This window comes from Moorena sp. SIO3A2, from assembly GCF_010672265.1.
Lineage (GTDB): Bacteria > Cyanobacteriota > Cyanobacteriia > Cyanobacteriales > Coleofasciculaceae > Moorena > Moorena producens.
In genome coordinates this window covers 230,686-288,356 of record NZ_JAAHHC010000005.1, presented here as the reverse complement: position 1 = coordinate 288,356, position 57,671 = coordinate 230,686, and the positions used below count along the sequence as shown (strand labels likewise).

The 57,671-nt window shown below is 44.3% G+C and carries 52 protein-coding genes and 4 pseudogenes (2 of these 56 only partly in view); 24 read left to right on the top strand and 32 right to left on the bottom strand.

The window, feature by feature from the left end:
* Window positions 1-629, bottom strand: partial view of a class I SAM-dependent methyltransferase gene (locus F6K64_RS07475; protein ID WP_287265189.1) — the 5' portion only. It extends 586 nt beyond the left edge of the window; the window shows 629 of its 1,215 coding nt (coding positions 1-629); it begins with the start codon at window positions 627-629; its stop codon lies off the left edge, out of view.
* Window positions 630-1,004: 375 nt separating this feature from the next.
* Here F6K64_RS07475 and F6K64_RS07470 point away from each other — a divergent pair, with 375 nt between their 5' ends.
* From F6K64_RS07470 to F6K64_RS07450, 5 genes are all read left to right on the top strand, one after another.
* The gene (locus F6K64_RS07470) at window positions 1,005-4,253 is read left to right on the top strand and encodes a phycobilisome rod-core linker polypeptide (RefSeq protein WP_287265187.1); all 3,249 of its coding nucleotides are present in this window, start codon (window positions 1,005-1,007) and stop codon (window positions 4,251-4,253) included.
* A 632-nt stretch (window positions 4,254-4,885) separates the two neighbouring features.
* Window positions 4,886-5,371 (top strand): allophycocyanin subunit alpha, encoded by a 486-nt coding sequence (gene apcA / locus F6K64_RS07465; RefSeq protein ID WP_008180111.1) that lies wholly within the window; start codon window positions 4,886-4,888, stop codon window positions 5,369-5,371.
* 95 nt (window positions 5,372-5,466) lie between these two features.
* Window positions 5,467-5,952, top strand: coding sequence for an allophycocyanin subunit beta (gene apcB / locus F6K64_RS07460; RefSeq protein ID WP_008180109.1), 486 nt, complete (start codon window positions 5,467-5,469; stop codon window positions 5,950-5,952).
* Between the two features lie 286 nt (window positions 5,953-6,238).
* The gene (locus F6K64_RS07455) at window positions 6,239-6,439 is read left to right on the top strand and encodes a phycobilisome linker polypeptide (protein WP_008180106.1); all 201 of its coding nucleotides are present in this window, start codon (window positions 6,239-6,241) and stop codon (window positions 6,437-6,439) included.
* Between the two features lie 489 nt (window positions 6,440-6,928).
* Entirely contained in the window at window positions 6,929-8,137 is a 1,209-nt protein-coding gene (locus tag F6K64_RS07450; protein ID WP_008180102.1) for an FtsW/RodA/SpoVE family cell cycle protein, read from the top strand.
* A gap of 418 nt (window positions 8,138-8,555) precedes the next feature.
* Here the strand turns inward: F6K64_RS07450 and F6K64_RS07445 are convergent, their stop codons facing one another.
* The gene (locus F6K64_RS07445; protein ID WP_287265185.1) at window positions 8,556-8,993 is read right to left on the bottom strand and encodes a VOC family protein; all 438 of its coding nucleotides are present in this window, start codon (window positions 8,991-8,993) and stop codon (window positions 8,556-8,558) included.
* Window positions 8,994-9,115: 122 nt separating this feature from the next.
* Window positions 9,116-9,622: a TIGR02652 family protein gene (locus F6K64_RS07440; RefSeq protein WP_044492328.1), complete on the bottom strand. Its 507-nt coding sequence runs from the start codon at window positions 9,620-9,622 to the stop codon at window positions 9,116-9,118.
* Window positions 9,623-9,777: 155 nt separating this feature from the next.
* Between F6K64_RS07440 and F6K64_RS07435 the strand changes: the two genes are divergently transcribed.
* Together F6K64_RS07435 and F6K64_RS07430 are read left to right on the top strand one after the other, a co-directional pair.
* Entirely contained in the window at window positions 9,778-10,329 is a 552-nt protein-coding gene (locus F6K64_RS07435) for a gamma carbonic anhydrase family protein (RefSeq protein ID WP_071106009.1), read from the top strand.
* 429 nt (window positions 10,330-10,758) lie between these two features.
* Window positions 10,759-10,875 (top strand): photosystem II protein Y, encoded by a 117-nt coding sequence (locus tag F6K64_RS07430; RefSeq protein WP_008180095.1) that lies wholly within the window; start codon window positions 10,759-10,761, stop codon window positions 10,873-10,875.
* A 110-nt stretch (window positions 10,876-10,985) separates the two neighbouring features.
* Here the strand turns inward: F6K64_RS07430 and F6K64_RS07425 are convergent, their stop codons facing one another.
* The 3 genes from F6K64_RS07425 to F6K64_RS07415 all read right to left on the bottom strand — a co-directional run bounded on the left by F6K64_RS07425 (window position 10,986) and on the right by F6K64_RS07415 (window position 14,041).
* Complete coding sequence (locus F6K64_RS07425) at window positions 10,986-11,891, bottom strand: LysR family transcriptional regulator (protein WP_287265183.1); 906 nt, start codon at window positions 11,889-11,891, stop codon at window positions 10,986-10,988.
* 126 nt (window positions 11,892-12,017) lie between these two features.
* On the bottom strand, window positions 12,018-12,785 hold the full coding sequence (gene ccmO / locus F6K64_RS07420) for a beta-carboxysome assembly protein CcmO (protein ID WP_287265182.1): 768 nt from the start codon (window positions 12,783-12,785) through the stop codon (window positions 12,018-12,020).
* Window positions 12,786-13,837: 1,052 nt separating this feature from the next.
* Window positions 13,838-14,041: a hypothetical protein gene (locus F6K64_RS07415; protein ID WP_287265180.1), complete on the bottom strand. Its 204-nt coding sequence runs from the start codon at window positions 14,039-14,041 to the stop codon at window positions 13,838-13,840.
* A 57-nt stretch (window positions 14,042-14,098) separates the two neighbouring features.
* Between F6K64_RS07415 and F6K64_RS07410 the strand changes: the two genes are divergently transcribed.
* Both F6K64_RS07410 and F6K64_RS07405 read left to right on the top strand, forming a co-directional pair.
* Window positions 14,099-15,478 (top strand): RNA-guided endonuclease InsQ/TnpB family protein, encoded by a 1,380-nt coding sequence (locus F6K64_RS07410; protein ID WP_287265179.1) that lies wholly within the window; start codon window positions 14,099-14,101, stop codon window positions 15,476-15,478.
* A gap of 375 nt (window positions 15,479-15,853) precedes the next feature.
* Window positions 15,854-15,988 carry a hypothetical protein gene (locus F6K64_RS07405; RefSeq protein ID WP_287265178.1) on the top strand — a complete coding sequence of 45 codons (135 nt, stop codon included), beginning with the start codon at window positions 15,854-15,856 and terminating at the stop codon, window positions 15,986-15,988.
* A gap of 114 nt (window positions 15,989-16,102) precedes the next feature.
* On the opposite strand, the gene F6K64_RS07400 is transcribed toward F6K64_RS07405, so the two are convergent.
* The 3 genes from F6K64_RS07400 to F6K64_RS07390 all read right to left on the bottom strand — a co-directional run bounded on the left by F6K64_RS07400 (window position 16,103) and on the right by F6K64_RS07390 (window position 17,338).
* Window positions 16,103-16,411 (bottom strand): hypothetical protein, encoded by a 309-nt coding sequence (locus F6K64_RS07400; RefSeq protein WP_071106011.1) that lies wholly within the window; start codon window positions 16,409-16,411, stop codon window positions 16,103-16,105.
* A gap of 285 nt (window positions 16,412-16,696) precedes the next feature.
* Complete coding sequence (locus tag F6K64_RS07395) at window positions 16,697-17,026, bottom strand: type II toxin-antitoxin system HicB family antitoxin (RefSeq protein WP_287265175.1); 330 nt, start codon at window positions 17,024-17,026, stop codon at window positions 16,697-16,699.
* A gap of 27 nt (window positions 17,027-17,053) precedes the next feature.
* The gene (locus tag F6K64_RS07390) at window positions 17,054-17,338 is read right to left on the bottom strand and encodes a hypothetical protein (protein ID WP_287265174.1); all 285 of its coding nucleotides are present in this window, start codon (window positions 17,336-17,338) and stop codon (window positions 17,054-17,056) included.
* Window positions 17,339-17,510: 172 nt separating this feature from the next.
* Here F6K64_RS07390 and F6K64_RS07385 point away from each other — a divergent pair, with 172 nt between their 5' ends.
* Window positions 17,511-18,125: a Uma2 family endonuclease gene (locus F6K64_RS07385; RefSeq protein WP_287265172.1), complete on the top strand. Its 615-nt coding sequence runs from the start codon at window positions 17,511-17,513 to the stop codon at window positions 18,123-18,125.
* Window positions 18,126-18,544: 419 nt separating this feature from the next.
* Here F6K64_RS07385 and F6K64_RS07380 read toward each other — a convergent pair whose 3' ends face one another.
* The 9 genes and pseudogenes from F6K64_RS07380 to F6K64_RS07350 all read right to left on the bottom strand — a co-directional run bounded on the left by F6K64_RS07380 (window position 18,545) and on the right by F6K64_RS07350 (window position 23,657).
* Entirely contained in the window at window positions 18,545-18,907 is a 363-nt protein-coding gene (locus tag F6K64_RS07380) for a hypothetical protein (protein WP_287265170.1), read from the bottom strand.
* A 206-nt stretch (window positions 18,908-19,113) separates the two neighbouring features.
* Window positions 19,114-19,188, bottom strand: a pseudogene (locus F6K64_RS38775) (type II toxin-antitoxin system HicB family antitoxin); the annotation flags it as partial.
* A gap of 295 nt (window positions 19,189-19,483) precedes the next feature.
* Complete coding sequence (locus F6K64_RS07375; protein WP_287265169.1) at window positions 19,484-20,452, bottom strand: glycosyl hydrolase family 18 protein; 969 nt, start codon at window positions 20,450-20,452, stop codon at window positions 19,484-19,486.
* Window positions 20,453-20,987: 535 nt separating this feature from the next.
* Entirely contained in the window at window positions 20,988-21,704 is a 717-nt protein-coding gene (locus F6K64_RS07370; protein WP_287265168.1) for a hypothetical protein, read from the bottom strand.
* Between the two features lie 15 nt (window positions 21,705-21,719).
* Window positions 21,720-21,866, bottom strand: a pseudogene (locus tag F6K64_RS38130) (RNA polymerase sigma factor); the annotation flags it as partial.
* Window positions 21,867-21,878: 12 nt separating this feature from the next.
* Complete coding sequence (locus F6K64_RS07365) at window positions 21,879-22,265, bottom strand: RNA polymerase sigma factor (protein ID WP_287265167.1); 387 nt, start codon at window positions 22,263-22,265, stop codon at window positions 21,879-21,881.
* A 134-nt stretch (window positions 22,266-22,399) separates the two neighbouring features.
* On the bottom strand, window positions 22,400-22,636 hold the full coding sequence (locus tag F6K64_RS07360; RefSeq protein ID WP_287265166.1) for a hypothetical protein: 237 nt from the start codon (window positions 22,634-22,636) through the stop codon (window positions 22,400-22,402).
* A 308-nt stretch (window positions 22,637-22,944) separates the two neighbouring features.
* Window positions 22,945-23,289 carry a hypothetical protein gene (locus F6K64_RS07355; RefSeq protein WP_137985686.1) on the bottom strand — a complete coding sequence of 115 codons (345 nt, stop codon included), beginning with the start codon at window positions 23,287-23,289 and terminating at the stop codon, window positions 22,945-22,947.
* 68 nt (window positions 23,290-23,357) lie between these two features.
* Window positions 23,358-23,657, bottom strand: coding sequence for a hypothetical protein (locus F6K64_RS07350; RefSeq protein WP_287265165.1), 300 nt, complete (start codon window positions 23,655-23,657; stop codon window positions 23,358-23,360).
* A gap of 1,295 nt (window positions 23,658-24,952) precedes the next feature.
* Here F6K64_RS07350 and F6K64_RS07345 point away from each other — a divergent pair.
* From F6K64_RS07345 to F6K64_RS07310, 8 genes are all read left to right on the top strand, one after another.
* Window positions 24,953-26,350 carry an AAA-like domain-containing protein gene (locus F6K64_RS07345; protein WP_287265163.1) on the top strand — a complete coding sequence of 466 codons (1,398 nt, stop codon included), beginning with the start codon at window positions 24,953-24,955 and terminating at the stop codon, window positions 26,348-26,350.
* Between the two features lie 533 nt (window positions 26,351-26,883).
* Complete coding sequence (locus F6K64_RS07340; protein WP_287265161.1) at window positions 26,884-27,732, top strand: SAM-dependent methyltransferase; 849 nt, start codon at window positions 26,884-26,886, stop codon at window positions 27,730-27,732.
* A complete protein-coding gene (locus F6K64_RS07335) occupies window positions 27,732-28,616 on the top strand; it encodes a tetratricopeptide repeat protein (RefSeq protein ID WP_287265160.1) in 885 nt (294 codons plus the stop codon). Before F6K64_RS07340 ends, F6K64_RS07335 begins: the two co-directional genes overlap by 1 nt.
* A gap of 66 nt (window positions 28,617-28,682) precedes the next feature.
* Window positions 28,683-30,083 carry a tetratricopeptide repeat protein gene (locus F6K64_RS07330; RefSeq protein ID WP_287254601.1) on the top strand — a complete coding sequence of 467 codons (1,401 nt, stop codon included), beginning with the start codon at window positions 28,683-28,685 and terminating at the stop codon, window positions 30,081-30,083.
* Window positions 30,084-30,157: 74 nt separating this feature from the next.
* Window positions 30,158-30,451, top strand: coding sequence for a hypothetical protein (locus F6K64_RS07325; protein WP_287265158.1), 294 nt, complete (start codon window positions 30,158-30,160; stop codon window positions 30,449-30,451).
* 210 nt (window positions 30,452-30,661) lie between these two features.
* A complete protein-coding gene (locus F6K64_RS07320; protein WP_287265157.1) occupies window positions 30,662-36,388 on the top strand; it encodes an AAA family ATPase in 5,727 nt (1,908 codons plus the stop codon).
* A 149-nt stretch (window positions 36,389-36,537) separates the two neighbouring features.
* Window positions 36,538-36,789 carry an AbrB/MazE/SpoVT family DNA-binding domain-containing protein gene (locus F6K64_RS07315; RefSeq protein WP_287265155.1) on the top strand — a complete coding sequence of 84 codons (252 nt, stop codon included), beginning with the start codon at window positions 36,538-36,540 and terminating at the stop codon, window positions 36,787-36,789.
* Window positions 36,783-37,154 carry a type II toxin-antitoxin system PemK/MazF family toxin gene (locus tag F6K64_RS07310; protein ID WP_287265153.1) on the top strand — a complete coding sequence of 124 codons (372 nt, stop codon included), beginning with the start codon at window positions 36,783-36,785 and terminating at the stop codon, window positions 37,152-37,154. Before F6K64_RS07315 ends, F6K64_RS07310 begins: the two co-directional genes overlap by 7 nt.
* Window positions 37,155-37,518: 364 nt before the next feature.
* Here F6K64_RS07310 and F6K64_RS07305 read toward each other — a convergent pair whose 3' ends face one another.
* The 4 genes from F6K64_RS07305 to modA form a co-directional block, all read right to left on the bottom strand.
* A complete protein-coding gene (locus F6K64_RS07305) occupies window positions 37,519-37,995 on the bottom strand; it encodes a type II toxin-antitoxin system HicB family antitoxin (RefSeq protein WP_287265152.1) in 477 nt (158 codons plus the stop codon).
* Between the two features lie 285 nt (window positions 37,996-38,280).
* On the bottom strand, window positions 38,281-38,418 hold the full coding sequence (locus tag F6K64_RS07300; RefSeq protein ID WP_287265151.1) for a hypothetical protein: 138 nt from the start codon (window positions 38,416-38,418) through the stop codon (window positions 38,281-38,283).
* 5 nt (window positions 38,419-38,423) lie between these two features.
* Window positions 38,424-40,772, bottom strand: coding sequence for a molybdate ABC transporter permease subunit (gene modB, locus F6K64_RS07295; protein ID WP_287265149.1), 2,349 nt, complete (start codon window positions 40,770-40,772; stop codon window positions 38,424-38,426).
* A 14-nt stretch (window positions 40,773-40,786) separates the two neighbouring features.
* Window positions 40,787-41,632, bottom strand: a complete 846-nt coding sequence (modA, locus tag F6K64_RS07290; protein ID WP_502708032.1) for a molybdate ABC transporter substrate-binding protein — start codon at window positions 41,630-41,632, stop codon at window positions 40,787-40,789.
* Between modA and F6K64_RS07285 the strand changes: the two genes are divergently transcribed.
* Window positions 41,565-41,750 carry a hypothetical protein gene (locus F6K64_RS07285; protein ID WP_287265146.1) on the top strand — a complete coding sequence of 62 codons (186 nt, stop codon included), beginning with the start codon at window positions 41,565-41,567 and terminating at the stop codon, window positions 41,748-41,750. The two genes, modA and F6K64_RS07285, sit on opposite strands and share 68 nt — an antisense overlap.
* Window positions 41,751-42,127: 377 nt before the next feature.
* Here the strand turns inward: F6K64_RS07285 and F6K64_RS07280 are convergent, their stop codons facing one another.
* From F6K64_RS07280 to F6K64_RS07270, 3 genes are all read right to left on the bottom strand, one after another.
* The gene (locus F6K64_RS07280) at window positions 42,128-42,382 is read right to left on the bottom strand and encodes a hypothetical protein (protein ID WP_071106296.1); all 255 of its coding nucleotides are present in this window, start codon (window positions 42,380-42,382) and stop codon (window positions 42,128-42,130) included.
* Window positions 42,383-42,599: 217 nt separating this feature from the next.
* Entirely contained in the window at window positions 42,600-43,436 is an 837-nt protein-coding gene (locus tag F6K64_RS07275) for a PEP-CTERM sorting domain-containing protein (RefSeq protein WP_287265145.1), read from the bottom strand.
* Window positions 43,437-43,846: 410 nt separating this feature from the next.
* Entirely contained in the window at window positions 43,847-44,473 is a 627-nt protein-coding gene (locus tag F6K64_RS07270) for a PEP-CTERM sorting domain-containing protein (protein WP_287265143.1), read from the bottom strand.
* A gap of 621 nt (window positions 44,474-45,094) precedes the next feature.
* Here F6K64_RS07270 and F6K64_RS38770 point away from each other — a divergent pair.
* A pseudogene (locus F6K64_RS38770) lies at window positions 45,095-47,617 on the top strand (NACHT domain-containing protein); the annotation flags it as partial.
* On the opposite strand, the pseudogene F6K64_RS38765 reads toward F6K64_RS38770, so the two are convergent.
* A pseudogene (locus tag F6K64_RS38765) lies at window positions 47,554-47,778 on the bottom strand (pentapeptide repeat-containing protein); the annotation flags it as partial. The pseudogenes F6K64_RS38770 and F6K64_RS38765 overlap by 64 nt on opposite strands.
* Here F6K64_RS38765 and F6K64_RS38110 point away from each other — a divergent pair.
* Window positions 47,672-47,938: a pentapeptide repeat-containing protein gene (locus tag F6K64_RS38110; protein ID WP_353736779.1), complete on the top strand. Its 267-nt coding sequence runs from the start codon at window positions 47,672-47,674 to the stop codon at window positions 47,936-47,938. The pseudogene F6K64_RS38765 and the gene F6K64_RS38110 sit on opposite strands and share 107 nt — an antisense overlap.
* Before the next feature lie 209 nt (window positions 47,939-48,147).
* On the opposite strand, the gene ccmN is transcribed toward F6K64_RS38110, so the two are convergent.
* The 5 genes from ccmN to F6K64_RS07240 form a co-directional block, all read right to left on the bottom strand.
* On the bottom strand, window positions 48,148-48,852 hold the full coding sequence (gene ccmN / locus F6K64_RS07260) for a beta-carboxysome scaffolding protein CcmN (protein ID WP_287265140.1): 705 nt from the start codon (window positions 48,850-48,852) through the stop codon (window positions 48,148-48,150).
* 383 nt (window positions 48,853-49,235) lie between these two features.
* Window positions 49,236-50,915 (bottom strand): beta-carboxysome scaffolding protein CcmM, encoded by a 1,680-nt coding sequence (gene ccmM / locus F6K64_RS07255; protein WP_287265139.1) that lies wholly within the window; start codon window positions 50,913-50,915, stop codon window positions 49,236-49,238.
* Window positions 50,916-51,218: 303 nt separating this feature from the next.
* On the bottom strand, window positions 51,219-51,518 hold the full coding sequence (gene ccmL, locus F6K64_RS07250) for a beta-carboxysome shell vertex protein CcmL (protein ID WP_008185074.1): 300 nt from the start codon (window positions 51,516-51,518) through the stop codon (window positions 51,219-51,221).
* A 167-nt stretch (window positions 51,519-51,685) separates the two neighbouring features.
* Window positions 51,686-52,027 carry a carbon dioxide-concentrating mechanism protein CcmK gene (locus F6K64_RS07245; RefSeq protein ID WP_044493402.1) on the bottom strand — a complete coding sequence of 114 codons (342 nt, stop codon included), beginning with the start codon at window positions 52,025-52,027 and terminating at the stop codon, window positions 51,686-51,688.
* Window positions 52,028-52,210: 183 nt separating this feature from the next.
* Window positions 52,211-52,522: a carbon dioxide-concentrating mechanism protein CcmK gene (locus F6K64_RS07240; protein ID WP_008185070.1), complete on the bottom strand. Its 312-nt coding sequence runs from the start codon at window positions 52,520-52,522 to the stop codon at window positions 52,211-52,213.
* A 1,217-nt stretch (window positions 52,523-53,739) separates the two neighbouring features.
* Between F6K64_RS07240 and F6K64_RS07235 the strand changes: the two genes are divergently transcribed.
* Window positions 53,740-55,632: an NAD(P)H-quinone oxidoreductase subunit F gene (locus tag F6K64_RS07235; RefSeq protein WP_008185066.1), complete on the top strand. Its 1,893-nt coding sequence runs from the start codon at window positions 53,740-53,742 to the stop codon at window positions 55,630-55,632.
* Here the strand turns inward: F6K64_RS07235 and F6K64_RS07230 are convergent.
* A complete protein-coding gene (locus F6K64_RS07230; RefSeq protein ID WP_131827179.1) occupies window positions 55,612-55,938 on the bottom strand; it encodes a pentapeptide repeat-containing protein in 327 nt (108 codons plus the stop codon). The genes F6K64_RS07235 and F6K64_RS07230 overlap by 21 nt on opposite strands.
* A 17-nt stretch (window positions 55,939-55,955) precedes the next feature.
* Between F6K64_RS07230 and F6K64_RS07225 the strand changes: the two genes are divergently transcribed.
* Together F6K64_RS07225 and F6K64_RS07220 are read left to right on the top strand one after the other, a co-directional pair.
* A complete protein-coding gene (locus F6K64_RS07225; protein WP_271969070.1) occupies window positions 55,956-56,147 on the top strand; it encodes a hypothetical protein in 192 nt (63 codons plus the stop codon).
* Window positions 56,148-56,177: 30 nt separating this feature from the next.
* Window positions 56,178-57,671 carry the 5' portion of an NADH-quinone oxidoreductase subunit M gene (locus F6K64_RS07220; RefSeq protein WP_287265138.1) on the top strand. It continues 3 nt past the right edge of the window, so 1,494 of the gene's 1,497 nt are visible here — the first part of the coding sequence; it begins with the start codon at window positions 56,178-56,180; the stop codon falls past the right edge of the window.

Here is a 57,671-nt window from a genome sequence, read left to right as displayed (position 1 = left end):
TCTCGCTTGACAATTCGGTTGTTTTCTGGGAGAGCTTCAAATAATTGACGACCGACCTTCACCCCATCCTGGTAGTCTCCCTGGTTTTGACCCTGCAAAAGTGCGATCGCTTGCTGCATCAACTGAATTTCCCAGCGTCCTAATTCAGCATAGACAAAGATATGAAATAAGCCCCCCGGTGCTAGTTTCTTAGCTATAGATTGAATCCCACGGATCGGGTCTGGCAAGTGATGTAACACTCCCACACAATTAATTAGATCGAACTGACCCTCGATTTGGTCAACATCGTACAAGCTCAGGTGATGAAACTCGACCCGATCAGCACCTGAGCGGCGACAGCGTTCCTGGGCTACCTTCAAGGCTCCAGCACTAATATCAATCCCCACTACTGAGGCTTGGGGATTGAGGTGAACTAGATACTCTGTACCTACCCCCGTCCCACAACCAGCATCTAGAATCCGAATCTCCTCTCTTTGGGGTGTTTGCCCAGTACAAAAACTATAAGCAGCTCGCCAATTCCAGCGCCAGTTGTATCCAGGAGGTGGCTCATCGAGTAAGGGTTCTGGGGGAAAAGGGTAGGTATCGTAGAGGCGCTCAACGGCAGCAGCGGTTTCTTGAGAGGTTTTCATCACAAAACTTTACAAAAGTTAATTATTCGGAGATTTTTTTTACGAAAATAAAGTATAATCTCAAAGGTTTACTGGGATCAATGGCCATCAATCCTGAACTCGATCCCCTAAATTCTATACAATTCTTAATAAATAAACCGTAGAGATCAGAAAAGTTTTAATCTAAAAGCTAGTCGAGTTTACCAATGACATCCATTTTGGGAAATTCTAGGGAACCTACGACCTAGTAGGTTATCCTTATCCCTTGCTCCAAAGTGAGATTGGATAGGACTAACATCAAATGCCTACCCACCAAATGGGTGTCTAAAACGTGTTTATTAACTGCGGCATAAGTCCGCAATGACAGCATAAAAATTTAGGAGCTTTAACAAACCAATGAGTGTCAAGGCAAGTGGTGGAAGCTCAGTTGCCCCTGTGCAACTCTATCAAACTGTCCCATCGGCAACCATTATCCAAGCAGAACAGCAAGACCGCTTCTTAGGAAATGGAGAGATCAACGAGCTACTGGATTACTTCCGTTCCGGAGAAAAGCGTTTAGCAATTGCTGATCTGATTACCAAAAACTCAGACCTAATCGTATCCAAGGCGGCTAACCGGATTTTCGTGGGTGGTTCCCCAATGGCTTTCCTGGAAAAGCCTAAGGAAGCACCTGCCCTAGTAGGGGCTGGCGCTACAGGGGTTCCCGACACCAAAACCTTGGGAACTAGTACCTTTGTCGAGAGTGGAGGTGGATTGTTTGGGGGATTCCGCGCTCTGTTTAGTTCTCCGACTGGACCAACCCCACCAGGTTTCCGTCCCATCGACATCAACCGCTATGGCCCGAGGAATATGCAAAAGTCCTTGCGGGACCTATCTTGGATGTTGCGCTATATCACTTACGCCATTGTTGCTGGTGACCCCAACATCCTAGTGGTTAATGTTCGAGGTTTGCGGGAAGTCATTGAAAATGCTTGTTCAGCTGATGCTACCATCGTGGCAATCCAGGGAATGCGGGCGGCTTCACTAGATTATTTCAAAGGTGATAAGTCGGCACAGGAGATTGTTGCCCAGTACTTTGACATTACCCTGAACGAATTTAAAGCTGCTACACCCTCCGATAAACTGCGGCAACGGCCTTCCATAGACCAACAAGGGCTGCAATTGCCCCAAAGTTACTTTAATGCAGCCGAGCGGCGTCCTAAGTTTGTGATGAAGCCCGGTCTGTCATCCTCAGAAAAAACTGAGGTAGTTAAAGCTGCCTACCGGCAAATCTTTGAGCGTGACATTACCCGCGCCTACGGTTTGTCGATTTCTTATCTGGAATCTCTAGTTAAAAACGGGAACATTTCCATGAAGGAGTTTGTTCGCCGTTTGGGCAAATCTGAACTATACCGGAAGCAATTCTTTGAACCTTTTATCAATAGTCGAGCCTTAGAACTGGCTTTCCGCCATTTCCTAGGTAGGGGTCCATCTTCAAGGGAAGAAGTCCAAAGCTACTTCTCGATTGTTTCCGATGGTGGTCTACCCGCTCTAGTAGATGCCCTGGTGGATTCTCAGGAATACTCTGATTACTTTGGGGAAGAAACGGTTCCCTATCTGAGGGGTTATGGTCAAGAGGCTCAAGAATGCCGTAACTGGGGCATGCAGCAAGATTTGTTGCGCTATAGTGCTCCCTTCCGTAAGGATGCCCAGTTTCTCAATACCTTTGCCAAGTACGAGCAACCGCTGCCTGACCAACATGTCTATGGTTCTGGTAATGACTCGTTGGAAATTCAGTTTGGGGCAATTTTCCCGAAAGAAACCCGGAATCCTACTACCACCCCCGCTCTCTTTGGCAAAGATACTAAACGCCTGCTGATCCACCAAGGCCCAGGAATCAATAACCAAAATAGTAATCCAGGGGCAAGGGGTATGTCCCCCGGTTCCCTTGGCTCTAAGGTGATCCGCCTTGACCAGATCCCTAGTACACAAGACAAGAGTATCAAATTTGCTGAAAGCTCTACTCAAAGGGTAATTCGTGCCTGTTACCTGCGAGTGTTTGGCTTTATGCCCTATGAAGGGGAACGGCTGACTTCAGGGGAAGCTCGGCTGGAAAACGGTGAAATTACCGTCCGCGAGTTTATCCTAATGCTGGCGAAGTCTGATGGTTTCCGCAAACGTTACTGGACACCATTGTATGTAGTCAAGGCAATAGAATATATCCACCGACGTTTACTCGGTCGTCCTAGCTATGGGCGCTCCGAGATGAACAGTTACTATGATGTTGCCTATAAAAAAGGTTTCTACGGTGTAGTAGAGGCAATTGTCAACACCAAAGAGTACTCTGAGGCATTTGGGGAAGATACGGTTCCCTATGAGCGCTATGTGACGGCGGCTGGTTTAAAAATGCGCACCGGAGGAGTGTCTGGTAGCGTGACATCAGCAATGGCAATCATGGCTGAGGAGAAAGTACCTCGCTTTGTTGAGCTGGGTATGGGCAAAGAGATGCTCACCGAACCGGAAGTTGAATTCCGGATTAATCAGGGGGTTAGTGTACAGCGTGAACAAACTAAGATCTTTAAGCTGATCGACCTTAATGATAAGCCAGCGTTGAAAGTCCTGATTGGAGCAGCTTATCGGCAGATATTTGAGCGGGATCTTGAACCCTATGTGATCCAAGCAGCATTTACCTCCCTGGAAAGCCGACTGAGCAATGGCGAAATTAATCTCAAGGAGTTTATTGAAGGCTTAGGTTGTTCTGATCTCTACATCAAAGAGTTCTACACCCCCTACCCCAACACCAAGGTGATTGAACTGGGTACCAAGCACTTCCTAGGACGTGCCCCCTTAAATCAGAAGGAAATCCAGACCTACAACGCAATTCTAGCCTCTGAAGGGATTCGGAGCTTTATTGGGGCAATGGTCAATGGCATGGAATATGCTCAGGCATTTGGAGAAGATACCGTCCCGTACCGCCGCTTCCCCACCTTACCAGCTGCTAATTTCCCGAACACCGAGAAGCTGTATAATCAGCAGACCAAGCAGAATAGTGATGTGGTGGTACCAAGCTTTGATCCAGTCCAGCCTCGCATGGATTCGTCTAAGCTACCTCTGACCGGAAAAGCGATCGCAGATATGGCTGCCCAAAAGTGGCAGGTGGCTACTAACCCTTCCGAGCTGGCCAAGGTAGGTCGTTCTTCTAATCGGAAGCACTCAACCTTGAATCCCAAATCTGCTAAGGCGACACGGATTTTCCGCATCACCCCAAACATTTCTCAGGTTGAAACCGCAGTGGTGATTGATGCCATTTATGACCAAGTCCTGGATTTATTCGGTGAACCAGTACCACCAAAATACCGGCAACAGCATCTAGACAGTCAACTGCGCAATGGAGAAATTTCGGTGCGGCAGTTTGTTAAAGCCTTGGCCAGTAGTAACAGCTATAGTCAGCGGTTTTACCAGCCTTATCCCCCTGCCAAAGTGGTCGAGTTATTGTTCCGGCACTTACTCGGACGTAACCCTAACACTCACGGTGAGGTTCAAACCTACCAGCAGCTGTTGGCGGGACAGGGTCTAGAAGCTGCAGTAACAGCTATGGTTGATAGTCGAGAATACTCCCGCTTCTTTGGTGAAGACGTAGTCCCCTATCAGCGGCTCAGTCAGTAAAAAGTCTGAATTATGAAGGTTGGAGGTTGGAGGTTGAAGGTTTGAAGGTTTGGAGGTTGAAGGTTGAAGGTTGAAGGTTGAAGGTTGAAGGTTGAAGGTTAAAAGTTTAAAATTGAAGGTTTGGAGGTTGAAGGTTGAAGGTTTGGAGGTTGAAGGTTGAAGGTTGAAGGTTTGAAGGTTGAAGGTTGAAGGTTGAAGGTTGAAGGTTTGGAGGTGGTCGGTAGGTTGGACTAGCCTTAAAGGTTAAACTTTCAACCTTTAACCTCTAACTCAGGCCACTAACCTGTAACTGACCTTTCAAACTTTATTAGGGAAAATGTTAAGATGTGTTGCGAAGCTAGGAAAAATGTCAACAATCTGTAGCAAAATATTCCCGGAAGCTAGGTGTATGATTAACCTGCTTTGATTTATGCCTTTGATTTAGGCGGGGTTAGCCAAACCAAGTTTTGCTGGGGCGTGCGTCGGCTGAAGTTCCGACGGCGTATCGAGAACGGCGATTTACCCGGCACATTGCAGGTAACTGCAATGCTACAGAAGCTCTAATTACACCGCAAGGTTAGTTAGAGAGCGTTCATTCTTGGAAATGCCAGTTTAAAAAACCTGGTAATATTTTTTTCTGGAGGAATCCATCTATGAGTATTGTCACGAAATCCATCGTGAATGCAGATGCTGAGGCTCGCTATCTGAGCCCTAGTGAATTAGACGGTATCAAAAGCTTTGTTACTTCTGGTGAGCAGCGCTTACGTATCGCTCAAACCTTAACAGGCTCCCGTGAGACAATTGTTAAGCAAGCTGGAGACCAACTATTCCAAAAGCGTCCAGATGTGGTCTCTCCTGGTGGTAATGCCTACGGTCCAGAAATGACCGCTACTTGCCTGCGGGACATGGATTACTACCTACGCTTGATTACCTACGGTATTGTTGCTGGTGATACCACACCAATTGAGGAAATTGGTCTGGTAGGTGCTAAGGAAATGTACAAGTCTTTAGGTACCTCCATTGATGCTGTTGCCGAAAGCGTCCGTTGCATGAAGGGTATTGCTACTGGCATGATGTCTGGGGACGATGCTGCTGAAGCTGGCTCTTACTTCGACTATGTGATTGGTGGATTGTTGTAGGGCAATAAATACTCCTTGGCCTAGTGTTCTGATGATGGCAAAGTTTGTCTGTAGAACCGATAATCACAACTTGAGTTAAATAAGGAAATAGAATCATGCAAGACGCAATTACTGCTGTTATCAACTCTGCCGACGTCCAAGGCAAATATTTGGACGACTCCGCTATGGCAAAGCTCAAGGGCTATTTCCAAACTGGTGAGCTGCGGGTACGTGCAGCAACTGCCATTAGTGCTAATGCTTCTACCATCGTTAAGGAAGCGGTTGCTAAGACCCTGTTGTATTCCGACAGCACTCGTCCAGGTGGCAATATGTACACCACTCGCCGCTACGCAGCTTGTATCCGTGACATGGATTACTTCTTGCGTTATGCTACCTATGCGATGTTGGCCGGTGACCCATCGATCCTTGATGAGCGGGTACTCAATGGCTTGAAGGAAACCTACAACTCCCTTGGTGTTCCCATTGGCAATACCACCAATTCCATCCAAGGCATGAAGGAAGTTACCGCTAGCTTAGTTGGTGCTGATGCGGGTAAGGAAATGGGTGTATACTTTGACTACATCTGCTCTGGCTTAAGCTAACTTAGCTAGTGTTGATGGAATTCGCCAGCCTGTAGTTGTCTGTGTAATTAAGGTCTGGGAAGTTGATTGTGAGTGCTAGCTTGTTAAAGGCGAATCTGGCTCACGTCAGTCAAGCAGAGGAGTTTTGACAGTCTAGTATTGACAATTAACTCCCAGACTTTGGAATAGTTGAGATATTCGATTAACGAATTTATTCCCTCGCTATAGGCGATAGGGGATTTTTTAGACATATTGGAATCAAACCAGAATTAAAATTTTCTTGAATTTTACTAGGAGAAATAACCTCATGCGGACGTTTGAAATAACTGCTTGTGTGCCAAGCCAAAGCAGAATTAGGACACAACGGGAGTTACAGAATACTTTTTTTACCAAGCTAGTTTCCTACGATAACTGGTTCCGTGAGCAGCAGCGCATCCAGAAAATGGGTGGCAAAATTATTAAGGTTAAGCTGGCAACTGGTAAGCAAGGTACAAACACCGGTTTGTAATAATTTTTCGATAATAGCTGTTTATAAAAAAATTTCAGGGGGTCTACTACGACCCCTTTTTGATTTTTGGTGGAAAATGGGGGGATGGAAACAGAGGCAACAGAGGGAAGATATAGCATTTCTAAATTCGGTGAGGTACATTTGGGATGTTAGGGAATAGGCAAAAGGCAACAGGCAACAGGCAACAGGGAAAAAAGATTGTGTACCTCATTACTATGAGAAAAGCTATAAACAAGAAACCAAAGGCCAAAGGCGAACAACCAAATAACCTTGGCCTTTCGGCCACGCTACGCGAACAACCTTCAACCACATAACCTTGGCCTTTGGCCACGCTACGCGAACAACCACATAACCTTGGCCTTTGGCCAGGCTACGCGAACAACCACATAACCTTGGCCTTTGGCCAGGCTACGCGAACAACCACATAACCTTGGCCTTTCGGCCAGGCTACGCGAACAACCACATAACCTTCAACCAACCTGATTAAACGTGGCTCTACGTAACCTGATTCTCTTATTTAACCCCTCTACTACAGACTGGGCAGTTAGTGCTCGGTTACTGAAGTGGTTAACGTTTCTATGGCTGTTGATCGGAATAGTAATTCTTTTCTCAGCTTCTTATGCGATCGCAGATGTCGAGTTAGGGGATGGAACATACTACGTCAAGCGACAGCTGATGTGGGTAGTCTTAGGTTTAGTGGGATTTAACCTATTGGTGCGATCACCGTTGCGTTATTTGCTAAAGATCAGCCATTGGTTGGTCCTGGGGCTGTTGGTGCTGCTGTTATTGACTTTAATTCCTGGTGTGGGCACAACGGTTAATGGGGCAACTCGCTGGTTATCTTTCGGTTCGGTTCCCCTGCAACCTTCGGAGTTAATGAAGCCGTTTCTAGTGTTACAAGCAGCTCGGGTATTTGGGCAGTGGGACCGGCTTCAGTGGCGGACTCGTTTCACGTGGCTGGGGATTTTTATGGTGGTGTTGGTGGGAATTTTGTTACAGCCTAATCTGAGTACAACAGCACTTTGTGGGATGACCTTGTGGCTAGTTGCTCTAGCAGCAGGGTTACCGTTTTCTTACTTGGGAGGTACAGCATTTGGTGGTGTCCTGCTGGCAGTACTCAGTATCAGCATTAAGGATTACCAGCGGCGTCGGGTGATGTCATTCCTAAATCCTTGGGCTGATCCAATGCGAGATGGATACCAATTGGTTCAAAGTCTTCTAGCTATTGGCTCCGGTGGGACTTGGGGCTCTGGCTTTGGGTTATCCCAACAAAAGTTATTCTATTTACCCATTCAACACACTGATTTTATCTTTTCTGTCTTTGCTGAGGAATTTGGCTTTGCTGGTAGTATAGCGCTAATGTTATTGTTGATGACATACATGACCCTAGCGGTGATTGTAGCTATTAAGGCAAGAAACCGAGTCTATCAGTTAATCGCGATTGGAGCAATGCTGTTTATTGTAGGACAGTCTCTGTTGAATATTGGTGTCGCTTCTGGGGCTCTGCCGACTACTGGTTTACCCTTCCCATTCTTTAGTTATGGGGGAAGTTCGATGATTTCCAGTTTGTGTTCGGCTGGCTTGTTGATTCGGGTGGCACGAGAGAGTAGTGAGGCGAAAGTTGTGTCTATACAAAGTCGCCGCCAGTCGATAGCAGAACGACGGCAAAGAAGGCACAAGGTCAAAGCCAAAAGGTAAAAGTGACCAATATAGCGGTTTTCAATTTGGTGAGGTACAGAGTTTCTGGTTTTAGGGAACAGCGGATCTGGGAACAGGGAACAGGGAAGAGGAACCCACCCCTAACCCCTCCCAGGAGAGGAACCCACCCCTAACCCCTCCCAGGAGAGGAACCCACCCCTAACCCCTCCCAGGAGAGGAACCCACCCCTAACCCCTCCCAGGAGAGGAACCCACCCCTAACCCCTCCCAGGAGAGGAACCCACCCCTAACCCCTCCCAGGAGAGGAAGAGGGAACAGGGCAAAAATTATGTTTACCTCATTAGCGTAAAAAGCGCTATACAGACTAGTAATTTTTTTTTCAGGGCATTCCTACTCCCGACTCCCGACTCCCGACTCCCCACTCCCGACTCCCCACTTCCTAAAACCGATGTCTAGGTCTAGGTTTTTAGTAGATACAAAAACTCCAACGGTAAACCATCAGTATCAGCGATAAACGCTACCTCATAAACACGATTACCGATCATCTGTTGGGTAGGTTCCAAGAGAACCTTCAACGGTTGAAACTGCTCTGGGTTCTGCTCAGAAGCCTCTTTAAAACTTTCTTTCAAGGACTCTAACCAACTTGGCAAGTCAGTAGCGCTATCAGTTAAGTCAAAAGATACGTGGTAATATCCCACATAATGCTCATCCCCAAAGGCATCCGGTGCTGGTAATGGTTCAGGAATTTGGATCAGTTCCAAGCGTCCCCCCAGTCCCTTCAGCCAACACGCTAGAGTCATGCCAGTAGTGAAGCGTTCAGATACCGTGAATCCTAACTTCTCATAAAATGCGATCGCGCGATGAATATTGGCTGTGCGAATCGAAGCGTGATGCATGGGTTTTGTCCTTTGGCCTTTTTCCTTTACCCTTATTCCTTTGTAACCAACAACAGGTGTACTGAAATCACCAAGCGCTAATCACTAATCACGTGCTCACCAATCTACCAATCTAGCAATCACTAAAACAATCGGAAATAAGGGTAGCGCACAGGTACCCCTGGTTCTTTTTCCAAATCAAAATTAATCACTGCCCAACAAGGTTCTTCCTCAGGTTCTGGGCTAAATTCTACCGGCAAGCCATACAACCTGGGTTGGCCTGACTCTGAGTTCCCTCGCCAGGGGGTACTGCGCTCTAGGTAGGCACTCACTAAATCCCGATAACGACTGGCAATAATCACCCGTGTTGCCCGATATCCTTCAGTGTATAGCTTGTCTAGGGCTTCGTGAATCTCAAAGCGAATTCCATCAGGATGAGTGTGCTGTCGGTACCATTTATCTTGCCATAGACGCCAGTGACGCCCAGATTGTAAATGAATCAGTTCCCCAGTTTTTGGGTTGGCTTCAAACGCACCATGACGTGGACACAAGTAAGTGTCAGTCAACGTCAATGCCGGAATTATCTGACGGCAGTGAGGACATTTTATTTCTGAACCGAATATCGGGTACTGCAAGCTAGAATCAATCATTAAATGCTAAAGATTGCCTTAGAGGTATATGCTATTACCTAATGGCTCCATCATTATAACTGGGTATTTATTGCTGTTGGTCTAAGTGACCCCACTCTAAAACCTATGTAAAACCTAAGGTATTAATTACCATTATCTCCCTATTGTGATTAATTGTGGATCATCCTCTACCTAAAACCCCAATATTGACATCTTTTTGGCCTCCCCCAGATCTGTCTCTTGCTGCCTTTGTCGCCCCTAATGCTGTAGTTATGGGTCAGGTGTCCGTAGCTGCAGGAGTTAGCATTTGGTATGGTGCTGTAGTCAGAGGTGATGTGGAGCGCATCGAGATTGGCGATCGCACTAATATTCAAGATGGCGCAATTTTACACGGAGATCCCGGCAAGCCAACAGTTTTAGAAGACCATGTCACTGTCGGTCATCGCGCTGTCATTCATTCAGCATATATTGAACAGGGTAGCTTGATTGGTATTGGAGCAGTGGTACTCGATGGGGTTCGTGTGGGTCATGGTAGTATCGTAGGCGCTGGAGCTGTGGTTAGTAAAGACGTTCCTCCTCTGTCCCTGGTAGTCGGTGTCCCTGCCAAAAAATTACGGGATGTTTCGGAGGCTCAAGCCGCTGAACTGATTGAACATGCACGGCACTATGAAAAGTTGGCTCTAGTTCATGCAGGTAAAGGCAAAGATTTAGGATTTAGTGTAACCTAATACTTCGCTGCCGTTGGCCCAAACCCGGAACAGAGAACTTCCGATCCCGGAACAATGGACAATAATTGAGAAAAACACGATCACAAAAGCCCTGTATCGCTTTTTACCGATTCCTTACCAATTAGTCAAGTGTGGGTAACATTGATTAACTTTGGTTAAGTTTTACCAAGAACCGTCCAACGTCTTGGACAAATGGGTGATCAGGTTACTGAAAAATTAACTAAAAAAAATTGACCCATAGGTGCGACTATATTAATAAACAACTACGTACCGTCCGGTACAGGGCAGACAAGCTGAGGGAGGTTACCCCTCTAGCTTGGTAGGAGTGATATTACTTAGTCACAGCAACTTTTTCAACCAACAAGCCCACTCCTTGTAGGGGTGGGAGGTTAAAAAAACTTCAAGCATTATAGGGAGGACACTAGAATCATGGATTTACGTCTATTAATAGTCTTATTGCCTTTACTCCTGGCACTAGGCTGGGTAGTTTACAATATTGGTGCGATCGCTCTCAAACAAGCTCAAAATTATTTGAATAAATCTTAATAAATCGCGCGTCAACCAATTGAGCAATAGCACCTTTGCACAAAAGCACAATAGCCAGCTGTTCCGTCAAAAGGAGGATACAGCTGGTTTGCTTGAGCTATTGACCAATCTTATTTTTGGCAAATCAGTGGCTCTGAACTCAATAGATAATCTAGAAAAGTACCAGCAACAATCGATAGTTGTTTGCTACGTGGATAGACAGCATACCAGTAACGCTCGATCGGAAAGTGTTCTACATCCAAAACCACCAGCTCAGAGTTAACCCCTTCCATAACTAAGGTATGACGAGATAATACAGAAATTCCTAAACCCCCTGCGATCGCTTGCTTAATTGCCTCATTACTCCCCAAATCCAGCCGCACCTTTGGTGAAATCTGGTGGTAATCGAACAGTTTTTGTACAGCTTTGCGTGTTCCCGAACCAGGCTCCCTCATAATAAAGGTTTCTTGAGCTATACGTTTAAGGGGGATATTTTTTTCCTGAGCTAGAGGATGATCGACCCGTGCGATCACAACCAGGGGGTTTTCTTGCACTGGTTTATAGCAGGTCTCCTGGTTTTCCGGAAGCTGACTCATAATGTATAAGTCATCTAGATTCTCACTGAGACGACCAAGGATGTATTCGTGGTTGGTGACTTGCAGAGAAATATCAATGCCTGGATAACGCTGGCAAAACGGACCTAGTAAACGAGGAATAAAATATTTCGCAGTTGTAATCACTGCTAAGCGCAGACGCCCCTGTTTTAAACCTTTGAGATCTGCCACTTTCATCTCAAACTGGTCTAAATTCTCAAAGATATCGCGGCAGGTTTTAACTAGTGCCTCACCAACCTGGGTCAGGTAGATTCGCTTACCTACCTGGTCAAACAGAGGCATACCAACAACTTTGGTTAGCTGCTTCACCTGCATAGAGACAGTGGGTTGGGTGAGAAACAGTTCTTCTGCAGCTCGTGTAAAGCTGTGGTGCCGAGCGACTGCTTCAAAGACCCTTAACTGATGCAATGTGGCTTGCTTCAATGATATTACTCCTATGAGGATATAGATCTTAGTCTTTGACAGTCTTTAAAGTCAGGAGTAGGGAGTGGGGAATGGGGAAAAGAGAGTTTCATAGTGTTCATGGTGGACTTTTTTCCATGGTAGCTATTATGAATCTTTGGTACGTATGGGTAAGTTTCTTAAATCTGGTAGTTCTATTAGCTCTTTTTCTGCTTCTTTTACCTTAACTGGTATTCTCAAGGGTTGTGGTTGCTCCTCCATCAGGCAACTCGCTACTGGCAAGCTTTTCTCTAAATCTTCAAGAGGTCTAGGAATAACTGTCACAGCGGTTAGTTCACCAATACGCTGGGCTTCAGCCATTCCAACTTGTAAAGCAACTGCTACATCTGCCACACGACCCCGAATAATGGCAGTACATAAACCCGCCCCAATGGTTTCGTAGGCAGTAAGCTGTACATTGGCAGCTTTGAGCATGGCATCCGAGGCACCAACCATTGCTGGCAATCCCCTGGTTTCTAAAAGACCTAGGGCATGATTACTGACCCGGCTACGATGATTTTGGTTAACTTGATCGAGTAGGTGAACACCGATGGGAAATATCACTTCCAGGTTGGGAAGTGGTCGCGCAATGATTGTCGAAGAGAGCAACTCACCCTCTCGTTGAGCATAATCCTTACCCGATTCCACAGCAATTCGCACCTCAGCGATCGCTCCCCGCACAATGGCAGTGCAGTGACCACTACCAGTTTTTTCATAACCCACAAGGGTAACTTCTGCTGACTTGAGCATGGCGTCAGCAGTACTAACAATCACTGGAAAACTTAGAGTAGAGACTAAACCTAGGGAGGCTTGGTTAAACCGTTTTCTTTTTCTCAAGGGATCGTCAGGGGCAAGCCCAGGTTTGTATAACTCCATCAGACAGAAGACCTCTCTTTGGTTGTCGGCTGTTAATTGTTGGCTTATATCAAGTTTAGAAAGTTAAGTGTTCAGCAGAAACATACAAAGGTCAATCAAGAAACAGCTCATGCCATTGGACTAGATGATTGCCATGGGTTTTGTCTGGGAGTAGTGTGCCGACCACCGGTATGATCTAGCATTTTTCAAATAGGTCAGGTACACAGTCGCAGGGTTGCCCGGGAGTAGGGAGTAGGGAGTGGGGAGTAGGGAGTTGGGAGTCGGGAGTCGGGAGTCAGGAGTCGGGAGTTGGGAAGTCAGAAAAGGGATCCCCCCTAACCTTAATAAGGGGGGACCTTAATAAGGGGGGAACGGAAGTGGGAAAAAATTTTGTTTACCTCATTACTCTGAGAACAGCTATAACTATAATTTATAACTATAATAAATTATTTTAATAGAACCGTAGACAGAACTTCTAGGAAAAGTAACTATAGAGCGCCGAATTAAGGAATACAGGGTGGCTGTTGGCTTGACAGTCGCAACTTGTGTCGTTCTAGCTATGCCAATGGCGTTCCTGCTAGCCATCAAAGTTCTGACAATTGGCTTTCGAGTCCTTTTTTCTATACCAGCAGGAAATTTAAATTAAATCACAGATATAGCAGAAGTCAGAAGTCAGAAGTCAAAAGTCAGAAGTCAAACTTTTGCGCTTACTTAGGTTTGAGACTTTTGTCATGTCCTAACTGCGCTGTCTTGATGCAAAGCGCGAGTGGGGGAAACCACGGCAGTTGCTCATGGTTTGAATTTACCGTAAGACAGTTGAGCCTTAATCAATAAGTTTTACCCCTTTTCTGCATAGCCTACCAACCATAAAGGCTCAACTGTCTAAGGTTTAGTCTCCGGGGGGAACCCCCAAGACCGCACTGCCTCCCCAAGACCGTAATGGTGCTTTTTCCGTTGGCGAATTAAATTCGCCACGGGTCGCACCTCTGCATCGCTGGCGACTGCTATCAAAGCATCCTGAAATTTGAGAACCCCCGCGCTTTTAGCCGGGGGATGAAAAAGAGAGACTGGATTTATCCAGTCGTGTCCTCTATTTGACTCCTAACCCAACGTTCTAAAAATTCACCAACACTGGTATTTGAGTCTTTGGCAGAAAGTTGCAACCACTTCCATACACTGTCAGTGAACATGATGGTGTGTGGTTTTTTTAGCTCATCGTAATAGACAGGGACTCCCTTCATCTTTTTCTTTGATTTTTTCTGGTTTTGAGTTGACATATCTTAGACCATACGTATATACTAAGCATATGGTAGCAAAAGAGGTCGAAGTTATCAATGTATAAGACAATCTCAGTGAAAGCTGTTCTTTCGGATGAAGAGAAAGCTTTTTGGGTGTTTCAGTGTGAGCAAGCTAATAACCTGATTAACTGTGCTCTTTATTATGCCAGGAGCAAGCACTATAAATGGCTGCGGGAACAAACAGAATCATACTCTGTTTACTGGAAAGAAGATATCCTTAAATACGGATGGAAGACCTACAAGTGTTCTACAAATTATCCAGAACTAGACAAGGCTTTGAAAATGAACCCTCACTACAAAGCTATGGCAGCTCAATCAGCTCAACAAACATTGAAATCGGTAGGAGAATCATTAAAAGGTTACAACCAATTAGTTGGGGCTTACTACAAGGGAAATGTTGACAGGCCAAGACTTCCTAGATACAGAAAGAAAGGTGGACTGGCCGCAGTAACTTTTCCAAAACAGGCTCTTACTTACAAGAATGGACTGTTTTGGCCTTCAGTCAGCAAAGAGTCAAAGCCTGAATTGCTCTGTGATATAACCTTGACGCCTCCTGAGTTCATAGATCCAGATTGGGTCAAAGAGGTGACTATTCGTCCATACTTTGGCGAATTATGGATAGACTGGGTTTTCGATGACGGGAAACAGCCAGTCGAGAACAACCCCAATTTTGATTATTCACAGGCTTGGAGCTTTGATCATGGTGGGGATAATTGGCTAACCGGAGTTTCGACCCATGGAAAGAGTCTGATTATTGATGGTCGAAAGCTCAAGTCCATGAATCAGGGGTACGCCAGATTAGTTGCTAAATATAAAGCCGGTAAATCAGATTTTTACTGGGATAGCAACCTGGATCGTGTCCAACGGAAGCGAAACAATCAGATGCGAGATGCGATCAACAAGGCGGCTAGATTCATTGTCAACCGGTGCCTCAACGATCGCATAGGAAATCTTGTCATTGGATGGAATGAAGGACAGAAGAACAACGCAAAAATGGGTCGAAGAGGGAATCAAAACTTTGTCCCCATCCCTACATATAGACTGATAGAAAGGCTCAAACAGCTTTGTTTAGAGTACGGAATAAAACTAACAGTTACAGAGGAATCTTATACAAGTAAAGCGTCTTACCTTGATGACGACAGCCTCCCCAAATATGGTGAGAAACCCACAGGATGGACACCGTCAGGCAAAAGGGTAAAACGTGGTTTGTACAAAGCTTCTAATGGATACCTGGTCAATGCGGACTGTAATGCCGCTGCCAACATTGCCAGAAAAGTAGCCACACAGTTAGGGTTAAACCTAACCAAGGTGGGTAGCGGGAGCTTGACACTCCCACATCGGTACGATTTATGGACCTCATTGTCTAAATCATATCGAACAAGAAGTGGAGAAGGACGGGTTTACCCTCCTTCGTAACAACCTTGTAGAATCCCCCGTGCTTTAAGCCGGGGGAGATGTCAAAATTAAACCCTTGTTTATTTGATAGCGCTGATCATAGTAATAAGGTAAACATAATTTTTTTTATGTATAGCGTTTCTAGGACTCATGAGGTACACCGAATTGTTTGACTATTGGCTCTTGCCTCTTCTGTCTTCCCTGCTCCCTGCTCCCTGCTCCCTGCTCCCTGCTCCCTGCTACCTGCTACCTAAAACCTAAAACCTAAAACCTAAAACCTAAAACCTAGATATTTGTACCTCACAAGTCGTATAATTGCTATATATTTTTTAGTGTTAAATAAAATCAAAAATATACATAAACTAGTTGATAAATACTATACCGTTTATCGTAGCTATGAGGTACACATTATTTTTTACCTATTTCCTATTCCCTATTCCCTTCCCCTCCTGGGAGGCTTTAGGGGTGGGTTCCTCTTCCCTGCTCCCTGCTCCCTGCTCCCTACAAACCCAAAACTTTGTACCTAACTGAAGTGCAAACCACTGTACATTGGTAATATACTTCTATTTCTTAACTTAGATTATCAGAAAAGTTTGGAGAGCTGATTAAAATTGAAGCATTAATAGGCTAGGTCAAGCCGGTGACTTAAAACCAAGTTCTGTATTCGTCTAAATAACCGTCGTAGTACAATTCTTCTTCTTCAAAGCAATCTGGAGTATCCACAGTCGTCTCTTCTGTTAAGTCTATTCCGTGATACTCTTCCTCTAGTTTTTTCATCTCTTCAAACAGACCTTGTTTCTTCAGCTTAGATCTTTCTGCAACAAATTTGTTCCATTTTTTACACTTTTTCCTAGCCCGTTCTCCTGGGACGTTTTTACAGTTTACCGGCCTGTAGTCGCTAGGTTCATAAAACTTATGTCCCCCAGGATGTTTTTTCTTTTTTTTCTTACTCATATTAATGAATTTTACTTTTGATGGACTTTTAGAATTTTTGGCCGAAAGTCAATTGAGTAAGGTTTGATACCCGATTGTTATAACTCACTAGTTAATCTATGTATTATTAGACCTCATAATTAGTTACCTATAGGCAATTGCAAGGCTTGGTTTGGCAATTATTAGCATGTCATTGGCTCTCTCCCTCAAGCACTTTACTTTTCTAAGGGTAAAGTTAAGGGCGTTTCCGTAGCGACTCTTTGCTAAGCGTCGCTTGCTCTGGATTGCTTTATGATGGCTAAATTCCTAACTACATAGCTTCAAACTTATGTAACGGTTAAGACTTACTCCAGACTCAGCGGCTTTTATTGCCAATGAACGATGTTGCTCCGGTGGAATTCGTATTTGAAATTTACCGCTATATTTTTTCTCGGCAAGAGGTTGTGGAATAGGTTCTCCAGAGGTTTCCATGTCTTCGAGAACTTCTGCGACTAAATTACTAATGCCTTCTAAAGCAGCTACCAGAGATGTGTCAAGGTGAGATAGACTGGGAAATTCTGCACACAATCCCACAAACTCCCCGTCTTCTTGTGACCATTTGATGCTATAAGTGTAGTGTTGGTGATTAACTTTCATTACTGTCCTGTAACTTATCAATAGTTTTTAATACTTGACAACTTGATAAACTTTAGCCTTTCCACTCTTTCCCTTTTGAATATTGACACGAGGATTTCCTTCCCAGGGCGTCTTATAAACAAGGTGAGAGGTTTTGTTGTGCCTAGCTTCGCCAAAATAATGAGTACAGACTTTAACTAAATCAGCAAAACGAACATCACAGGGGTTATGCCGCATAGCGGCAACAATATCGTTTATTCGAGCCATCTGTTCACCCATAGTATCATTATTGATACTATAATGGTCAATGTCAAGACAACTTCCGAATGCCAACTTAACCCTCTTGTGTCACAATCGAGGGAATTAAAATAAAGAAATAAAACATCTAAATCTCTACAAGGCAGGTAAGAATTAGTTGAGCCAACAATCCCCGTCTATGGGCGAGCGGGGAGTGTAAATCCGGTGGAATTGGTATTTGTAAATCCCTATTGTAGAAGAGGTCAAGATGATACAAACACCTGCCAGTCCAGAAACTGAAACCCTATTGATTGAGTTGCCTAGGACAATCGGGTTGTACGTCACCCAGGAACAGTTTGCAGCCCTTGCAGCAGCCAACCGCGACTTGAGACTGGAAAGAACGGCACTTGGAGAGTTAATTGTGAACCCACCAACAGGCTGGAAAACTGGAAAGCTCAATTGGAGTATTTCTGGAGAGTTGTATTTGTGGTGGCGTAATGCCGGAGAACCGGGTAAAGCCTTTGACTCCTCCACTGGCTTCATTTTACCTAATGGTGCGACTCGTTCTCCCGATGCCTGTTGGGTGAGCGGAGAACGTTGGCAGGCACTTACTCCAGAACAAAAAGGAACCTTTGCTAATATCTGCCCGGATTTTGTGGTTGAGTTACGGTCTAGCTCAGATCGGGTTCAGTCTCTGGAAGCTAAAATGACGGAGTATATCGACAATGGGGCGAGACTGGGCTGGTTAATTGATCCACAGCAGCGATTGGTGGAAATTTATCGACCGGGTTTGGCAGTGGAAGTGTTGGAAAATCCGGCTGAGTTGTCGGGGGAAGAGGTGTTACCGGGTTTTGTGTTGGATTTGCGTCGGGTGTGGGATTGAAAAGACTTCGCCGCAGTTGTCTCATAAACCGTGGGTTTTGACAAGGCAATAGGCAATAGGCAATAGGCAAAAGGGATAGATTTTGATTTGATATTTATTTTTGCAAGAGGTCTAAAACTGAAATGCGATCGCATTTCTATTTTAGTTGTGAACAGAATCTCTTCGGGAAAGGCAAGAGGCAATAGGCAAGAGCCAAGAGGTAATCAAGTAGCGATGCAGTGTTTTTTACAATTAATTATGAAACGCACTATCATCCTCACACTCAATTGAAAAGCGATTGCTTATTCTCGATTCCTGTATGATAGTGCTATAGGAGAGGTGCGAAACCTTCCCACGGAATTATCTGGTGAGAATCTATTGCCCGGATTTAGGTTGACTTTATCCCGGTATTTGTAAGGCGACAGGAATATAGGTTTTGCTCATTGAGCCTCAGTTTCCTTTAGCTTCAAAAATGCCCTAGCTTTGGCGATTCTGACAATATGCTCTAAATATTGATAATGTTGCCAGAGCTGTTCTTCCGCTGGAGTCAAACCCACTGTCCGATTTTTCTCTAAGAGGATAGATAACTGAGATTGTAAGGCTTCTGAGGGACGTAGAGCAATAATAGCTGATTCTGTAGGGAGGCTTGCCAAAAATTCCAAGACTTCAGCCAGACCAGAAAAACCTTCTTGAGGAATAGCATTAAATTCTCGCAATCCTAAGGCTAGGATTTGAGGTAGCTGATCACAAAAGGGTTGAAGCTGATTGACCACTTCATCAGGTAGATCAAAGGTAACTTCCATGGGCTTTTATTTCTGGGATTGTTATAACGTTAAATCCATTTTAGTTATTCAATCATGGATGTAGGAATCAATTAAAATCGACTAGTTGTAGATTATACCATGGCAGTCTTAATCCTAGGATAAGCCATTATATTACTGGTAATTAAAAAGGTGCGTTACACTTTGTTAACGCACCCTACAAGATAGGCGATTGGCCTATGGCCACGCTACTGAGTAATGGCTTCTGGCAGATCCCTAAAAGTTATCACAAACCCGCCATCCGACTCGTCAGGGGTAAATGTAGCTGGGAATGAAAATCGACTAGTTGTAGATTATACCATGGCAGTATTAACCCGAGGATAAGCCATCCCATTACTGATCATTAAAAAGGTGCGTTACACTTTGTTAACGCACCCTACTGGCGTGGCAAGCCTTAAATGTTGCTTTAGAAAAATGCTACGATGCCGATTTTTAAAAGCTTTTACTCAAAAATCTATTGCACTATTTTAAGTTTGCCACGCCACTACTAGACTTTAAACACTTATGCTGCGCATTAAGATGTGGCGCTTCTTTTGCCGTAAGCTAAAATTATCGACACTATTTCGTATCAAAAGGCTCTGAGACTATATTGCTCCAATCTCCACCGGAGTTTTTGTCCGATAGCCACTGCCAACCCATCACACCACCAGGTTCAATACCGTTGGATATCGCGTCACCAATAAACGACCCAAGTTTATCTGGATCAACGTACCCCGTGTTATTTACATCACTTTTTGTAACTGGCTTACCAATGACAATCTTGTCTAGAGGAACTCCATTGTAATTAATTTCAATTACAGAAGTCTCTGGTTGATTCCAGCCAGAATATATGAAAAGCTGCTCAAAAGTGTCATAAGGTGTTGATGATCCTTGGTTGTAGTACTGAATGTTGTAGAAATCAATTAGATCCCCAACTTTCTCATTAACTTCAAGATAACCGAATGACTGCGCGGGACTAAAATAAGGTGCTTGGGGAGCATGGGAGATGATTGCCTCTGGGTATTCCCATTTGACTTCTCGGGTTGCTATGGCCAACCACTCAGATGTCAGATCAGGGGAACCATTAGGAAAGTTTTCTATGTCAAAATCAACTCCATCAAAGTTGTATTTTTTCGCATATTTAGCAAGTTCGTAGCCATATTCAAACGGATCTTCATCTGGCAGTGGTTGTGCATATTCCCCACCGGCAGAAATCAAAACTTTGATTCCTTGCTGGTGAAAACGTTCCACAGCTTTCCGAGTATCCCCAAAAGTTCCTTTCTCCCACTCTTCTGCCGCTCCGGTACCTTTATACTTGTTCTCATCCTTATCGAAGTCCCAAAAACCAAATATCATGTAATTGTATTTGCCGGTATTCTCTAGAATATCATCCAAGGCAGCCTCTGGAGGAGAGTATGTGTCTATCTGCCCTATATAACCGACGACCTTTGGCGATTCTAGTGCCAAGCTATTGGGGACAAAACTCAATAATGTCAACGGAATGACAAGGAGAAGAGAGAGGAATTTTTTCATTTTCACTCCAATCATTTTTTCAAGTTCTTAGATTTTGGTGATGTTTGGTGCTGTTTGAGAAATCTCATCACTGGCACCAGGTAATTGCCACCAAGCAAATACTCAATTTTATTGGTGGGCAATCGCTAAATTCGAATCGTGGGGTGAACATCACCCACTGGCAAGTTTTGATTTCAAGCTTTAAGCTAGATGTTCTTTAATTGCCCGATTCTATAATAAAGACGATTCCACAGAGCCTTTTATGAATTTTTTTAGTTATAGCGTTTCTCATAGCTATCAGGTACACAGGATTTTTTCACTCTTGCCTCTTGCCTCTTGCCTGCTCCCCCTATTACTTATTACCCATTACCCATTACCTATTACCTATTACCCATTACCCAGATTGAGTACTTTTGTTCTGCAAGTTTTTTGTTGTAAATCTATAACTGTTGGGGAGGGGAGCATGTCAACTTTGTAATTAGGTACATAGATCCCCCCTAACCCCCCTTAAAAAAGGGGGGAATTAGATTGAAAAGTCCCCCTTATTAAGGGGGATTTAGGGGGATCTGAATCAGGGGTTAACAAAATTGACATGCACCCGTTGGGGAGTGTAGGAATAATGGCAAGATGGGGGAGATTTATTGATTGGTGCAGGCTGCCTTTCACACACCGCTGCTTCAACACACAGACAACCATGTTTAGGGTTGCATAAATGGGTGATGATTGTAATAGTTTTTTGGGGTGGGCATCTTGGTGAAATGGCCATCTTGGTGGAACGGGCATCTTGGTGAAATGGCCATCTTGGTGGAACAGCCATCTTGGTGAAACAGCGATGTTGGTGGAACGGGCATCTTGGTGGAACAGCCATATTGGTGAAATGGCCATATTGGTGAAATGGCCATATTGGTGAAATGGCCATCTTGGTGGAATGGACATCTTGGTGGAACGGGCATCTTGCCCGTTTCATGTTCATCCGGCCCCTCAGCAATGCCTCATTATTTACCTCTAACTTCTCCTCAGAAGTAGCTGGAACAGGAACCGACTCAGAGTGCTGCACCGATGGGCTTTGCCGCGCCAAAGGCGATCGCACTACCTCCTGCACTTCCTCACCAACAACACTCTCCACTTCCTCCACCGCAACCGATGATGTCACCGTCTCGCCCACAATCGATTCAACTTCCCCATTCCCCTCGGACTTTTCCCCAATTGCTGACTCAGTTGCCTGATTAGTTGGTGTAACCGATAATTCCGGATCAGTTTCATCTTCCCCAATAAAATATCCCCTCAACTCCTCTCGCAGAATTGCCCGTGCCTGGGAGATGCGCTTACAGACATTCTGGTAGGAAATCTCTTGCTGTTGGGCTATGTCTCGATAAGACAGTTCTTGATAAAAGTGCAGGATAAAGGTCTGGTGCAGCCGAGCAGGTAAGTTATCAATGGCACGGCGGATGGCAATCTTTTTCTAGTCTGTTTCCAAAGCCCTTTCTGGGGTATCGTTACAGCAAAGCAGTCCTTGTTCCTCTGGAATCCCTTCTATATCTTCAACGTGGTTGGCGCTGCGACAATGTTCTCGATGAATATCCACGCAGAGATTATGAGTCAGCCTTGTCAGCCAAGCCTTAAAATTAGCGATTTTTCCGGCAAACTTTTTCACCTTCTCCCATGCCTTGAGCATGGCCCGACTCAGGGCATCTTCAGCATCGGTAGGGTTTCCACCCATCCACCTGAGACAGCGATGATAGAGATAGTCTTGATATTGCTGCCATTGCTGCCAAAACTCTTTCTGTGAAAAGTGATGGGATTGGCCCAATGCAGTAGAACTGGCTTCTAATTGAATATCTGACATCATAATTGATTGATCAACACAATGGTCTATCTGGTGGGTGCATCTCCTAACAGTTGTTTGACCCAGCAGTGGTGCGTTACGGGCAGCAACCTAACCCTGAGTAAGAGGGGAAACATGAAGGCTCCCCTGAAGCACCACTAGCAACTGTTGTAGTCAACTGTTGCTAGCATGCCTCTTGCCAATGCCATTGCCCGTAGCGCTATACTCGACATTTTTGACATCGATACCCGATCACCATTTGAGAGTATAGCGGTTTTTAGTCTGTTAATCTCATAAAACTCATGTAAAAACTCATGTAAAAACTCATGTAAAAACTCATGTAAAAACTCATGTAAAAACTCATGTATAGCAATTTTACGACTTGTGAGGTACAAATTTATGGTTTTTAGGGAGCAGGGAGCAGGGAGCAGGAACCCACCCCTAACCCCTCCCAGGAGGGGAAGGAAAGAGAGAAGAGGGAAGAGGGAAAAAATAATGTGTACCTCATAGCTACGAAAAACGCTATAAAAACAGCTCTATCGGATTTATGGTAAAAAATGTATTATAAAATACATAAACGTGACTTATTTAATGGTATAATAATTTATCCAAAAAGGTTTCACCATGAAATAACTTTTGCTTCTTACCAAAAATTTTGGGTTTAAAGCCCCGTCCTTCGTTCGACGGCTTTTAGTTGACACTTTTATAGCGCCAGGGTATAATCAAAACATGAGTACAGGCTGAAAAACCGTAGGCTGAGCCGGGAGAGAGACCCGTAACTTATCGACCTAGAAGAAGTAATGCTCGGAGGGTAGGGAAAGTCCTCCTTAAAAACCCAATCATCAATCAACCGTTGGTGTGTGAACCCAGCAAAAATCACGCTTTGAGATAATACGGTACGGTGGGGCACACCGGAACCAGATGAAGCGATGCAGCGCGGTCTTGGGGAGGCAGCGCGGTCTTGGGGAGGCAGCGCCGCCAAAGGGGGTTTCCCCCATGAGCGACTGCCGTGGTCTCCCCCATGAGCGACTGCCGTGGTTTCCCCCATGAGTGACTGCATCAAGACAAGGAAGGAAACGGACTTTTTAAGGCACTTCCAGGTAAGTAGTCAAACGCCTAAGGAGAATCGCCCGCTGGGTCTGTTGTGAACTGACTAGAAACTTGGTCTTGACGGGTTTTTGGTTTAGATATTGTCTGATTTTTGGCGGCGTCAAAGATGGGAACACAACGGTTTAAGGTGACTCGTTGATCTAGGAATCCCCGCGCCTTTCGGGCTTTGCCCGACGCTACGCGAACAGGCCGGGGAGTGTCAACACAAGTACGGTAGAGCCAACTCATGTAAAAACTCATGTAAAAACTCATGTAAAAACTCATGTAAAAACTCATGTCTAGGGTTTTTATATAGGTTGTAAACAAAATTATTGCTCAAAAAGCCAAGAGTAAATAAGCAAAACGCAAGAGGGGCAAGAGATTAAAAGTTTTATTGTCCAATCAAAAAAGACCATACACGTTTACATCTCAAATAAAAACCCTATATACAGTCGAAAGTCGGGAGTCAACAGAAGCGGGAAATGGGGAGAATTCTTCCGATAGCACTACGCAATAAAGTTAGGACATGGCTAAAAGCTGAAAACCTGTTGTAGTAAACTTTTGACTTCTGACTTGTGACTTGCGGACTTGCGCGTAGCGCTATATCTCCCCATTTCCCGCTTATAAAAATCTGACTAAATCGCGTTTATACAAACAAAATCAATGGCTTTGAAGCGCAAACGCCACTTTTTTGCCTATTCTCTGCTATTCTCTGCTATTCTCTGCTATTCTCTGCTATTCTCTGCTATAATAGCCCTCCCCAGTCAGGGAGTCCCAGGAATACAACTAGTTAACAATATTTAATATTAAGCTGGAAATTATATATGGTATTATAGCTGAGGGTCAGGAGAAGAAATGAAAGGAGGTCTGGCGTTGCTGAAACATTAGTACTATTTCCCATTAGCGCAAGCTTAAACCCGGGAGCTATAGATAATGTACAAATATTGATAGGTGACAGGCTCCCCCTATTACCTATTATCCATTACCTATTACCCATTACCTATTACCCATTACCTATTACCCATTACCTATTACCCAAATAAGCGTACAAATGTTCTGCATAAGTGACATGCTACCACTGCTGGTTAACTGGGGTGCCATTGCCCAGTCATCAGCTCTAAAATTGTAAGCTATCAGCTATCAGCTATCAGCTATCAGCTATCAGCTATCAGCTATTAGCTATCAGCTATCAGCTATTAGCCATTAGCTATCAGCTATCAGCTATCAGCTATCAGCTATCAGCTATCAGCTATCAGCTATCAGCTATCAGCTATCAGCTATCAGCTATTAGCCATTAGCTTATGCGCTATGGGCACGCTACTTTATGAACAGCTTTTGAATACAATAAGCTGACCACTAACGGCTGACCACTAACGGCTGACCACTGACGGCTGACGGCTGAATGCTTACCTAAAATTGGTTGCTCATTCAGGGTAAACCCATCTAATTTGCTGATTCATATTATGCATAATAGTGTTTTAATAGTGTTTTTTAAATTCAATAAACACTATAGCTTTTAGTTTTCAAAAGGGTAAGGCCAAACCTTTAGGTGACGTTTCGGTGTGTCACGTTTGCTCGAGCACTTAAAAGGTGCTTGTTGATAAATTTCAGTGACCTTGTACATGAATATTGATAGTATACTGGAAATTGTTGACCGTCAACTAAAAGATAGTCAACATCGACCCCTTACTTCCACAGAAGTAATTATGCTGGGTGGGGTTTGGCAGTATAGAACTTATAACCAAATTGCCCTCGAAGCAGGTTATAGTGCAGGCTACCTGACCAATGTCGTTGCTCCAGATTTGTATCAGCGACTCTCGGAGGTGATTGGCCAGCGGGTAAGCAAGAAAAACTGTCGGGTGCTGCTGGAGTCTTATGCCACTGCCCAAACATCCTCAGAGACAAACCCTTTGAAGCAAGATCTGGTGAAGCAAGATCTGCCGGGCAATCCCGCCCATGAAACCGGTGAGATACTACCAAGCTACCCCAGTGGCTCAATCCCTCTCGACTCTCCCTTTTACCTAGAACGCTCTTCCCTTGAGGAGCAAGTTGATCAAGAAATCAAGAAACCGGGAGCGTTAATCAGGATTAAAGCTCCCAGAGAAATGGGCAAAACGTCTCTGCTGCTGAGGATTCTTGACCATGGCAACCGCCTGGGCTACCATACTGTGAGCTTGAACCTAGAGCAAGTCGAGCAGGAAATTTTAAGCAATTTGAATCAATTTTTGCGCTGGCTGTGTGCCAACATCGCTCACCAGCTTCAGCGTAAACCGATGCTAGACGAGTATTGGGATGAAGACCTGGGCAGTAAAATTAGCTGCACCCTCTACTTCCAAGACTATCTACTTGAGTTAATTGATACTCCCCTAATCTTGGCATTGGATGAGGTGAGCCAGATTTTCGAGCATCCCCAAGTCGCCAAGGATTTTTTACCTCTGTTGCGTTCTTGGTACGAAGAAGGGAAAAGACTGCCCATCTGGCAAAAGCTTCGCCTGGTAGTGGTTCACTCCACGGAAATTTACGTTCCCCTGGAGCTTAACCAGTCTCCGTTCAATGTGGGGCTGCCGGTTCAGTTAAAAAACTTCAGCCAGGAGGAGGTGCAGCAGTTAGCCCAAAGCTACGGACTCGACTGGGTAGGTCCCGAAGAAGCTAAACAATTAATGGTAATGCTGGGGGGACATCCGGCACTGGTCAACTTAACGCTCTATCATCTTAGTCGCAAGGATATAACTCTGTCCCAACTGCTAGAAAGTGCTCCCACTGCCACTGGAATTTATGCTCATCACTTGCAGCGTCATTGGGCAACATTGGCAAAACAGCCGGAATTAGCACAAGCTCTTGATACGGTTCTCAAGGCCACTGAACCTGTGCCCTTAGACCCCATCCTAACTCACAAGTTAAGCAGTATGGGGTTGATTAAACTTTCAGGTGCTCAAGCGATCGCAAGTTGTGAATTGTATCGACAGTATTTTATGAAAAAGGGAGAGCAGCAGTTTATGTACGCACCCTCTGTCTTGTAGCCTAATCATTATTGATCAGCGGTCAGCGGTCAGCGGTCAGCGGTCAGCGGTCAGCGGTCAGCGGTCAGCGGTCAGCCATTTGCGTAGCGTGGGCGTAGCCCATTAGCTGTTCGCGTAGCGTGGGCGTAGCCCATTAGCTGAATGCTTACGATCAGTTTTTAATGCTCCGTTTACGATTCAATATTTTGTTTATTAGTTTTTTCATGAGATTTTATATGAGATTTTATATGAGTTTTATGAGTTTCATAGGTCAAAAGTCAAACTAATATAGTAAGTATTCAGCCGTGAGCTTTTAGCTCACGCTACTTGAGGTGCTGTCAGCTGTCAGCCTAATGCTTAAAATAAAGCGTTGCTGATTCAAAAGCTGTTCGGTGTAGCGTTCCCATCATAGCATAAGCTGAAAGCTGAAAGCTGAAAGCTGAAAGCTGAATGCTGAAAGCTGAAAGCTGAAAGCTGAAAGCTGAATGCTGAATGCTGAAAGCTGATAGCTGATAGCTTACCTTAAATGTCTGTGTCTTGTGTCTGTTACTCTGATGATCAAAAACTCCGATTCTAAGCTGAAGAGTAAATTGAATTTGGAAACTGGCTCTTTAACTATTGTCGGTACGGGGATTCAATTGGTAAGTCATCTGACCTTGGGGGCGAAAGCCTGGATAGAACAAGCGGACAAGGTTTTATATGCGTTGGCTGACCCAGTAACCGCTAAATGGCTCAAAGAATTGAATGCCACAGCAGAACCTTTGCCATATAACCGGAACAATCAATGGCGCAGACAGACTTATCAAGAAATGACCGAAAAAATATTGACAGAAGTTCGTAAGGGGCTGAATGTCTGTGCTGTGTTTTACGGTCATCCTGGGGTTTTTGCCAATCCAGTGCAGGCAGCTATTAAACAGGCACATCGTGAAGGCTTCAGAGCACAGATGCTACCTGGAATTTCTGCGGAAGATTGCTTATTTGCTGACCTTGGTGTCGATCCTGGTCGAAACGGGTGTCAAAGTTTTGAAGCAACGGACTTTTTGATTCGACGGCGTAAATTTGACCCCACTAGCCCCTTGATTTTGTGGCAGATTGCCATGGTTGGCAATCTCGGTTTTTATAAACCGGAGGAACAGTTTCGTCCTCTAACCATATTGACCGAGGTCTTAAAGACACATTATGGAGGTGACCATGAAGTGATTGTTTACGAAGCAGCAGTTTATTATCCAGTTTGCAAACCAGTTATCCAGCGTATTCCTCTGTCCAAGCTACCACAAAGCAGTGTTACTGAGGTTTCAACCCTTTATATTCCGCCTCAAGCTCTAGCACCTGTGGACAAAGAAATGATGGCGCGCTTAGGTATGTCTTTTGTTAAAGAAGCTACAGGGGAGAAACAGATCTGATGACAGCTTATCAACAAACTGTGTCTGACCTCAAGTTAGCGTCGGCACAGAACCCTCAGAAAGCTAAAGCTCTAGCTCAGCAAGGTGAGGCGGATCGGCTGATGGGAGATTTTGAAGCTGCCCTCGCCAAGTTCACCGATGCCGTTGAGCTAAATTTTAACAACCCTTGGGCTCTCGCTCACCGTGGGCAAACCTACTATCAGATCAAACGTTATCAGGAAGCCCGAACAGATTTTAGCCGCGCTATTGATCTCAACCCTAACTACCCTTGGGCCCTCGCTCACCGGGGCGTAACCTACCGCTTTATGGGGGAAGCATATTACACAATGGCAGTGGCTGACTTGGATCGAGCCATTGAGCTGAAGCCGGATTACCTTTGGGCAATTGCCTATCGCTGCCGCGTCTATGCACTGATGAAGTGCTACAAGAAAGCCCTGATTGATTTTGACCGAGCGATCGCCCTTGACAAAACCATATTTGTGAAAAATTGGCGGATTGAGAGAGGGTTAATCCTTTGCTACGATGGCCAATATGCTGAAGCGATCGCTTGTTGCCAGCAGAGGTTAGAGGAAGTTCCAGATGACACTACAGCTTTGTACTGTATTGCAGTAGCAAAGGCTCGTTGGCAAGGATTGACCCAGGCCAAAAGCGAGATTGAGCTTACGCGGTCAGTATTGCGCTCTCAATGGCAGACAGGGGATCGAGGAGATATTCTGTACCGACTGAGCGGCTTAGCCATCTTGGTAGGTAACTGCGAACAAGCATGGGAATATCTAGAAGAAGCTATTCCTATTAATGATGAAGCCATTGAGTTAGTCGGTCACGACCCAGCTTGGATGGAGTGGCGAGATGATCCGAGAACTCAAGCATTACTCGCTAGTTAAGCTTTTGAGATAACAAACCTCAAGGAATTAAGTGTCAAATAACAGTTAAGGAGGAATTTTAGGAAGATGGATTACAAGGATAAGATGGATGCCCAAAGAGCAGAAACTTTTCGCATGTCAGGGGACTATGAACAGGCGATCGAGATTTTTGAAGAACTCCAAATTAAGTATCCAGACAATGCTTGGGTCAATGCCCACCTAGGAATAACTTACCACCAGTTGATGGATTATCATAAGGCGAGAAAATACTTAAAAAAAGCCATCGAAAAGAATCGTAAGTATCTCTGGGCTCATGCACAGCTAGGTGAAACCTATCGTCTGTTGGCAATTATTGAAGATCGTCAGGAAGAATATGTTGAGTTAGCTATAGAACATTTCCAAGCAGCGCTTGGTAATGAATTACCAGAAAAAAACAACTATGCGTGGGCATTAGCTCATTTGGGAGCAATCTACCGCCTGAAGATGATTCGCAATATAAAAGATTCAGGGATAGATCAAAAAGAGGAAAAAGGTAATCCAGAATATCGGAAAGATAAAATAATAGAAGATCTGAAAAATAAAATAGTAGATGAAGAAAGTAAAGAAAATGCATTGCATTATCTTAACAGAGCCCTTGAACTTATCCCCACGTATACCTGGGCTTGGGGTATGCGAGCAACAGTTTACAGATTGGCTCAAGAATACGAGGATTCATACTGGGATTTAGAAGTAGAAACAGTAATAGCTCAGGAATCTGAAGTTTTACAGTATTCTTCTTCTCCTGTATCATTCTTAGAAAGCAGGAGGATAAATCTTCATGAACATGCATTGATATGTTTTTATTTAACGAAGAAAAAACAAGACCAAGGAAAAAAAGAGAGATTCTACGGTAGAGCGATCGCTTATGCAAAAAAAGCCTGGACGGTTCAGCAAGGTGACTTAATTGCTCGCCTAATCCTCATCGTAATTGAAGCTAAGCAAAAGCAAGAAAAATCAGAAAGCCTTGCTGATATTATCAAAAGATTCAATACATTAAAGGAGGACGTATATTCAAAGTTTTCTCAACTCTGTGAAACGGTATTGCGATATCAACTTAGTGCTAGGAAATATACTCGGGATGAAATAAAAAAGGTAATAGACGAGAATGATGCTAAGCAACATGTATTAACAAAGCTTGTTCTGAATGATGTGATAGATAACCCTAGTAAAGACCCTAATCTAGAGAAGGCAAAACCATGGCTATGGAAAAACTTTGCACTTACGGAGACATGCAGCAATGTTCTTTTCTTACTTAATGATTTAAGTTCTATTTTGCAGGAGGAAGATCCAACTATTCTTGGTACCTCAAAAATTTATCGAGATATTTCCTATATGGTTAATTATTGGTACACCCTGGAAAGGATTTATCAAACTCCAGTAATTTTGGATAAAGATCGACCAAAAATATTGAATCAATCCAGCAAGATTTGGTCAATTTTAAATAAATAAAATTTATTGAGGAAGATAAGCGACAATTAGTTGGCATTTTTGGTAACTACGTTAAACATTTGCAGGATTACGTCATGAGTAAACTCTTTAATTTATTAACAGATTTGGCCCTTGACCCCAATAAACAAAGTGTTTTCATCAATAACCCCAGTTCCGTAATGGACGAAGTGGGTTTATCTGAAGCAGAGCAGACGGCGATAATCAGCAAAGAACCTGCTAAAATTTCAGCATTATTTGCAGACAAACAGGTTCCGCTTGCTGTTACCACTGCGGATCCAGGACCAGACCCCTTGCCAGATCCAGACCCTTTTCCCATACCAGATCCAGACCCTTCTCCATCAGAAGAACCCACACCTAACTTTAACTAGAATTTGGTGTAGAGAGGTTTCATCAAGCTCGATTCTCTGAGTTTTAGCTCAATTCCCTAGAAGCCCCACCTAACGGTTAGGTTAGGTGGGGTAGTTGATTTTAAATCACTCATAACTTTATACAATTCGGCAAATGGATTATTATTTAATCAGCTCAAACCGCACTGGTTGCGGTTTTTTATCATAAAAACTCCTTTAAAGGAGATAAGCATGCGCGACTTATCAGGTTACCAAGTTACGGAAAAACTCCATGAGAGCACCAACTCCCTAGTCTATCGTGGACATCGGCGGGCAGATGACCAACCTGTTATCGTTAAAATGCTCAAACAGGCTTATCCTTCCCCGGAAAGGATTGCTTGGTTCAAGCGAGAGTATGAAACAACCAAAACTATTAACCTACCCGGTGTAATCGATGTTTACAGCTGGGAAAACCTAGAAACTAACTGGGTGATGGTGTTAGAAGATTTTGGGGGCGAATCTCTCAATCGGATAATTCCGAAGCAGGAATTCACAATTGCTGAGTTTCTCCACCTGGCCATTGAGATTGTTGACATTCTCGGTCAGGTTCACCAGCAGCATATTATTCACAAAGATATTAACCCATCAAATATTATCTTAAATCAGAATACTGGTAAGCTTAAGCTAATTGATTTTGGGATTTCAACTACACTGTCGCGAGAAATCTCAACCTTTCGCAACCCGAATGTATTAGAAGGAACTTTAGCTTATATTTCCCCAGAACAAACGGGTCGAATGAATCGAGCCATCGATTACCGCACTGATTTTTACTCCCTGGGGGTGACCTTTTATGAATTGCTGACGGGACAGTTACCCTTCCCCAGCAATGATGTTTTGGAATTAGTCCATTGTCATATTGCTAAACAACCGACACCACCACAGGAAATCAAACCAGATATTCCACCAATTATTTCAGCGCTCCTGTTAAAATTGATGGCGAAAAATGCTGAAGAACGCTATCTATCAGCCTATCGGATCAAGGCAGATTTAGAAGAATGTCTTAGACAGTGGCAAACCAAAGGGCAAATTGATACTTTGCTAATCGATCAGCACAAGGTTTCCGATCAATTTCAAATACCACAAAAACTGTATGGGCGAGAACAGGAGATTGCTACCCTATTAGCTGCTTTTGATCGAGTCAGCCAAGGAGCTAGTGAAATGATGCTGGTTTCGGGGTATTCTGGTATTGGCAAGTCAGTATTAATACAGGAGCTATATAAGCCACTGACTCGGCAACATGGCTATTTTATTTCTGGTAAGTTTGACCAGTTTCAACGAGATATTCCTTACGCTTCCTTAATTCAGGCATTTCGGTCATTAGTACAACAGTTACTCACCGAAAGTGAGCAAGAGATTAACAATTGGCGACAGAAGCTGCAAGGGGAATTAGGGGAAAATGGACAGGTAATCATTGAAGTTATTCCTGAAGTAGAACTGATTATTGGTTCACAACCACCTGTCCCAGAGCTTCCGCCAACAGAACTCCAGAATCGCTTTAATTTTGTTTTTCAAAAATTTATTAAGATATTCACTCAACCGGAACATCCGTTAGTCATTTTCCTTGACGATTTACAGTGGGCAGATAGAGCTTCGTTGAAATTAATTCAACTGCTGATGACAGCAGGAGATAATAAATATCTATTTTTCATTGGGGCATATCGGGATAATGAAGTAAACGAAGTACATCCGTTGACTCAAACCTTGGAAAAGATTGAATCAGCCAGGGTAAACATTAAGAGAATACTACTTCCCCCCTTAGCCTTAACTGATGTTAGCCAACTTATCGTTGATACGTTTTTCGTAGATTCAATAACTGCTAAACCCCTTGCAAAATTAATACAGGAAAAAACTGGCGGAAATCCGTTTTTCATCAATGAGTTTATAAAATCTCTGTATTCTGAAGGTTGGTTGTATTTTAACTATCCTTCTCAGAAATGGGAGTGGGATATAGAGCAAATAAAAGCGCAACCCCTTACAGATAATGTGGTGGAGTTGATGACTAAAAAAGTTAAAGACTTACCCACACAAACTCAAGCCTTATTAAAATTAGCAGCTTGCATAGGGAACCAGTTTGACCTGAAAACACTGGCAGTGATATATGAAAAATCTATAGGGGAAACTGCAACGGATTTACGGTCAGCACTCCAATCTGGTCTAATTATACCCCTTAGCTATGCCTACCAGTTGGTGGAACTTGATGTAGAAGGGTTGTCAAATCAGTTAATTGTAGAATACAAATTTGCCCACGACCGCATCCAACAAGCAGTTTACTCGCTGATTCCCAAAGCAGATACCCAAGCAGTACATCTGGGCATTGGCAAGTTGTTACTGCAAAATACATCCTCTGAAGAATCTGAACAGAAGCTGTTTGAGATTGTTAACCAGTTGAACAAAGGCCGGGAGCTAATTGAGGGACAAACAGAGCGAGATGAGTTAGCTCTCTTAAATCTGCGGGCAGGGAAAAAAGCCAAATCTTCAGCTGCTCATCAACTTGGTTTCAATTATCTCCAGACCGGCTTAAGTTTGTTAGGTAACCAGAGTTGGTTGCACCAGTATAACCTCAGCTTAGATTTGTATGTGGAGGCAGCAGAAGCCGCTTATACAATTGCCAACTACGACCAAATGGAGCCCTTGACTGAGATAGTCTTGCAAAAAGCCCAAACACTGTTAGACAAAGGAAAAGTCTATGAAGTCAAAATGCAAGCCTATTGTGCTCAAAGAAAATTTCTAGAAGCGATCAAAATTGCCCTAGAAGTTTTGAAATTACTTGGAGTGGAATTACCGGAACGACCTAATCAAAGAGATCTAACGCGAGAGATAGAGCAGATCAAATTAGCATTAGCAGGTAGGAAAGCCGAGAAGCTAATCGACTCACCCCAGATGTCAGATAGGCATAAACTAGCAGCTATCAGGATCATGAATTACTTATTTGGTCCTGCGTTCATAGCAATTAATCAACTGAGCTTGGTCAATTGGTGCAGACAGGTAAATTTATCAGTTCAGTATGGTAATTCCCCTGATTCTGCTTTTCCATATGTAGGTTATGGGCTGATCCTCTGCCTCACAGGAGAGCTTGAGGCTGGCTATCAGTTTGGTCAACTTGCTTTGAAGTTACTAGAACGATTCAAAAATAAAACATTTAAAGCCAGAACTTATGCAATGTATCATCTATTTCTCAAGCATTGGAAGGAATCGCTTAGGGATACATCATCTTTTTGCATGGAAGCTTATCAAAGTGGCATAGAAACTGGAGATCTTGAATATGCTGCTAGTGCTATGGTTAGCTATGCTTATGCTTTTTACCTAAGTGGCATTGAGCTGACGGATGCGAAGAAAGAGACGGAAAAGGCAATTGCAGCTACTATTCAAACTCAGCAGGAAGCTTACCTTCATTGGACTCAAACCTATATGCAGGCTATCCTTAACTTGATGGGAGAAGCCGACAATCCCTGCCGTTTGATTGGTGAAGCATATGATGAAGAAAAGATGATACCAGTCCATCTGGCCAGTGGAGATCGCACTGCACTGATGCATGCGTATTCACATAAACTCACTCTGTGTTATCTTTTCCAGGAATTTCAGCAAGCGGTTGAAAATGCCGACCAGTTTGAAGACTATGCTGCTAATGCTGGCTCATCATTCATCCTTACCACTGCTTACTTCTATGATGCCCTGGCTCGGCTAGCATTTTATTCTGATGCCTCAGAGACTGAAAGAGCAGAAATCTTGACCAAGGTTGCTGCTAAACAAGAAAAAATGGAACTATGGGCAAAGCAAGCTCCGATGAATTTTCTACACAAATTTTATCTAGTCGAAGCTGAACGATCCCGAGTTTTAGGCAAAGATAGCGAAGCTAGAGACTATTACGACCGCGCTATTACTTTAGCCCATAAAAACGACTATCTCAACGACGAAGCCCTAGCTTATGAACTAGCAGGCAAATTCTATTTAGCTAGAAACCAAAACCACGTTGCTCGCCACTACCTACAAGATGCCCATTATACTTATCAAGGCTGGGGAGCTGTAGCTAAGGTCAAAGATTTGGAAGCTCGATACCCACAATTTTTAGCTACAGTTTCAACAGATAGTATTAAAACTAGCTTAAATCCGTCCATTACCGACTCAGGTAAAACTACATCGGGTGTTTTGGATATCAATAGCATTCTCAAAGCATCGCAAACAATTTCTGGGGAAATTATCCCAGACAAGTTGCTGGAAAAGTTAATGAAAATCCTGATTGAGAATGCTGGCGCTCAACAAGGTTTTCTGATACTGGATAAAGACGGTGATTGGGTAATTGAAGCGGAAGGAACAGTGGATTCTGATCAGGTGACTACACTGCAATCTCTGCCAGTAGACTCTGTGGATGCTGCTAGTCAAACCCCGGTCTTGTCAGTCTCTATCATTAATTATGTGGCTCGCACCCAGGAAAATTTAGTCTTAAGTGATGCTACTAATCAAGGACAATTTACTCGTGACCCCTACATTGTTGCCACTCAACCCAAATCGATTATCTGTACTCCTTTGTTAAATCAAGGTAAACTAAGCGGTATTTTATATTTAGAAAATAATTTAACCACAGAGGCATTTACCAGCGATCGCATTGAAGTTTTAAGAATGCTTTCTGCTCAAGCTGCTATCTCTATTGAAAATGCTCGTCTCTATGGACAGTTAGAAGACTATAACCGCAATCTAGAGCTTAAAGTAGAAGAGCGCACTCAAGAACTATCTCAAACTTTGGAAGTTCTGAAAGCTACTCAAGCGGAACTAATATTTGAAAACGAGTTACTGAAGAGTGACGAACAAGCCGCGAATTTTGATTATCAAGTGGGGGGAAGTTTACCGATGGATTCTCCCACTTATGTGGTGCGTTCTGCTGACAGAACTCTCTACAAATCATTAAAGCAAGGGAAGTTTTGTTACATTCTCAATCCCCGCCAGATGGGCAAGTCCAGCCTGATGGTACGTATGATTAACCACCTGAACCATGAGGGGATTAGCTGCGCAGCGATCGACCTGACTCGCATTGGCAGCGAAAATGTTACCCCTGACCAATGGTATAAGGGATTGGCAGTAGAGCTATGGCGAAGTTTTGGTTTACTAAGAAAGGTGAATTTAAAAAAGTGGTGGAATGAACGAGGGGATATTTCTACGGTTCAGCGGTTGAGTCAATTTATTGAAGAAGTATTGCTGGATGAGCTTGATCAACCAGATAACAGTTTACCGAATAAAAGGGTAGTTTTTATTGATGAAGTTGATAGCGTCTTGGGCTTGAATTTTCCAGTTAATGACTTTTTTGCTCTGATTCGCTCCTGCTATAATCAGCGTACTATCAATCGAGACTATGGCAATTTAACCTTTGCTCTGTTTGGGGTGGCTACCCCCTCTGGCTTAATTACTGACCACCAAAGAACTCCTTTTAATATTGGTCAGGCGATTCAACTAGAGGGCTTTAAAGAGCATGAAGCTCAACCTTTGCTTCAAGGATTAGCCGAGAAAGTGACCAATCCTCAAACACTGCTCAAAGAAGTGTTAGCATGGACGAGTGGTCAGCCTTTTTTGACCCAAAAGATCTGTCAATTCATCCGCAGTACTTCATCTGCTATCCCTACCAACGACGAAGCTGAATGGATTGAAAATTTGGTGCGAACCAGGGTGATAGAGAATTGGGAATCCCAGGATGAACCGGAGCATTTGAGAACCATACGCGATCGCATCCTGGAGAGTAAACAATCTGTAGGGCTACTGGAGATATATCGACAAATTGTGGACCAGGGAGAAGTGGTGGCTGTTGACAGTCCAGACGAAAAGGAATTGCTGTTGTCTGGGTTAGTAGTTAAGCAACAGGGATCTCTGAGAGTCAATAACCGGATTTATCAATCGATCTTTGACCGCATTTGGGTTGAGCAGCATGTGTGACTGAGATCTTGGACTTTCAATTAAAATAGTAAAGGGAACAGGGAATAGGGAATAGGGAGTAGGGAGTAGGGAGTAGGGTATCAAAAATTATCACAATTGATTTAGGATTGCTATAAAATAGGAATTATCCATCAAAAGTAATTAAGCTGATGAAAGCGGCAATTGTACGTATTGGAGATTCCCAAGGAATTAGAATTCCTAAAGAAATTATTGAAAAATGTGGTTTAGCTAATGTAGTTGAAATAACAGTAGAAGATGGAAAGGTGATCATTTCGCCAGTATCCCACTCTCGTCAAGGATGGGAAGAAAGGTTTAAAGAAATGGCAGAAAATGGTGATGATGAATTATTAATTGATGATCGGATTGAAAATTATTGGGATGAAGAGGATTGGAAATGGTAGCGATTCCCAAGCAATTTGAGGTGTATTTGGTTTGTCTCGATCCCACCATTGGTTCTGAAATTCAGAAGACTCGCCCTTGTGTGATTATATCTCCTAATGAGATGAATCAGTATATTAAGACAGTGATTATTGCACCAATGACGACAGCGAAGCGAAATTATCCCCTGGTAATGAGGCACACAGGATTTTTTTCCTATTCCCCTCTTGATGATGTTGACCACATTCCCCTAAAAAAGGCGAAGTTCAATCCGTTTACTCGAAGACCCAACACTGAAAGCCCCGTCACAAAGCGAGCAGGGATAAAAGTGAATAGCGCGCTTAAAGCCAGCGAAAAAATTTTGCAATTGGTGTTGAATATTATCTAGCGCTATAGTATACTAAAGGTATGAGTACAGGCTGAGAAACCGCAGGCTGAGCCGGGAGAGAGACCCGTAACTTACTGACCTGAAAGCAGTAATGCTCGGAGGGTAGGGAAAGTCCTCCTTAAAAACCCAACCGTCAATTAACCGTTGGCGTGTGAACCTAGCAGAATCACATTTTGAGAAAAAAAACTGTACGGCGGGGCACGCCGGAACCAGGTGAAAAGGAAGAAAACGGACTTTTTAAGGCACTTCCCTACAAGTAGCCAAACGCGATCGCGAGAATTGCCCGCTGGGTCTACTGTGAACTGAACTGAAGTCTTGGTCTTGACGGGTATTTGGTTTAGGTACTGCTTAATTTTTGGCGGCGTCAAAGATTAGGACATGGTGGTTTAAGGCAGCTCGTTGATCTGGGAATCGCCGTTCTTTCAAGACGGCGAGTGTCAACTAAGGCAGCTAGTGCCCGTTCCAGTGTAGGAAGTTTCGTCCCGTGATCGGGGTCGAGAATGCGCTTGACTTCCTGTTCATCAGTATTGAGAGTATGGGCTAATTGGAGTGATGTAATCCCTGCTTCGCACATGGCCAGGTAAAGGGCAGCTTTTAAGGCAGTCTGAATTGGCACCGGCACTAAATAGTCTCCGCCTGCTGGGGGTGAGGGATTGGGGATGTCGAGTTGGTCATCAATTCTCGCAGCAATCGCTTCTTCCAAACAGTCCGCTGCTTCAGCGAAGGCTTGTTCCATGGAATCTCCCTGAGTAATGGCTTCTGGCAGATCCTGAAAAGTTACCACAAACCCGCCATCCGACTCGTCAGGGGTAAATGTAGCCGGGAATGAAAATCGACTCATAGTAATGGCATGGTTAAATTTCATCTTCCTGTAGACCAAGCTGACGTAGCATTGCCTTCAATGTCCCAGTCTTGAGTTCATCTTTGGGATTGCGGACAATAGTAAATCAGTCACCAAAATAGAGTGTGACGTGGCTTCCTTTCCCGCGCTTTTTGTCAACACGAGCTTCGAGACCACGCTCTCTTGCTAACTTTTTTACCCTCTATCATGAACTCACTTCCTTTCATAATAAAACTATCGGAAATTATTGTCCGGTAGTCAAGGGCGAAGGGATCCGTGTTGGGTTTATAAAAGATTTGCGATCGCCTTTGGCGGGCTCTTCGAGCCATCGCTTTTAGCGTGGCCTACGGCCAATCGCGTAGGGGCGACCTTCGCGTAGCGTGGCCCAAAGGCCAAGGAGCATCGTACTCCTGTTGTACTCATTTCAATCAACTCTCCATCAAAATCAACCTCAAAGCATCTAACTGCACATACCATGGCTGAGGCCAAGCTTTAATCTGATGCCATTTTTCCTTAAAAACTTCAGCTTGGAGGTGGTATTGTTGAGGATTGTAGGACTTACCAAGTTTAGTTTGTTTTGCCCCCCTAGCCCCCCAATTTTGGGGGGTAATGATGTCAAAGTCCCCCGCCCCCCTAGCCCCCCAATTTTGGGGGGTAATGATGTCAAAGTCCCCCAGAATTGGGGGATTTAGGGGGCAATCCATAAGTCCTGTATTCCTAGAAGCAGTATATAAATTCAGATAAAGTGTAACTCGGTGCTGGGTTTCACTCATCGTCACCAGCCAACAGGGAAACGTATTGTCTTGATTTGGCTCTTTTACAAATCTCAAATGATGGGCACGGATGCCAACATAAGCTAAGGATTTCCTGATCGGTTCCACAACTGAGAGACTACAGTTCCAGTCCAGGGCTTGAATTTTTTGGTGGTCAATAATTTCAACCCGAGAAAAGTTTTTACACTCGGTTAATTGTGCTACCCTAAAGCTAGGAGGATGCTCAAAAATAGCTTCTTTAGAGTCATAACCAATAACATTTCCTTCGGAAAGTACTAACAGATTACCACAGACCCGGTAAGCTTCCTCTAATTTATGGGTGACAAAAAGAGTAGCTCCTTGATAAGTAGAGAAAATTTCAGTTAGTAGCATTTCGATCTGATTACGTAGATAGGTATCAAGGGCAGAAAGGGGCTCATCTAACAGTAATGCTTCTGGTGCGATCGCCATTGCTCTTGCTAAGGCTACCCGCTGCTGCTGACCCCCAGAAAGTTCGTGAGGATAGCGCTTTTCCAGTCCCTGTAAATGCATCAATTCAATATATTTCCATACCCGTTTGTTCCTTTGAGCTTTCGGCAATTCCTGCAAGCCAAAGCCGATATTTTCAGCTACATTCATGTGGGGAAACAGGGCATAATTCTGAAACACAAAACCAATGCGACGTTGGTGAGGAGGAAGATTAATACCCTGTTTGGAATCAAACAAAACTCTTCCGTTCAAGACAATCCGGCCTTGAGTCGGTGTAGCCAAACCAGCAATACACCGTAGCGTCATACTTTTACCAGAACCAGAAGCCCCTAAGATTCCTAAGGGCTTACCATTAGCAGTAAATTTAGCATCTAGGGTAAAGCTAGAGCTTACCTCTTTTCGTAACTCTACTAAAAGTCCTTGACTTGGTTCTATGTTAGATTTTTTCTCTATTCCCTGCTCTTTTCCCCCCTGATTAAGGGAAGCTCTAGTCCCCCCCTTAATCAGGGAAGTTCTTGTCCCCCCCTTATTAAGGGGGGTTAGGGGGGATCCCTTACTTACTTCTATGTTAGATTTTTTCCCTGCTCCCTGCTCTTTTCCCCCCTGATTAAGGGAAGCTCTAGTCCCCCCCTTAATCAGGGAAGTTCTTGTCCCCCCCTTATTAAGGGGGGTTAGGGGGGATCCCTTACTTACTTCTATGTTAGATTTTTTCCCTGCTCCCTGCTCTTTTCCCCCCTGATTAAGGGAAGCTCTAGTCCCCCCCTTAATCAGGGAAGTTCTTGTCCCCCCCTTATTAAGGGGGGTTAGGGGGGATCCCTTACTTACTTCTATATTAGATTTTTTCTCTATTCCCTGTTCCCTATTCCCTACTCCCTGTTCCCTGCTCCCTACTCCCTGTTCATAGTTAATGATGGTGATTGCCACGAGAGCGATCGCTACCATGATCAACACCCATAGTAGTGCTTCCCCCATCCTCCCGGCTTGGGCTGCAAAAAAGATAGCGATCGCAATGGTTTGGGTTCTGCCAGGAATACTCCCGGCTAGCATTAGAGTAGCGCCAAACTCTCCCAAAGCTCTAGCAAACGCCAGAACTGTCCCCGCCATCACCCCTGGCCAAGCCAACGGTAGCAACACTTGCCAAAATACCCTACATTCAGAAGCCCCCAAGGTACGGGCACAATTAATCAAATCCTGATTGACTTGTTTGAAAGCTGCCAATACAGTTTTATACATCAAAGGAAAGGCAACTACAGTAGCAGCAATCACAGTCGCAGGCCAAGACAAGATTACAGATATTCCCAATTGCCTCAATAGCTGTCCCACTGGGCTATTTCTACCTAGTAACAACAGTAATAAAAAGCCAACTACTGTAGGCGGTAGCACTATCGGAAGGGTTAAGATACTATCAATAATTCCTTTACCTTTCCCTCGATAGCTAAACATCCAGCCCGCTACTGTAATTCCCAGAAAGAAAGCAAAGATAGTAGCCAAGCCAGCAGTTTTTAGGGAAATCCATAAAGGAGATAAATCTTCCATAGGTTAGTTAATTTTTAATTATCAACCATAATAAACCCATACCTCAAAAATACAGTTTTAGCTGAATCACCAATAATAAACTGCACAAACTGGTTAGCAAGATCAGGGTTTTTAGACTCCTTCAATACTGCTACTGGGTAGATAATCCGGGAGTAAGACTCTGGCGGAGCAGTAGCAACTATTTTAACTTGGTTTGATAGTTTAGCATCTGTTGCATACACCAATCCAGCATCCACATTACCGGTTTCCACATAAGATAGAACTTGGCGAACATCTTTGCCAAAAACTAACTTGGGTTTGAGCTGTTCAAACAAATTAAGACTAGTGAGAACTTCCTTAGCATACTGTCCAGCTGGTACACTTTCCGGGTCTCCCATTGCTATTTTACTGATGTTATCAGACCTTAAGTCCTTAAAATTATATATACCAGTCTGGTCTTTAGGACTAATTAAAACTACCTGATTAGTAATAAGACTTTGCCTTGTTTCTTTCTTGATGCAGTCGCTCATGGGGGTTTCCCCCAAGACCGCGCTGCATCGCTCTAGTAAAAGCCCCTTAGATTCCAGAGCATTCATCTGTTTCGGAGCTGCTGATATAAAAATATCCACTGGCGCTCCCTGTTCGATTTGTTGCTGCAACGAACCAGAGGATGCAAAGTTATAAATAATAGTAACATCTGGTGTTTCCTTAGTGTAGAGTACTTTGATAGCTTTCATCGCATCTTGTAAGCTAGCAGCCACTGATACCGTTAGGCTCACCACTTCTGGCTGTTGATTGTTAAGAGTAGGAGCATTGCAAGCTACTAAAACTAAGGATAGACTTAAGCACAACAACCATGATCTAATTAGGGATTTAACCATAAAACTGAGTAGTAGAGTTATAGCGCTTTTTAGTAAGCGCGAGGTTCATTTAAATTTTATTCCCGATTCCCGACTCCCGATTCCCGATTCCCTACTCCCTACCCAATTAGATACTTAACAACGGGAGCATGTCACCTTTGTAATTAGGTAAATAGATCCCCCCTAGCCCCCCTTAAAAAAGGGGGGAATTAGATTCAAAAGTCCCCCTTATTAAGGGGGATTTAGGGGGATCTAAATCAGGGATTAACAAAATTGACATGCTCCCCTTAACAACAAAAAAAATAGCCGTATAAATCATGTCCACGGCTATTTCAAGTCCACAGTAAGTGGAGTTAAATCGCTCTCTTGATGCAGTCGCTCATGGGGGAAACCCCCAAGACCGCGCTGCATCGCTATGTCACTCAGTTCCCGAACCCATCGAAATATGATCCTATTTAATCATACCGGAACCTTGGTTTTTGCCAAGGGGGGAAACCCCCCCGAAAAACTAACGTTTTAACGTAGCATCCAATACTTAGTGATGATAGTAATCACCTCTCCTGGCATGCCCGTAGGTTGCAGAGGACTCCACTCGGAAGCCTGTGCGTAGCCCATGGCAGAGAGGGTATGAATACTATTAGTTACTGCTTGACGAGGCCCCTTTAAAATGTGCTGAACAGGTTGTTGCTTTGGGAAAATATCTTCAAGATTAATTCCGGGAATTTGATGTTCAGGATTATTGTCGGGGTTAGGGATAAATTCTTGCGACATAGCTCAAGAGTTGAATTGTGTTTATATGATTATTGTAATGATTATAAAAATATTGTCAAGAGGTTTTTATAAATTTTTTTTGGGGTTATTTTAAGGGTAAAAAAAAAGCGATCGCGTAACCTTAGCGATCGCTTTTTTTTGTATTAATTTTAACGATACTCCTGTTCTCTCTTGCCTACCTTTACAGATCAACTTTTCACTTGGTGAAAGATCTTAATTATTTATCCCTTCTTTTCAAAACTGAACCAGCCCCTAAAGCAGTAAGTCCCAGTAGCGTTAATCCAGAAGCCGGTTCAGGGACACTAGTTGGATCAACCCAGTATAGCGCTAATCCAGAAGCCGGTTCAGGGACACTTGCTGAATCAAGCCAGTTTGAGGGAATGTTGGTGATAGTTTCGCTAAAATTAGGATTGGGATCAACATCAACCCAGTTTGAGGGAAGGTTGGTGATAGTTTCGCTAAAATTAGGATTGAGATCAACATAGATAGTTGGAGGAAAGAAGACTGAGTCACGAGTAAACCTAATTCCTGACTCTCTGTTCCAGCTAAGGGTCTGACCTCCTAGGTCCATAAACCTACCAAAATCGACATCTAGAGTCCAATTATCAGGGGTAGCTCTAAAGGTAGTAACAAAAGTTCTAGGAATAATAGGGAGAGTAGTAGGCAAAATTTCAAAAGTAAGATCAGAACCTACTGTAGGAACAAAGGTTCTAGGATCAAGAGTAACAGGAAAAGGCAAAGGTTCAAGCGTATCAGAACCTAGTCGAGATGAATCTTCTACATCAAGAGACCAAGAGAGTAATTCTCCTTCAGTAGTGTACTCAACAAACCCTTCGTAATCTTTAGTTTGGGAAAAAGGTTCTAGTGTACCACTAGACTCATCCAATATAAATATAGACGGCAGACCAAATCTAGGAGAAGACAACAATTCAAGTTCGCCACTGAATTCGTGCTTGATTATCTGGAAAGCAGCAGCGGGTAAAACTCCAACAGTAGCAGAGGTTAAAGCGATAGCAGTAGTAACAACACCTAATTGTTTATAAAAATTAATCAAAGAAATTCTCCTGGTTGAGTAAGTAGACAAATTGAGTTAATTGCACCACAAAGTGGGCAATTAAGATTTTGGATAGTTTCCAAAAAAATCTCAAGCACCGAAGAATTTATCAGACAGAAAATTTAATCTGGTAAAACTTTAACCTTTACGCCGAATTATTCTTTTGGTAAAAAAAATAACTCGATCACATTTGCTAGAATTAGACTACCATAAAAAATAATAACACTGGAAATATTAAATTAACTTATACGCCATTTTACTGACTTATATTTTTTGGGATAGCCTCTGCATCTGCCGCCGGTTTATAGCGTTGATCGTAGCTATATATAAAAAAAAGTCCATTTTTATGGACTTAACTCGCTCTACAATTATGGTTTATTTAGTTAATAAAACTTAACTAGAATCTCTTATTATTGCTCCCTTCTTTTCAACAAAGAACCAGCACCTAAAGCACTAAGTCCCAGTAGTGCTAATCCAGACGCAGGTTCAGGTACACTGGTTGGATCTGGCTTTGAGGGATCCTTGGTGATAGTTTCGCTAAAAGTAGGATTGGGATCAACATAGACAGTTGGAGGTAATAGCGACCCCCCAAGAGTAAAGGTAATTCCTGAGTCTCTGTTCCAGGTAAGGGTATAAGCCCCGGCGTCAACAGCCCTACCAAAATCGATATCTAGAATCCAACTATCAGGGGTAGCGTCAAAGGTAGTAATAAAGTTTCTAGGAGGAACAGGAAGAGGAGACGGAAAAGGAGAAGGCAACGGTTCAAGGGTAAGATCAGAACCGACTTGCTCTAAACCTTCGACATCAAGAAACCAAGAGAGTAATTCCCCTTCAGTATTGTACTCAACAAACCCCTCGTAATCTCTAGTTTGGGGAGGAGGCTCTGGCAGAAAATCAGGAAAATCCGACAATTCAAGTTCGCCGCTGAATTCTTGGTTAATGATTTGCTCAGCAGCAGCGGGTAAAACTGCAACAGTAGCAGAGGTTAAAGCGACAGCAGTAGTAACAAGTGCGAATTGGTGAGAAAGATTAGTCACAGAAAGTATCCTCGTTCAGTATGTGTAGAATAGGGAATAGGGAATAGGGAACAGCGGATCTGGGAACAGGGAACGGTAGGAAAGAGTGTAAGCATTCAGCTAATGCGCTACGTCCACGCTACGGGAACGTTTAATCTGAGTTACGCCTGAAAGCTGACAGCTGAGGGCTGAATGCTTACGAAATAGTTAACAGGATTTTTTTGTTATGATAAATTATTATGATTTATCATAATCCCTTTGGAAATAATAGAGTTAGCTTGAATTATACTTACCTCTAAATTCCATGTCAATACTTTATCAAAACCCCTAAAAGTGCCGATGCCAAATTGCCTGATTATTATAGGATTTATAATAGTAGTGAATTAATTAATGTTGAAATTAGCCAAAAATTCTAATAAAATCCCCATCTCCCCATCTCCCTACTCCAATTCACAACCGCTATAATTGCAACTAAAACGTTAGATTCGTGTAAACCTAGCACAGTGGCTTGCTAAAACTAAGACAGTGGTAAAATTTAAACAAGTTTGGCAACTTCTCAACACTGACATCCGCGAGTTAGGAACCCCTGGAGAAACCGTTGAAGCTGGGGCAGAGGTTACTCAAGCTACCTTGGAATTTATCATGGCTCTCGGTTTGCTGACTCCACTAGCGCCTGTTGCGGCAGGGCTATCGTTTGTGTCACTCAGCCGCAAAGGGCAAAAGCTGTTTGGTGCCAAGACCAACAACAAGCTAACCTCGGAGCAATGGGTAGGAATCGCGTTTCCTCTAGCCTATATCGAGAGCTTTGATAGCTTGGTTCGCAGCAATGACTGGTTAAGGAAAAAAATTGGTGCTGGAGTATCCGGTAACGATATCGATAACGATGCTAAGCAGCAAATTGACCAGCTTGGAGAACTCAACTTAGATCAAGCGCTAGTTGATCAGGCATGGGACTACTTCCCTGAATCCAAGTTAGGGCAAGCCTTAAATCAGCAATTATCCCAATACCTGGCACAAGCAGGACTACAAGCAAATACCATTCCCCTGGTGACTGGGTGGGTAGCTTGGGGCACCTATCGTTGTGTAGACTCACTACTTTCATACGAGCCAGAGGATATAGTTAATAGTTTCAGCCTGCAGAGAGCAGCAGCCCAGCAAACCAGACCAACTAGCAAATACGGTAACATTGAATCCTACCTGAGCGAGCAAATATCCCCTAATCCCAGTGACCCTCATCGACTTCAACAGTGGAAGGTACTGGGTGAAGACTTTAAAATTCCCGATATCTATGTACCCCTAAAGGCTCAGTTACTCGACAGCAATGGCAAGGTAAAAAAATACGTAGACCCAGTTAATCTTGAAAGTTGGGCAAAACAGCAGCTTACTAATCCTGGCCAAAATGGTCAGGTGATATTTATTCAAGGGGGACCAGGGCGCGGGAAAAGTGTCTTTTGTCGGATGTTTGCGGATTGGGTGCGCCAGCACTTGCATCCGATCTGGACGCCTATCTTAATTCGACTGCGGGATATTCATGCCTTTGAGGAAAATATCGAGAATACCCTCCGCGCCGCTGTTCATGAGGATTTTGCCAAGAGTGACAATGGCTGGTTGACTGACCCCAATACTCGCTTTTTGTTCTTACTGGATGGCTTTGATGAGTTGCGGATGCAGGGGAGAACCACTGGCGGTATTGAAGATTTTATCAAAAAGGTGGGCTACTATCAAGAAAACTGCCAGCGAAACCCCCAATTGGGACATCGGTTTTTAGTAACCGGCAGAGAGTTGGCATTGCAAGGCATTGTTATACCCAGAAATCTGGAGCGGGTGCAAATAGCGCTGATGGATAAGACGCTCCAGCAGCAGTGGTTTAGGAACTGGGGAAACCTAGTTGGTCAGGATAAAGCCACTGGGTTTGATGGGTTTTTGCAAGGCCAACACTGCCCAGAACGAGTAAAGGAATTAGCCCAAGAGCCCCTATTACTATACCTGTTAGCAGCCATGCACCGGCATGGTAAATTAACAGACCAAATGTTTGAGTGGGCTAGCAGTATTAATGCCAAAATTCTGATTTATCAAACCGTCCTAGACTGGGTACTGACCAAGCAGCGTCCTGAAGACCTCAATTTTGACCTCACTGAACAGGAAACCGAGGATTTGCGGCGGATTCTGACCGAAGCCGGGTTATGCGTTACCCAAGCCGGTGGGGAATGGGCTGCCATCACTATGATTGAGGAACGCCTTAAAGAAGATGATGGTGCCAGAGACCTGCTGGAAAAAGCCCAAAAGCGCATTGGCGAAAACCCCCTCAGAAATGCCTTAGCAGCGTTTTACCTCAGACCAGCGTATGGTTCTAGTCTCACAGAAGGGGCAGTGGAGTTTGTCCATAAAAGTTTTGGTGAGTTTTTGTGTGCTGTGCGGTTGCAAGAAAGCCTCGAAGACTGGACAGAACCCCGTAAAAAGCGTCGAGGATTTGCGATCGATAACGATCAGCTGGCAGAGGAAATCTACGATTTACTAGGTTACGGCAGACTGACACCAGAAATTGTGGACTACTTGATGGCGCTGCTAGATACTAGTGATGACTTTCGAGCGGTGCAGTTATTTGAGCGCTTGGAAGAGTTCTATTTGCGCTGGTGCAATGGAGAATTTATTGACATCCTAGACGAAACCACCCTACCCCAGAAAACCGGTCAAAAATTGCGCAACCATGGGGTTCAGTTAGGTCAGCGACAGGTAGATATCGCTGCTGGTCTCAATACCATGATTTTGCTCCTAGAATTAAACCGTTACGCCCAGACACAAGATGAACTTAAGGAGAAAATTGCTTTCCATCCCTGCGGTAAGCCAGATACGGAAGGGTTTGATAGTAAGCGATTGCTTCGCATTATTAACTACAGCAATAGTGTTGAGCTCGGCAATTTTCTAATAACAATTAGACGATTCCTTAGGCAGGCATACCTCAGAAAGGCATACCTCAGACAGGCATACCTCAGAAAGGCAGACCTCAGACAGGTAGACCTCAGAGAGGCAGACCTCAGACAGGTAGACCTCAGAGAGGCAGACCTCAGACAGGTAGACCTCAGAGAGGCAGACCTCAGGTTGGCAGACCTCAGGTTGGCAGACCTCAGGTCGGCAAAGCTCAGCTTCGCAGACCTCAGACAGGCATACCTCAGACAGGCAAACCTCAGCTGGGCAAACCTCAGCTCGGCAAACCTCAGGTTGGCAAACCTCAGACAGGCATACCTCAGCTGGGCAAACCTCAGACAGGCAAACCTCAGACAGGCAAACCTCAGACAGGCAGACCTCAGCTCAACAGACCTCAGCTGGGCAGACCTTAGTGAGGCAAACCTCAGCTGGGCAGACCTTAGTGAGGCAAACCTCGAAAACATTTCCTGGAATGAGGACACGAAGTGGGAGAACGTGCAGGGGTTGGAAACAGCAATTAATGTGCCAGAAGCCTTGAAAAATCACCTAACCTCACCCTAGCCTGCATCTAGGGAATTTTTATGGGATTGACCAAAAGTCACGCTAAGCGATGAAGCGATGGCTCGAAGAGCCCGCCAAAGGCGATTGACATGATTGTCACGCTTCGCGATCGCAAAGCGTGGCCCAAAGGCCTCAGCTTCCGCGCTTATGCGATGGCTCGAAGAGCCCGCTAAAAGCGATCGCAAAAAAGGAATAAGTCTAAACAGCTGTTATGTATCTTTGCTAGGACTATTAAAAGATTGATTGTAAGGAAACAAAGTATCCAGTAATCGGTTCAAGCTCCCCTGCCCATGAACAGTAGGCTGAGTCTTCGGAGCTGGTGATTCTGTCTGCGACTCCGCCGTCCTCTCAGCCTCAATAGTTTCTGTGGTGTTAGTCTCTGTAGAATTGGTATCTATAGAATTAGTCTCTGTAGAATTAGTCTCTGTAGAATTAGTCTCTATAGAATTGGTATCTGTAGTATTAGTCTCGGTGGTATCTGTAGCCACCGTATTACTGGTGGATGGCACTTGACCATTCACAGATTCAGTGGTAAAGCTTTGATCAGGTAAAGTTGATGACGACTCCTGAGGTTTCTGCTCCAAGCTATCAGGAGTTGGTTGAGACTCTTCCGGTAATGGACGCCCCTTATCCCCCAACACGGAGGCTGATGGTACCACTTGTAAGGATTCTACAGAATGATTCCAAATTGTCGTCAGGGAGCCAATACTAGCATTAGCGCCAATTTTTCCCTTCCCCACGACCAGAACCCCAGCTCCCAAACTCGCTCCTGATTCCACCTCCACAGTACCTTTGTGAGCATGAATAATTGCTCCCATACCGATACAAACACCGGCTGCAATCGTTATTTTACTGTCTGGATCCGCTCGCAAAATTACCCCTGCTGAAATAGCAGCACTAGGATCAATGCTCACATTTCCTTCCACGTGTATATGAGAATTATTACTCAATAGAAGTTTAGGCAAGTGCATAATTTTGGGCACAGTAGACTTCGCTGCAATTGTCGGGGTAAAGAATTCTGGGTAAAGGGTTTTAGGATTAAATTTGACTCTAGCACTATCATTTTTGATGGCTTCTTTACCGTTGCAAGAAGTCTAATAGCTATCAATAAGCTGGTCTTGATTTAAATTGAATGATTCTGACAGCAAGGGATTAGGGGGATAGGGTTTGACGGTTTTTTTTCTAAGGGATGCAGTGCGGTATTGGGGCTTCCCCCCATCTACCCACACTTCCCACACTTCCCACACTTCCCGCGCCCCCGCCCCTCTTTCCCTGTTCCCTGTGCTATAATTATGGATTACGGCTTTTGAATCAGCGTCTCTAGAACACGCCGTTTAGCTTTCGGATCAATACCAATCAACCTTACATACTCACCCGAATGTTCAACCAAGCAGGTTTCTAGACCTTCAACCACGTCTGAAACCTGAGTAGAATCAATGGGGGAGCAACTCTGCCAAGAGCTGGTGCGGAATCGACGTTTATCCGCATGTTCAGTACCAATGCGAAAACCTTGGGACAACAAGTTACGAATCTTATCAATGATATCTTGACTCAAGGATGAACCAGAAGCGCTGCTGCCATTAAATCCTGAGGATTGCGTTGAACGGGGAGTATAGCTACTACTACTAGGGGCAGATTTAGCACCAGGGTTGACAGTGTCCCCAGGTTTTTGAATAATCTTTTCCATCACCCGGCGCTTAGCTTGCGGGTCAATCCCAATCAGTCGGACATACTCACCAGCGTGGTCTGCCAAACAAGCTCCCAGGTCTGCCACAGCCTGTGATACGTTATCGGAGTTTATGCCAGGAGCACTCTTCCAGGAACTAGTCCGGAAGCGACGCTCATCAGCATACTCAATACCAATGCGATACCCTTGGGACAACAGTTGACGAACTAGATCATCCACTGATGCCTCTAAGCCATTGTTAGATACAGCCGCAGCAGGTTGGGGAGCAGAGCTGTAGGGGCTGTAGCTGCTTGAACCAGATCCACTGGAACTCCGAGACACTTGGCCACCCGGTTTTTGGATAATCTCTTCACACACCCGGCGTTTAGCTTTCGGGTCAATCCCAATTAGTCGGACATACTCACCAGCGTGGTCTGCCAGACAATCACCCAAGGATTGGAGCACTTCTGATTCACGATCGGAGTCTATTCCGGAAGCACTCTTCCAGGAACTAGTACGGAAGCGACGCTCATCAGCATATTCAGCACCAATTCGGTATCCTTGGCCTAACAGTTGACGAACTCGTTGTTGAAGCTCTGAACTTAATCCTGTATTTGAAGACATTGATCTGAAAGATTTATGGGAACTATCAGGGCTACTATGACCATTAGAGTCAGCATTTTCGGCAATTTCCTTGCGGATGGGCATCATGCAGGAATCATCCTCTGCACACTGATAACCCGCCCGCAATGCCTCATTGATTGCCACCACATGGTTAGCAAACGTTCTATCTTGCTCTTCTACATCCGGTAGTCGGTCAGCTTGCTGCTGATTAGTAATCACCGCTCCGGAAGGCACATATTTACCGGGAGGAATTTCGACATCCTGAACAAGGGCATGCATCATCACAATACAGCCCTTGCCAACTCTAGCATTAAACACCGTAGAGCGAAAGCCAATAAAGCAATCATCCCCAATATAAGCAGGACCATGAATCAGGCTCATGTGGGTAATCGATGCATTCTTGCCAATCCAGACCGAGTACTCTTTCTGGTCATCCCCAACAACCCGACCTTCTTCAAGACCATGAATCACAACACCATCTTGAATATTGGTACCTTCACCGATGTAAAATGGTCCCCCTTCATCAGCTCGAATCGAGGTTCCCGAGGCAATCAATACATTTGGCCCAATCTCTACATCTCCAATAATGTTGGAAAAAGAATGGACATAAGCTGTGTCATCAATTTTGGGTTCAGCCAAATTCTTTGACCAAGGTGTTGGGGGAGCTGCCTGGGTGCTAAATGCCATAGATGTTTTCCTCCTAATTTTTATTTGAGATACACTGTCATGAAATAGATTTTTGTCAAGCCCCACACTTGAGGATTGGGGTTAGTTATTTCTGCTGCTCCCACTCGGGAATTGTAATCACGCAGAAATTGCTGGATTGTTAATAGTTAACCTCTACCGTTATGGCTTATCGTTACAAATAACTGCTTTGGAAAGCTATAGGGCTCAAGTCAGAATCGAGCAATGGATAACCAGGGATAAGCTACTACCCAAAGCTACTACCCAAAGCTACTACCCAAAGCTACTATTGTCCGAACCTACTCACTAATACTGGTCTTTTTTGCTGTAGAGCATGCTATTGTCCACACTGACCGTGTCAATAATCCCCACCACCATAGCGTCGATGGGACGCTTGTCACTCTCACCGACTTGCCGAGCCGCGCTGCCACGGCTGACTAGCACCCACTCATTTATACCAGCACCGACTATGTCAGCTGCGACCTCATACTTGGGGAGTGGTTCTCCTGCATCATCTAGGTATTGCAGGAAAAGGAATTTAGTTCCTCTAAGACTAGGATCTTTATAAGTACTAACGACCGTGCCTCGGACCTTGGCAATTTGCATTGACCTAACTTATAACAGGACTTGGGGTGACAGGACTTGGGGGGAGATGGATTAGGGAGCAGTTATATGGCGAAGCCAAAACTAGTGGATCAAGCAATCTCTCCCCTCATGGTAAGCACATCCCCTACTTGACACCGGCATGTATTGAATCTCAAATTGACGGACGATTATGGACGGTTCATCGGACGGATGGCGTTAGTACTCTCCCGGAACTGTTCCACATCTTCGGTATAACGAATTGGTAGAACATACTCCAGGTTTTCGTGAGGTCGAGCAATAATATGGGTAGATAATACCTGACCGCCATTAACACGCTTAACGTTATCAACCCCAGCGGATACGGAGGCTTGCACCTCAGACACATCTCCCCGCACAATCACGGTTACACGAGCGCTACCAATTTTTTCATAACCCACAAGGGTGACACGAGCCGCTTTCACCATAGCATCTGCGGCTTCTACAACCGCTGGAAAACCAAGGGTTTCCACCATTCCCACAGCAATTGACATGAATTTTACTCCTAGACGTTTATCAAGATTTTGATCAACCCACGCGCTGACCACACGTGGGATGGTTGTGACGGCATATAAGCGCTCTTTGCTAAACCTATAGTCACTGCATACCAACCAGTTCAGCACCCAAGCTTGTGCCAATTGCCTCTAGACTCTCTATGGTTTTTAGGAGCATCTTGGCTAATAGCTACGGAACTGTTCCACAGCTTCGCTGTAACGAATTGGTAGGACATACTCTAAGTTTTCATGGGGACGAGCGATGATGTGGGTTGATACCACCTTACCTCCATTCACCCGGTTTGCTGATTCTATCCCAGCGGATACGGAAGCTTGCACTTCGGAAACATCTCCCCGCACAATCACGGTTACACGAGCGCTACCGATTTTTTCATAACCCACAAGGGTGACGCGAGCGGCTTTAACCATCGCATCAGCTGCTTCTACAACAGCTGGAAAGCCCTCAGTTTCAATCATTCCAACAGCAATTGGCATTTCGCTTTTCTCCTAGTGGATTAGTCAAATAATAGTGATGAACGCTCCCTAACTCACCTGGCAGTGTAGTTAGGGCAGTGTAGTTAGGGTTTCTGTGGCATTGCAGATAACTTAGGACTTACGAAGTTTAGTTGGTTTTGCCCCCCTGCCCCCCCAAGCGAGGGATTGTTCGCTTGGGGGGTAATGATGTCAAAGTCCCCCAGAATTGGGGGATTTATGGGGCACTTGCGTAAGTCCTGTAACTGCAATGTTGCCGGGTAAATCGGCCTTTTCGATACACCGTCAGAACGTGAGCCGACCAAGCCCATTGCAGGTAGCTAACTGACCTAGCTAACTGACCTAGCTAATTCACCTAGCTAAATCAGGTAGCTAAGTGTATTGGTCGTGCTTCTGTGCTTCCCTTGCTCCCCGCTTAATCCGCCTCATGGTTAGTTTGGGGGGGATTAAAGGGTGGAGGGGGGTGTGGGTTTGCCTGACCAAAAGTCATTGTTTCCCTGGCTTTTCGGCCAAGCTACGCTAACACCCCGGCTCAAACAAAGATAGTAGACGGGGAATGCCCCCAACATCTTTGTTTAAAGGACAACCAAAACTAAGCATAGAGAACCTTGGCGTATTTGACAATATAAAATATGATAATACTTCTTAATGAGAGACCTTAACAAAACTTAACATTCCGAGGGGGTCAGCTAGATTAGTTAACGAAAATTAACCGTTTTGGAGAATGGTTGCTTTTGTTTTATAATTTTTTTATAACTTTTAGATAAGTAATCCTCACTAAGCGCCAGAATTTGAGTGCGGTCACCGAGTTCCTGGGTTACGACACGGGGAACTGGGTCGCTCTAACCTGACTAAGGAGAGATGGGTGGATAGATGGCTTGTCAAGCCTGATTTGAGCTTTAATACAAATGCTTGATCAGTTGTCAAGCCCGACTTGACCTTTAATCAGTTAGCGTTATCGGTTCTATAAAGGTTACTTGTCATGATGTCAATAACCACGTTTTATGGTAATGATCAAAAAAATATTATGGAAAAATCTGCCTGGATTATGTCCAAGATAACCCTTAACTGATAAAGTTATAAAAATACTAATGATTTAAGACAAATCACCACATTATTAGCTGTAAACCGAGGAAAATCGTAACTTTAAAAATCCGTTTGGGCTAATTAGTACCGATTTTTATTTAATTGATTCAATGAAATGATGAGGTCAAGGCGTGATGACTGAGTTCCTTACTCAGACTATTTGGGTAGTTCCTATTTACAGTTGGATTGGGGCATTTTTAACTATCCCCTGGGCAACAGGAATAGTGCGTCGTACAGGACCAAGACCAGCGGCTTACTTTAACCTGTTGATGACACTTTTCGCCTGCATTCATGGCTGGCTAATCTTCCAGGCTTCATTACAAGAAGCCGTGCAAGAGATACAGTTTCACTGGCTAATGGTTGCTGATATTGACATATCCTTTGTTCTGGAAGTCTCACCAGTGAGTACTGCAGCAATGGAGTTTATCACCAGCCTAAGTCTATTGGCTCAACTCTATGCTCTTGGATATATGGAGAAAGATTGGGGATTAGCTCGCTTCTTTGCCCTGATGGGGTTTTTTGAAGGGGCATTGATTGGAATTGTCTTGAGTAATTCCTTATTCCTGACCTATGCTCTGTTGGAGATGCTCACGCTGTGTACTTTGTTAATTGTGGGTTTTTGGTATGCTCAGCCTTTAGCACTCAAAGCTGCCCGAGATGCTTTTTTAACCAAGCGTGTAGGAGATATCTTGCTGCTAATTGGGGTGGTGAGCTTAGCCACCTTTGCGGGAAGCTTAACCTTTTCAGACTTGTATACCTGGGCTTATTCAGCTAATCTACCGCCACTCGTAGGTAACTTACTGGGATTGGCTTTGATTGCTGGTCCAATTGGTAAATGTGCCCAATTCCCCTTGAATTTATGGTTGGATGAGGCGATGGAGGGACCGAATCCCGCCTCAGTACTTCGGAATTCCTTGGTGGTGACTTGTGGTACTTATGTGCTGATTAAACTGGTGCCGATCGTGACCATGATCTCACCGTTGACCTTATCAGTGTTAGTAGTTATTGGTACTATCACAGCACTAGGCACCTCAATGGTAGCGATCGCACAAATCGATATTAAGCGATCGCTTTCCCATTCCACCAGCGCTTACATTGGTTTAGTATTTATCGCGGTTGGAATGCAGCGCTCTGATATTGGTGTGATTTTACTGGTTGCCCATGCCTTTGCTAAAGCCCTGATGTTTATGAGCATCGGGGGGGTAATCTTGAACACCAATAACCAAAATCTAGCTGAAATGGGGGGCTTAGGGTCAAAAATGCCCGCTACTAGCACTGCCTTTGCCGTGGGTATCGTTGGTCTGATTGGACTTTTCCCCCTGGGTGGCTTTTGGGCAATGAGTGAAGGGATTAACGCCTTTTGGTTTGATGCCCCTCTTCTGGTCATACCCTTTCTCTTCGTTAACGCAGTTACTGCCTTAGGTTTAGTCCGGGTGTTTCGGCTCGTTTTCCTAGGGAAACCCCAAGCGAAGACCCGTCGAGCACCAGAAGTACCGTGGGCTATGGCATTACCAATGGTAGCGTTAACCATACTGACATTGCTGGTACCAGTGCTAATGCGTCCGATGGAATTGCTATCGGAATGGGAGTACCTCAATCCCCTAGCCGAGGTAACCTTGGTAATCTCTGGTGTCGTAGGTTGCACTGCAGGGGCTTTAATTTACCTACCCAGAACCTGGTCGCGGTCAATTCGGATGCCGTTGAAATTGTTCCAAGACCTATTCGCCTATGACTTTTACCTGGACGAACTGTATCGTTACACCATCGTGTTTGCTGTTCTCCTATTTTCCAACATTACAGCTTGGATCGATAGATATATCGTTGATGGGTTAGTCAATCTGGTTGGTTTAGGAACAGTATTTAGTGGTCAAGGCCTAAAATACAGCGTTTCCGGTAAATCACAGTTTTATGTACTGACTATCCTATTAGGAATCAGCTTATTGGCAATCTTCATCACTTGGCCCTTGAATCAGTGGTCTTTGAGTCAGTGGTCTTTGGAGCAGTGGTCATTGTTCATAGGTGATTAGTTGAAGGTTAGCTGGTTGAAAGTTAGCTGGTTGTTCGCGTAGCGTGGCCTTTTGGCCAAGGTTAGCTGGTTGTTCGCGTAGCGTGGCCTTTTGGCCAAGGTTAGCTGGTTGTTCGCGTAGCGTGGCCTTTTGGCCAAGGTTAGCTGGTTGTTCGCGTAGCGTGGCCTTTTGGCCAAGGTTAACAGGTTGAAAGTTAACAGGTTGAAAGTTAACAGGTTGAAAGTTAACAGGTTGAAAGTTAACAGGTTGAAAGTTAGCTGGTTGAAGGTTAGCTGGTTGAACGCGATCGCGTGGCCAATAGGCCAAAGTTAGCCCTTTGACTGTTGAAGCTTCAACCCCAAACAACCTTTAACCCTAAACAACCTTCAACCCTCAACCCCAAACAACCTTCAACCTTCAACCCCAAACAACCTTCAACCTTCAACCCCAAACAACCTTCAACCTTCAACCCCAAACAACCTTCAACCTTCAACCCCAAACAACCTGCAACCAAACAACCCCATGACAACAGTTAGTAAACAAATGATTAGGAGACTGGTCGATTTATGTTGAGTGCCTTGATTTTGGTACCAATACTGAGTGCCGCTATAGTGGGGTTTTGGCCCGGGAATGTCACTGCTAAAGCAGCTCGTCAAATTTCCTTGGTAGTTACTGGTGGTATTTTCCTCTGGTCAGTAATATTGATGACCATGTTTAACCCCGGTGACGTGAATCTACAATTTCAGGAAAATCTTCCTTGGATTCAGGCGATCGGTTTGACCTATAGTTTAGGGGTAGATGGTCTATCATTGCCCTTACTGATCCTAAATGGTCTGCTAACCGCAATTGCCCTGTACTGCACAGATTCCAACGTCATTCGCCCTAGGTTGTATTACGCTCTGATGCTCTTGCTGAATGGCGCTGTTGCCGGTGCCTTCCTAGCTCAGGATTTACTGCTGTTTTTTATCTTCTATGAGCTAGAACTCATTCCCCTATATTTGTTGATTGCCATTTGGGGGGGTAAGCGCAGAGGCTATGCTGCAACCAAGTTTCTCCTCTACACAGCCCTTTCCGGAGCCTTGGTTCTAGCGTCATTCCTCGGCTTAGTGTTTTTGAGTGGTTCCTCTAGCTTTAGCTACACCGAGACCAGGGAGCTGGCATCATTACTACCCGTTGCTCAGCAATTAATTCTCTTAGGAGCGGTTCTAATTGGCTTCGGGATTAAAATTCCCTTTGTGCCATTCCATACCTGGTTGCCAGATGCCCACGTGGAAGCATCAACCCCAGTTTCAATTCTATTAGCTGGTGTGCTCCTGAAATTAGGTACCTATGGTTTGTTGCGGTTTGGCTTAGGTTTGTTTCCGGAACCTTGGACAATTCTGGCACCTTGGTTGGGAATTTGGGCAGCAGTCAGTTCCCTTTACGGAGCTTTTAATGCCATTGTCCAGAAAGACATGAAAAAAATGGTGGCATATAGTTCTGTCGCTCACATGGCATACATTCTGTTAGCTGCTGCTGCTGCCACTGAGTTAGCGTTGGTATCCTCAGTTTTACAGATGATCAGTCACGGGTTAATATCAGCGCTACTGTTTTTATTAGTCGGTATCATTTATAAGAAAACTGGCTCACGGGATATCACTGTCCTCAATGGTCTATTAAATCCGGAACGAGGTATGCCAGTAGTTGGTAGTTTGATGGTGCTTGGTGTAATGGCTAGTGCTGGTATCCCTGGCATGGTGGGATTTATCTCTGAGTTTCTGGTCTACTGGGGTAGTCTCCAGGTATTGCCAATCCCAACTATCCTATGCATGCTCAGCACCGGTTTAACGGTTGTTTACTTTTTACAACTAGTTGGTGGAGCCTTCTTTGGTCGTCTGGCTAACCATTTAACTGATTTACCAACCGTTAAGTTCACAGAACAATTACCAGGGCTGGTTTTAGCACTATTGATTGTGGTTCTGGGACTACAACCAGGATGGTTACTTAATTTAAGTGAACCGATCACAGCAACTTTGGTAACGACACCACCGAATGTAGCTGTGAAGGTATCAACCAATAGT

Bases quoted from the DNA above. Each gene is read 5' to 3' on its own strand.
- ccmO (WP_287265182.1), bottom strand. From the start codon at position 12,785: ATGGAGTTATACAAACCTGGGCTTGCCCCTGACGATCCCTTGAGAAAA.
- modB (WP_287265149.1), bottom strand. From the start codon at position 40,772: ATGGAAGATTTATCTCCTTTATGGATTTCCCTAAAAACTGCTGGCTTG.
- F6K64_RS07410 (WP_287265179.1), top strand. From the start codon at position 14,099: ATGTATAAGACAATCTCAGTGAAAGCTGTTCTTTCGGATGAAGAGAAA.
- F6K64_RS07305 (WP_287265152.1), bottom strand. From the start codon at position 37,995: ATGAGTCGATTTTCATTCCCGGCTACATTTACCCCTGACGAGTCGGAT.
- F6K64_RS07405 (WP_287265178.1), top strand. From the start codon at position 15,854: ATGAGGTACACATTATTTTTTACCTATTTCCTATTCCCTATTCCCTTC.
- F6K64_RS07375 (WP_287265169.1), bottom strand. From the start codon at position 20,452: ATGATTGGAGTGAAAATGAAAAAATTCCTCTCTCTTCTCCTTGTCATT.
- F6K64_RS07235 (WP_008185066.1), top strand. From the start codon at position 53,740: ATGACTGAGTTCCTTACTCAGACTATTTGGGTAGTTCCTATTTACAGT.
- F6K64_RS07325 (WP_287265158.1), top strand. From the start codon at position 30,158: ATGAGTAAACTCTTTAATTTATTAACAGATTTGGCCCTTGACCCCAAT.
- F6K64_RS07455 (WP_008180106.1), top strand. From the start codon at position 6,239: ATGCGGACGTTTGAAATAACTGCTTGTGTGCCAAGCCAAAGCAGAATT.
- F6K64_RS07345 (WP_287265163.1), top strand. From the start codon at position 24,953: ATGAATATTGATAGTATACTGGAAATTGTTGACCGTCAACTAAAAGAT.
- F6K64_RS07300 (WP_287265151.1), bottom strand. From the start codon at position 38,418: ATGAGTACAACAGGAGTACGATGCTCCTTGGCCTTTGGGCCACGCTAC.
- apcB (WP_008180109.1), top strand. From the start codon at position 5,467: ATGCAAGACGCAATTACTGCTGTTATCAACTCTGCCGACGTCCAAGGC.
- F6K64_RS07380 (WP_287265170.1), bottom strand. From the start codon at position 18,907: ATGGAAGTTACCTTTGATCTACCTGATGAAGTGGTCAATCAGCTTCAA.
- F6K64_RS07415 (WP_287265180.1), bottom strand. From the start codon at position 14,041: ATGTCAACTCAAAACCAGAAAAAATCAAAGAAAAAGATGAAGGGAGTC.
- F6K64_RS07280 (WP_071106296.1), bottom strand. From the start codon at position 42,382: ATGTCGCAAGAATTTATCCCTAACCCCGACAATAATCCTGAACATCAA.
- F6K64_RS07240 (WP_008185070.1), bottom strand. From the start codon at position 52,522: ATGCCAATTGCTGTTGGAATGATTGAAACTGAGGGCTTTCCAGCTGTT.
- F6K64_RS07335 (WP_287265160.1), top strand. From the start codon at position 27,732: ATGACAGCTTATCAACAAACTGTGTCTGACCTCAAGTTAGCGTCGGCA.
- F6K64_RS07385 (WP_287265172.1), top strand. From the start codon at position 17,511: ATGATACAAACACCTGCCAGTCCAGAAACTGAAACCCTATTGATTGAG.
- F6K64_RS07355 (WP_137985686.1), bottom strand. From the start codon at position 23,289: ATGGGGGAAACCACGGCAGTCGCTCATGGGGGAGACCACGGCAGTCGC.
- F6K64_RS07470 (WP_287265187.1), top strand. From the start codon at position 1,005: ATGAGTGTCAAGGCAAGTGGTGGAAGCTCAGTTGCCCCTGTGCAACTC.
- F6K64_RS07330 (WP_287254601.1), top strand. From the start codon at position 28,683: ATGGATTACAAGGATAAGATGGATGCCCAAAGAGCAGAAACTTTTCGC.
- F6K64_RS07320 (WP_287265157.1), top strand. From the start codon at position 30,662: ATGCGCGACTTATCAGGTTACCAAGTTACGGAAAAACTCCATGAGAGC.
- modA (WP_502708032.1), bottom strand. From the start codon at position 41,632: ATGGTTAAATCCCTAATTAGATCATGGTTGTTGTGCTTAAGTCTATCC.
- ccmL (WP_008185074.1), bottom strand. From the start codon at position 51,518: ATGCAAATTGCCAAGGTCCGAGGCACGGTCGTTAGTACTTATAAAGAT.
- ccmM (WP_287265139.1), bottom strand. From the start codon at position 50,915: ATGGCATTTAGCACCCAGGCAGCTCCCCCAACACCTTGGTCAAAGAAT.
- apcA (WP_008180111.1), top strand. From the start codon at position 4,886: ATGAGTATTGTCACGAAATCCATCGTGAATGCAGATGCTGAGGCTCGC.
- F6K64_RS07310 (WP_287265153.1), top strand. From the start codon at position 36,783: ATGGTAGCGATTCCCAAGCAATTTGAGGTGTATTTGGTTTGTCTCGAT.
- F6K64_RS07395 (WP_287265175.1), bottom strand. From the start codon at position 17,026: ATGAAAGTTAATCACCAACACTACACTTATAGCATCAAATGGTCACAA.
- F6K64_RS07440 (WP_044492328.1), bottom strand. From the start codon at position 9,622: ATGATTGATTCTAGCTTGCAGTACCCGATATTCGGTTCAGAAATAAAA.
- F6K64_RS07430 (WP_008180095.1), top strand. From the start codon at position 10,759: ATGGATTTACGTCTATTAATAGTCTTATTGCCTTTACTCCTGGCACTA.
- F6K64_RS07400 (WP_071106011.1), bottom strand. From the start codon at position 16,411: ATGAGTAAGAAAAAAAAGAAAAAACATCCTGGGGGACATAAGTTTTAT.
- F6K64_RS07445 (WP_287265185.1), bottom strand. From the start codon at position 8,993: ATGCATCACGCTTCGATTCGCACAGCCAATATTCATCGCGCGATCGCA.
- F6K64_RS07315 (WP_287265155.1), top strand. From the start codon at position 36,538: ATGAAAGCGGCAATTGTACGTATTGGAGATTCCCAAGGAATTAGAATT.
- F6K64_RS07340 (WP_287265161.1), top strand. From the start codon at position 26,884: ATGATCAAAAACTCCGATTCTAAGCTGAAGAGTAAATTGAATTTGGAA.
- F6K64_RS07365 (WP_287265167.1), bottom strand. From the start codon at position 22,265: ATGATGTCAGATATTCAATTAGAAGCCAGTTCTACTGCATTGGGCCAA.
- F6K64_RS07245 (WP_044493402.1), bottom strand. From the start codon at position 52,027: ATGTCAATTGCTGTGGGAATGGTGGAAACCCTTGGTTTTCCAGCGGTT.